Genomic DNA, 55,339 nt, shown 5'->3' with positions numbered 1-55,339 from the left:
TCGGCTGGTCGAGGCGCAGGGGCGGCACGCGCACGCTCATGCCCGGCTCCAGCCGGTCGTTGGGCTTGGCGCGCTTGCCGTCGACCCGCAGCTCGCCCTTGCGGACGATGCTCTGGACCCGGGTGAAGGGCAGGAGCGGGAAGCGCGCGGTGAGGAACCTATCGATGCGCATGCCGGCCTCGTCCGCCTCCACCGTCAGGGTCTGCACCCCGGAGGCGAGGGTCGCGGAGGCGGCGGCGCGCTGCTCGCGCCGGGTCGGGCCGGCCGGCGGCGCGGACGGTTCCGGACGCGACTCGACGGATCGGGTCTGCGCCTTCGCGGCCGGCCTGGCGCTCGGCCGGGGCGGCGCCTTGCGCGGGGGCGGGGCCTCGTCGCGCGCGACCGGGGCAGGCCGCGGCTTCGGCTTCGCGGCGGCTGCGGCAGCCGCCGCGACGGCATGGGGCGTGCCCTGCGCGGTCCAGGGATCGCGGGTGCCGGCATCGTCGCCGCTGTTGCGGGCGGCGCGCTCGGCGGCGTCGCGGGCGCTGGTGCGCGGGCCGGTGCGGGCGCGCCCGTCGGACTGGAACTTGCCAGGCGAGAACTTGCCGGAGGAGAACTTGCCGGCTCCGGGCTTGCGCCCGTTCGGGCCGCCGCGTGGGGGTGGTCGTGTCGTCATGATTCCGCCAGCACCCGTCTCCGCTTCGGACAGAACGTCCGGGCGCATCGGCCGCGGCGTCGCGGAGGACCCGGACCGATGGGGTCGCCCGGCTCTAGCATCGCGGGGGCGCAGCGGCAAAGGCGGGACGGTCGATCGCACAACCGTCGGTATTTCAAGCCGGTATCGCAGAGCACGGTCGCGGCGACCGCGTCGACCGACTCGAGCAAAGCCGCGGCGGCGCGCGCCCCCGGCATCCGCGCCCGCTGCGGGCTGTTCCCGGCCGACAGGGTCACGATCAGCGGCTGCGCAACGCCGCACACCGCCCGGAATTCCCGCACGAGCGCCGCGTCCGCCCGCTCGCCGAATTCGACGCTGCCCCCGAGCGGCCGCACGCCTTTCAGGCGCCCGTCATCGGCCTGGACCTCGGCGACCAGCAGCCGGTGCCCCCGCCGGGGCAGGCCCAAGGCCTTCCCGCGGATCTCGGAAGGGGGGGCGCCAGACCGTCATTCGGGCGTCGTATCGTGCCCCCCGGAGCGCGACAACGCCCCGAAGCGCCCGGCTCCAGCCGGAGCTTGCCGGATGGCGAGCTCGCGTCCGGCGGGCGGGCTCACTTGTTCCTGTAGCGCGGCAACGTCTTGTCGGTGACGAGGTCGAAGGCGACCCAATCGTATTGCTGCACCGGTTCCCGCCTGATCAGCTTCACGGCGTCGTCGATCGCCCGGCCACCCTCGACGGCCGCGTCCTGAAAAATGGTCACCATCATCCGCTTCTGATCCAGCGCCTCCAGGCCATCGGGCGTTCCATCTACGCCGCCGATCAGGATCCGACCCGGCGGGATCTTGGCTGCCTCCAGGGCATCGGCCGCGCCCATCGCCATCTCGTCGTTGTTGGCGGCGATCAGGTCGATCCTCTGGCCTTTGGCGAGCCACCCGGCGACGAGCGTCGCGGCCTTCTTGCGGTCCCAGTCCGCGGCCTCTTCTTCGACGATCGAGATCCCGGGGAACTCGGCCAGCACTTCCTTCACACCCTGCGTCCGCAGGACCGAGGCCGAATGGGATGACGGGCCGCGGATGATGGCCAACCGGCCGGCACCGTTCGTCGACCGGGCCATGATCCGCATCTGCAGCCGGCCGGCGACCAGATCATTGGGCAGGGCCAATGCGACACGTCCGGAAAACCAGTCCTCGCGCGGACCGTTGTTGACGTCAACCAATGGAATGTTTGCTTCCTGCGACAGCTTGGTGATTTCCCGGGTCGCCGCGAATTCGACCGGGAGGATGACAATCGCGTCGACCTTCTCGCGGATGAAGCGCTTCACCTGCTCGACCTGCTTCGCGCCGTCCCCGGTCTCGGCATATTCGAACCGCACGGAATGGTCGGGATAGGTCTTCGCACGCGCCGCGAGGCCATCGCGCAGATATTGGAAGAAGGCGACGGGCGGCACCATCGAGACCCCGATGGTCGTCGCCGAAGCGCGGCCGGCGATCAACGCGAGCCCCGCGCCGAGCGCCAGGGCCAGCAGGCCTCTCGTCCCGCGGCCCGTGCCGCTACCGGCCCGGCGACGGGCGGCGGCAACGCCCGCTCCGGCGACTTCGCGGCCCGTGACGGCACCGGTTCGAAACTCTGACGCCATGAAACTTCCCCCCTCTGCGACGGATCACGTCGATCGCCGCCGTCGCCCCTCTCTCAGCGCCCTGGCGTCACGCCGCCCGGATCGTCCGGAGGAACTGGTTCACTTCACCGCCGAGTTGCTCGGCCTGACGGGACAGGCCGTTCGCCGAATCGAGGACCTCGCTCGCCGCCCGGCCCGCGCTCTGGGCGATGTCCGAGACGCCCGCGATGTTGGTCGTCACCTCTTCGGTCCCGGTCGCAGCGTGGGAGATGGTGAGCACGATGTCCTGGGTCGCCGTGTTCTGCTGTTCGACCGCCGCAGCGATCGAGGCCGCGGCACCGCTCATGTCCCGGATCCGGGTCGAGATGCCTTCGATGGCGTGGACGGCCTCATGGGTGGAGCCCTGAATGGTCGCGACGTGACGCGCGATATCGTCGGTCGCCCGAGCCGTCTGGCCCGCGAGCGCCTTGACCTCGGAAGCGACCACGGCGAAGCCGCGCCCGGCCTCGCCGGCGCGGGCCGCCTCGATCGTGGCGTTAAGCGCCAGCAGATTGGTCTGGGCGGCGAGGTTGGAGATGATCCCGACGACGTCGCCGATCCGGGCTGCGGCGTCGCTCAGCGCCTGGACGAGGTTGCTGGTCTGCGTCGCCTCCTCGGCGACACGATGCGCGACAGTGGACGCGATCTCGGCCTGGCGGCCGACTTCCCGCACCGACAACCCGAGATCGCTGGCGGCGGCTGCCACCGTCTTGACATTGGTAGCCGCTTCCTCCGCCGCCGCAGCCACGGCGGTGGACTGGCTCGCGGTCTCGCCTGCGATGCCGCTCATGGTCTCGGCGGTCGTGTTGAGGTGGGTTGCTGAGGATGCCAGGGCCACCACGATGCCGCCGACGGCCGTCTCGAAGCGCGTTGCCATCTCGCGCATGGTGGTCTGCGCTTGCCGGTCCGCCCGCGCACGCGCCTCGCCAGCCTCCGCCTCCAGGGCGCGGTTCTGGAGCATGTTGTCTTTGAAGACCTGGACCGCGCGTGCCATCGCGCCGATCTCGTCGCGCCGTTGAGCAGCGGGGATTTCGGTGGTGAGATCGTTTCCGGCGAGCTTGCGCATCACGTCGGTGATCGTCGCGATCGGCGTCGCGACGCGGCGCACGATGAGGAAACCGATCGCCAAGGTCAGGAGCGCGACGACGCCCAGCCCCACGGCCACGGCGGTGCGCGACATCCGGCCGACGGCGTCGGTTTCCGCGACGCGTTCGGCGACGCGCGCCCGCCGATGATCCAGCACCGTATTGACGGCCTTCTTGAACATTTCGGCATCGGCACGCAGCGCGCCGGCGAACACGGTGTCGGCCTGCTCGCGTTCGCCCGCCCGGTCGAGCGCCAGAGCCTCGGCTTCGACCGCGAGGAAATGCTGCCACGCCGCGCGCAGACGATGGGCGATGTCCTGTTCCTCGACCCCGGAGATGGTCGGAGCATAGGCGCTCCAGGCGGCGGAGAACGCCTCCTCCACGTGCGTGTTCTCGGCCGTATAGCTCCGCCGCTCGTCTTCGCTGCGCGCGCTATGGGCAAGGATACTGAGGGCCCGGAACTCCTGACTGAGTTCATTCATCCTCGCGAGACCGGCCACGACTTCGAGCTCGTCCGCCATCGCATGCGCAGCTTCATTCACCCGCTCGATACGGGAGATCGAGAACACCCCGACCGACATCGAGAGCGCAAACAATACAAATAACGATATTCTAATGAGATTTCTTAAATTGAATTTGCTTTCCGGCGACGTCTTTTCTGTCATGTTGATTGCTGCCCGATTTAGAATTTGGGCTATCCTGAACGTTGAGTGTGTCACTTTCGTGAATTTTACATCTCGCACTGCAGTGATTCAATTTTCTTCTACAATGATACTTATTCCCGATCATATAAACTATATTTATCAGATTGCCATCAATGCTGAGCAAATGCTTGTCTTTGAACCGCACGACTACTCTCGATATACGGATATCCGGGCGTCGAACGCCACGATCGGATCCATATCGGATCTGTATCGTGGCGCTTGACGCCGCCGTAACGTACAGCCAAGCTATTCCGCGACGGTTCCCTTCGGGGATCAAAAGGGAACGCGGTGTGGGGCCTGCTCCGAAACCGCGGCTGTCCCCGCAACTGTGAACGGTGAGCCCTTCACCACCACGTCACTGGGTCTTGGCCCGGGAAGACGGTGCGAGGGCGGCGACCCGTGAGCCAGGAGACCTGCCGTCAGCCGTGGTCACACGCGAAACGCGCCGGGCGGGGTGTCCTGGCGGGTGTCGAGACGCCCGTGCGCGAGCACCGGGCGGCGCGGCCTCGTTCGCGGTGACGTGCCACAGCAAGCGCGCCCGCGTCCCAGTTCCCGATGCTCTCCCTTGACGTGCCGATCCCGGCCGCGCGTCCGCGCGACCCGATCCTCCGCCCGGGCCCCCGCGCTCCGGCGAAGCCCGTTCCGGCACGTCATCGTAATTGTGATGTTATTACATTGCTTTTAGGGCATCCAAGCCGGCGCTCGCCGCATACGGACCCCCTCACGCCATGTCACGATCCAAAAACCCGCCCCGCGGCCGGCGCGCGCCGCTCTGCGGTGCCCTGCTCACCCTCCTGGCGAGCCCGGCCGCGTCCCAGGAGGCGATTGCCCTCGACCAGCTCTCCGTCGAGGGGGAGGGCGGCGTCAGCCTGACCCGCGCCGCACCCACCGGTCTGAACCTGCGCACCCCCGACCGGACCGCCAGCCGGCTCGGCCTGACGCCCTTGGAGACCCCCGCGAGCATCGACATCGTATCCGGGGAGACCGCACGGCTGCGCGGACAGGACACGATCGCCGAGGCCGTGACCCAGGACGCCACCGGCATCACCACGATCGCGGCGCCGGGCAACGGCAACGGCGCGTTCACGTCCCGCGGCTTCGCGGGGCCGAACTCGATCCAGCAGCTCTACGACGGCACCCGCTTCTATGTCGGCGCCAACACCGTCACGTTCCCGTTCGACACCTGGAACGTCGAGCGCATCGAGGTGCTGCGCGGGCCGTCGTCGGTCCTGTACGGCGACGGCGCCATCGGCGGCGTGATCAACGTCGTGCCGAAGAAGCCGGTCTTCGTGCCGATCAACACCGCCCGCACGGTCATCGGCACCGACGGGGTCGCGCGGCTCGCGCTGGATTCGGGCGGGGCGCTCGGCCGTGAGGAGTTCGGTGAGACCTTCGCATATCGCCTCAACGTCAGCGGCAACCGCGCCGACGGCTGGATCCGGCCGGAGGGCGATTTCCGCAATCTCGCGGTCTCAGCCGCCCTGCTGTTCCAGCCGAGCCCGGACCTCGCCTTCACGGTGAGCCACGACCTCGGCTACCAGGAGCCCGCACGCTACTGGGGCACGCCCCTGGTCGAGGGCAGAATCCCGGACCTGATCCGGTTCAACAACTACAACGTCCGGGACGCGAAGATAACCTGGGCGGATAACTGGACCCAGTTCAAGACCGAGTGGACGCCCTCGGCCGACATCACGGTCCGCAACACCGCCTACCGGCTCACCAGCCGGCGCCACTGGCTCGATACCGAGCAATATATCTACAATCGCGGCACCGGACTGGTCGACCGCAGCGATGACCTCGAGATCTATCACAGCCAGGAACAGGTCGGGAATCGCCTGGACGCGAGCGTCAAGGGCAGCCTGTTCGGCCTGCCCAATGCGTTCGCGGTCGGGTTCGACGTGAACCACATCGACTTCCGCCACACGAACAATTTCTACTTCGAAGAGACGACCCCCAGCGTGCCGCTGACCGGCTACGATCCGGGCTGCTTCCCGCAGACCGGGCGGGCGCGGCCGGCCTACGCCACGCAGACCAGCCAGGCCTCGGTCTTCGCCGAAGACCGGGTGATCTTGTCCGACAAGTTCTCGTTCCTGACCGGCGTGCGGCTCGACGTGCCGACGCTCCACCGGCAGGACCTGCAAACCGGTTCGCAGTTCGAAAAAACCTATCAGGCGCTCGGCTACCGGTTCGGCCTCGTCTACAACCCGACGCCGGACAGCGCGCTCTACGCGCAATACAGCTTCGCCACCGACCCGGTGAACAGCCTCATCACGCTCAATCAGTCGCTGGCGGGGTTCCAGCTCGCCACCGGCACGCAGGTCGAGATCGGCGCCAAGGGGCTGGCCTTCGACGGCGCCCTGGACTGGACATTGGCCGGCTACCGGATCGTCAAGGACAACCTGATCTCGGCCGTGCCCGGCCAGCCGACCCTGTCGACCCAGGTGGGGAGCCAATCTTCGCAGGGGTTCGAGCTGGCGCTGGGCTGGCAGTTCGCCCCGGGCTGGCGGCTCGACGGCAACCTCGCGCTGCTGCACGCGCAATACGATGCCTTCGACCAGAACGTGGGAGGCGCCACAATCTCGTATGCCGGCAACCAGCCGATCGACGTGCCCGAGCGGGTCGCCAATCTCTGGCTGACCTGGGACTTTGCCCGCGCCTGGACGGCGCGCGTGGGGCTCCAGAACGTCGGCCAGGTCTACAGCGACTTCTCCAACACGGCCCGGCGCCCGGCCTACAACCTCGTCAACCTCGTGCTCGACCATCAGGTGACCGCGGATTCGCGCCTGAGCCTGCGGGTCTACAACCTGTTCGACAAGGTCTACGCGATCAGCGGCAACGCCGTGAACGGCGTCGGCACCAACTGGCTGCTCGGCCGGCCGCGGTCGGTGGAAGTCGCCTACACGGTGACGTGGTGAGGCGCGGGATCAGCAAGGCGGCCCGACGCTGGTTGCTCCTGTTCCACCGCTGGGCCGGGATTGCCACGGGCTCGTTCTTTGCCCTGTGGATCGGCTCCGGGCTGGTCATGCTCTACGTGCCGTTCCCGGCGCTCACCCCGTCCGAGCGCCTCGCGCTCCTGGCGCCGATCGCCTGGGATCAGGTCGCGGTCGCGCCGGATGCGGCGCTCGCGGCTGGCGGCCTCGCGGGCGTGCCGGCGGCGTTCGGCCTGGAGATGCGCGGCGATGAGCCGGTCTACCGGATCACCGGGCGCGACGGGGCGCGGGCGACGGTCTCGGGCCGGACCGGCGCGCGGCTCGGCCCGGTTGAGGCCGAGACGTCCCTTCGGCTCGTTGCCGGGGATCGGCCGGGCGCCCGCGTCGCCCCGGTGGAACGGGACCAGTGGACCGTCACCGCCCGCTACGACCCGCTGCGGCCGTTCCACAAGGTCGCCCTCGGCGATCCTGCGGGGACCGAGCTCTACGTCTCGCAGGTCACCGGCGAGATCGCCCTGGATACGACCCGGTTCGAGCGCGCCTGGAACTGGCTCGGCTCGGTGCCGCACTGGATCTACCTGACGCCCCTGCGCGCCCGGGCGGAGCTGTGGCGGACGGTGCTGCTCTGGCTCTCGGGCTTGGCCGCCCTCGGGGCGCTCAGCGGCCTCGCCGTCGGGATCTGGCGCCTGCGCCTGCGCCGCCGCTACGCCACCGGCGCGGTGACGCCCTATCGCGGGCTGGCGCGCTGGCACCACCTGTCCGGCCTCGCGGGTGGCTTGGCGCTCGGGGGGTTCATCCTGAGCGGCTGGATCTCCATGAACCCGAACCGCTGGTTCGCGTCGAACGCACCGCCGGCGGGGCTCGGCGCCGCCTATGCCGGGGCGCCCGGCGACATCGGCCTTGAGGCTGGTCGGCTCCGCGGCCTCGCCGGACCGAACGCCCGATCTCTCCGATTCACCGCCATCGGCGGCCGCTGGTGGGTGGTCGCCGAGGCGCCGGGCAGCTTGCGTGCCGTCGCCCCGGACGCCGGCCCCGGCCCCGATGCCAGCATCCTGGCGGAAGCCGCCGCTGCGGCGATCCCCGACGGGCACCTGCGGGCGACCCAGAAGCTCAGCGCCTACGACGCCTATTGGTACCCGCACGGGTCCGACCCACGGCCCCTGCCGGTGCTGCGCCTGCGCTTCGACGACCCGGCCGCCACCTGGCTCAACATCGACCCGCGCGACGGGACGATCCTCCAGCGCCTGGACCGGTCCGGCCGCATCAATCGCTGGCTGTTCGACGCCCTCCACCGCCTCGACCTGCCGATCCTGACCCGCCGCCCCGCCCTGCGCGACGCCGCGCAGTGGCTCTTGAACCTGCTCGCGGCCGGGATCGCGATCACCGGGATCGTCGCGGGCTGGCGGCGGCTCGGCCGGAGTTTTTCGCCGCGGGCTCGGTAAGGCGGCACGCGGCGGCCTTTTGAGACCTCCTGTCGTTCCGGTGCGCCGCCCTCGACCTGCGTTTGGCAGCGCCCTTCGACCCTAAGCGCGTGGCGCTGCCGACCCTTCCCGCTCCTCCGCCGTAAGCGCCAGCGCGACGGACGTCCCGGTCCGTGCCGAGATCAGGGCCGCCTCGATGCAGGCCATCACCTGAAGCGCCTCCAGCGCGGCGACATGATCGATCGTGCCCTGGGCGATCTGTCGGGCCACGCCCTCGTAGTAGCGCCGCTGATCCCCGGCCACCGCAGGCGCGTGCGCCACCGACCCGGTGCCGTCGTGGATCGCGAGACCGTCCGGGTCCTCGCCCCATCCCGGGGCGCCGGGAACCATCCCGGCCAGGAGCTGCTGCTCCTGGATGTCGAGGCGTTGCTTGACGAGGCTGCCGGCCTCGCCGTGGACGACGAAGCGGGGCGAGCCGCCGGCGACCAGCATGCTGGCCTGCAGCACCGCGCGGAGAGCCGGATACTCCAGCACCACGTGGGCCCAGTCGTCGGACAGGGCACCGGGGCGCAGCCGCGCCACGCTCGCGGTCACCCGGTCGGGCAGGCCGAACAGCTGGACCGCCTGATCCACGAGGTGGGGCCCGAGATCGTACCAGATGCCGCTCCCCGGTCCGGCCCCCTCCCGCCAGCGGTCGCGGATTTGGGGGCGGAAGCGGTCGAAATGCGATTCGAAGTGCCGGACCTCGCCGATGACGCCGTCCGCGATGGCTGTCCGGACGGTGAGAAAGTCGCTGTCCCAGCGCCGGTTGTGGAACACGGACAGCATCCGGCCCTGGCGCCGGGCCAGCGCCACCAGCCCGCGCGCTTCGGCAAGGTCCAGGGTGAAGGGCTTGTCGATGACGACGTGCTTGCCCGCCTCCAGGGCGAGCCGGGCCAGCGGCGCGTGGGTCTCGTTGGGCGATGCGACCACCACGAGGTCGACGGCCTCCGAAGTCGCGACCGCGCCGGGATCAGTGATGACAAGCATGCCGGGCAGGTCGTCATGGACCTTGGCGGGATCGCGCGAGCCGACCGCCCGGAGTTCGAGCGCCTGAACGGATCGGATCAGCGGGGCGTGGAAGGTCTTGCCGGCATAGCCGTAGCCGATCAGGCCGACTCGGATTGGTGTCGTCGCGCTCGCCATTCAGGTCTCATCGGATCCCGGTCATCGGGGCCGCACGATCATAGACGCGTGGCCGCGCGGGTTCACACCATCCGGCGGGCCCGCCGTCCAGGGCCGTTCCTAGAACCGCGCCGTCAGGAACAGCCGCACGTTCCGGCCCGGCAACAGGATCTCGTCCTTCTTGAACGAGGTCGAATTGCGGATGTCGGCGTCGAGCAGGTTGCGGCCCTGGACGCCGAGGGTGATCGCGCTGGCCCCGTAGACCGCGGGGTCGACCGCCTGGGTGTAGCTCAGCTCGGCGCGCAGGTCGTCGTAGCCGGGGGTGGGGGTCTCGAACCGGGCGGTCGCCTCGTGGCTGAAGGCGTGGAGCAGGTTCACCCGGGCGAACCAGCCATCCGCCCGGAGGTAGACACCGCCGCCGACCCGATAGGGCGGAATGCGCGGCACGTTGGTGCCGTCGTCGAACTGGGCGCGGACGAAGTCGAACTGCGCCTCGATCCCGGCGAAGCCGTTTCCGACCGGCACGAGATCGACCTGCCCGATGATCTCGGCACCGTAGAAGGTGGCGTTTTGCTGCTGGTAGACGATCTGCCGGTTGTCGGTGCCGGTGCCGGTGCCGCAGGAGGCGAAGCCGTCGTCGCAGGTCAGCCCCGTATAGTTGCGGTAGATGAAGCCGGTGTAGCGCGTGTAGTAGCCGGTGGCGTCGAGGCGCAGCGGTCCCTCGGCCCGCCGGATGCTGGCTTCCACCGTACGGGCGCGCTCCTTCTTGAGGTCGGGGTTGCCGATCTCGAAGGTCGCGGTGGCGTCGTGCGGCCCCTGCGAGAACAGTTCGTAGCCGGTCGGCCCGCGCTCGACGTAGGAGCCGGTGAGGCTCGCCACGAACCCGTAGGGCAGGTCCTGCAGGGCGCCGAAGCTGGCGCTCTTCGGGGCGAAGCGCCGGGTCCGGGCGTACTGGACCGGGTCCTGCCCGTCGACCGGCACGTAATCGGCCGGGAACTGCGCGGCCGTGCTCGACAGCCGGTCGACCTCGTAGCGCCCGGCCGCCTGCAGCCGCGTGCCCGGGCGCAGTTCCAGCTCCTCGAACAGGTAGACCGCGTTGGCGCGGGACTCGGTCTTGGGCAGGAAGGATTCGAGCTGCGTGTTGATCACGCGCCGGTCTGACTGGAAGCCCAGCGCGCCGGTGAGCGTGCCGAGTTCGGTGAAGACCGGGACGTGCTGCAGCTCGAGGCGCCCTTCCGCCTCGCGGTTCTTGAGGATCGCCTGGACGCCCTCGATCCCGTCCGCCCCGAAGCCGACCTCGTCGTGGCGGTAGACCGAGTAGCCCGCCCAGTAGCGGATCACCTCGAAGGGGCCGTCCAGCGGCCGGTACTCGCCCCGGGACAGGACCCGGTCCTGGTTCGGGGTCAGGCGGGTGCGGTCCTGCTCGGCCACGCCGCCGGGGATCGCATAGACCGCGTCGTAGTGGCTGAACGAGAGGCCGACGAAACCGCGGTCGCCGATCGCCGAGATGCCGACCGCGCCGCCCTGCGACTCGTTGTAGGAATTGCGCTGAATGCCGCCGGGGATCGCGTAGCTGTCGGCGCCGGTCTTGAAGCCGTCGGCGTGGACCGCGATGCCGTCGCCGCCGGCATCCACCGTGGCGGCGCCGAGCCGGCCGTTGTCGACGCTTGAGACGCCGGTGGTGGCCTGCCCCTGCACGCCGTTGGCCGGGATGAAGGTCGGTACCCGATTGTTGTCGGCCGAGACCACGCCGCCGGTGGCGCCCGAGCCGTAGCGCAGGGTCGCCGGGCCGCGGATCACCTCTATCCGGTCGGAGACCAGCGGGTTCACCGGAACCGCGTGGTCCTCGCCGAGGTCGGAAACGCCACCGTTCACGATGCCGTTCTCCTGGATGCGTACCCGGGCATTGTCGAGGCCGCGGATGATCGGCCGTGAGGCCGCCCCCGGTGCGTAGGTCGTGCCGGAGATGCCCGGCCGGTCGAACAGGGCGTCCCCAAGGGTCCGGGCCTGATCGCGGGCGATCTGGTCCTGGGTCACGACGGTAACGGGCGAGAACGTGTTGGTCGCCACCGGCAGGATGCCGGTCTGAAGCGGGGGCGCAGGCTCGACCGAGGGCCGGGTCGCCTGGACCGGGCTCGGGCTGGTGACGCTGATCTCGTCGAGGGCGACCGCCTGCTGCGCCCGTGCTGGAGCGATCGACAGGGTCGCGAAGAGGGGTGCCGACAGGGTCGTGCCGGCGAGGAACGCAAGGCGAAGGGCTGGGGGCATCGAAGCTCACGAAATGTTATAGTGTTTCATTCGCGTGCCGTAATGATTGAGCGCAAGGGCTGGGCAAGGGGTAGAGGTCGGAAAGTGAGCAACGTTACATCGTTGCAACATCGTCGCGGATGCAGGGAGGCTGCTGCGCCGCGACCCGCACGGCGCACGTGCGAGGGCGTCATTTGCGCCGCACGCCGACACTGCGAGGGCAGCGAAGCAACTCACGAAGACGCCACGGTCGGAGAACGCGCGCTGCCCTGGGTTGCTTCGCTGCGCTCGCAATGACGGATCGCGTCAGATCGCGATCGCCTCGGCCTCGTCCGCCTCGATCTCGGCGTCGACATCCGTGACCTGGCCGGAGGCGCCGGCCGCCTCGGCGAGCCCGCGGGCGGCCTTGCGGAGAAGCTTGCGCAGGCGGCGCCGGTCGGTCTTGTCGAGATGGTCGAGCAATTCGGCCTCGACCTCTTCCTGGATCCGTTCGATCGCCTCGGCCTTCGCCAGGCCGGACTCCGTGAGCTGCACCCGCACCACCCGCCCGTCGCCCGATTCGGCCCGGCGCTCGACGATGCCGAGCGCGGCCAGCCGGGTCACCGTCTTGGAGGCGGTGGGAGGCCGCACCCGCAGGAGGGCGGCGAGGTCGCCCATCGTCATGGTGCCGGCGGCGGCCAGCGCCTGGACCACCTGCTCCTGCCCGGCGAACAGGCCGAGCTTGGCCAGCCGGTCGCCGGTTCGGGCGCGGTGCAGGCGCGCGGCCTGCACCAGGGCCCAGCCGACGCTGCGCACGCCGGGCGGCCGCATCTTCTTGGACGACCCTTCGGACGCGCCCGCGTCCTTGATCTCACGATCGCGTTTCTGCTTGTCGCCCACCGGAGCGCCCGCATCTATGCCGGCGGCCGCCGGACCATCCTGAACCTGCACCGTCCACTCCCGTCCATGGCCGCCCGGGTTCCTGTGGCGCGGGCCGGTGACGGTGCGATGACGGGGGCCGAAAAGGCCCTGCGCTCAACAGGGCATCAAGCGCTTGAGCCGGTCAAGGATGTCCTCGCCCGTGCAGGGACGGGCGATGAAGTCGGCATGGGAAGGCATCCGGGCCGGGTCGGGCGCCGCCCGCCCGGACACGATGAGAATCGGCAGGTGCGGCCGGGCCTCGGCCACCGCGCTCGCCAGATCGAACCCGTCGGTCTTCCCCGAGAGCTGGACGTCCGTCACCAGCCCGCAGATGTCCGGGCGCGCCTGCAGAATGCTGAGCGCCCGCTCGGCGGAGGCACATTGCACCGTGTCGTAGCCGCCATCCTCCAGCACGTCCCCGAGGTCCATGATCGTCAGCGCTTCGTCCTCGACGAGGAGGATCACCGGCCGATCGCCACCCGAAACCGTCTGCTCGCTCGCCACTGTGTACTCCCTCCGGCAGCGTCCGACCGCGAGGGCCGCCGCACGCGTTGTCAGCCGTGAGCCCAACGGCAGAAACGGTTCCGGGTTGCAGGCCGGCGTGGTGACGCCTCGCGGGATCGTGTGGCGGATGCGCTCAGGCGAGCGCCGCGGCCTGCCCGGGAACGACGGCTACAATCGCCTCGATCAGCCGATCGAGATCGCCCGGCGGGATGGTCAGGGCGGGGGTTAGATAGACGATGTCGCCGAACGGCCGCACCCAGACGCCCCGGTCGAGAAAGGCGGCCTTCAGGGCGGCGAGGTCGGGGGCGCGGGCGAACTGCACGGCCCCGATGGCGCCGAGAATCCGGACATCCGCCACGCCGGGCAGGCCCGTCAGGCCGGCCAACCCGTCCGCGAGCCGGCGCGAAATGGCACCCGCCTGATCCAGGCGCGGCTCGGTCTCGAACAGGTCGAGGCTGGCATTGGCCGCCGCGCAGGCGAGCGGATTGGCCATGAAGGTCGGGCCGTGCATCAGCGCGGCGGCCGGATCCTCGGACCAGAACGCCTCGAACACCTCCGTCCGGGCGATGGTGGCGGCGAGCGCCATGGTGCCGCCGGTGAGCGCCTTTGAGAGGCACAGGATGTCGGGCACGATCCCGGCCTGTTCGCAGGCGAACAGGCTGCCGGTACGGCCGAACCCGGTGAAGATCTCGTCGGCGATGAGCGGCAGGCCGTGACGGCGGGCGAGGCGCGCGATCGTCGCCAGCACCTCCGGCGGATGCAGGACCATGCCGCCGGCGCCCTGGACCAGGGGCTCGACGATCACGGCGGCCAGCGTCTCGCGATGGGCGGCCAGCGCCGTATCCAGCGCCTCGGTCCCGGCCGGGCTCCGCGGCACGTCACAAAAGATCTGGGTGGGCAGGTAGGCGCCGAAGCGGCGATGCATGCCCTCCTCGGGGTCGCAGACCGACATCGCGCCCATCGTGTCGCCGTGATAGCCGCCCCGGAAGGCCAGGACCTTAGTCCGGCCGCTCGCCCCGCGGTTGAGCCACATCTGGGCGGCCATCTTCAGCGCGACCTCGACGGCGACCGAGCCCGAATCGCTGAAGAAGACGTGGTCGAGATCCCCCGGCAGCAGCGCCGCGAGCCGGGCCGCCAGCCGCTCGGCCGGGGCATGGGTCAGCCCGCCGAACATCACGTGGGGCATCCGCGTCAGCTGGTCGGCGACGGCTTGGGCGATGTGCGGATGGTTGTAGCCGTGCACCGCCGTCCACCAGGAGGCGATGCCGTCCACCAGTTCACGGCCATCGGCCAGCACGATGCGGCTGCCCCGCGTCGCCACCGCCTCCAGGGGCGGGGGCGCCAGCCGCATCTGCGTGTAGGGCCGCCACAGGTTTTTGTTCGATCGATCGGACGTCATGGCCGAGGGATGGGCGGCGGGGCTTGGGTGGTCAAGCGGGGGCCTTCTCTGGTCTCGGCGCACCGCGACGCATATCCTCAACGCGCCGGAAGCGCCGTCCGTAATGACGGCCCGGCACCTGCTCGGAAGCCTGCGGGAATGAGCTGGTCCGATCTCGACCTCATGGCCCTCGGGCCGGTGCTCGCCCTTGCGGCGGCGCTGTTCATCTCCCTCTCGGCGACGATGGGGCAGGACAACCACGTGCGGAAGGCACCTGGCGCCGTCGAGGGGCATCGCGCTCCGCCACCTTGACATCCACCGCCGCCACGGCCCCATCACCCATCCGATGGACAGCCTCGACGCCTTCGCCCGCACCAAACTCGACGCCCTGGAGGCCGGCAGCCTGCGGCGGCGGCTGACGCCCACCGAGCGCGGCTCCGGGGCGGCGGCGGCGCGCGGGGGCCGGGCGCTCGTGTCGTTCTCGTGCAACGATTATCTCGGCCTGTCGCACCACCCCCGGGTGATCGCCGCCGCACAAGAAGCGGTCGCGGCCTATGGCGCAGGGGCGGGCGGGTCGCGGCTGGTCACCGGCGACCATCCGGTTCTCGGGGCGCTGGAGGATCGTCTGGCGCGGCACAAGGGTGCCGAGGCCGCGCTGGTGTTCGGCAGCGGCTATCTCGCCAATCTCGGGATCACCCCGGCGCTGGCCGGGGGCGGCGATCTCGTGGTGCTCGATGAGCTGTCCCATGCCTGCATGTGGGCCGGGGCGCGGCTGTCGGGGGCCACGGTCCTGACCTTCCGCCACAACGATCCAAGTGATCTGGCGAAGGTGCTGGCCGAGAACCGTCCGCACCACGCCCGCGCCCTGGTCCTGACCGAGCGGGTGTTCAGCATGGACGGAGATCGGGCGCCGATCGGCGACATCCTGAGCGTCGCGGAAGACTTCGACGCCTGGACGCTGGTCGATGACGCCCACGGGATCGGCGTGGTCGAGGACGGGCCGCGGGCGCCGCTTGAGATGGGCACCCTGTCGAAGGCGCTGGGCTCCTACGGCGGCTATCTCTGCGCCTCGCGGCCGGTGATCGACCTGATGACCAGCCGCGCCCGGAGCTTCGTCTACACCACCGGCCTGCCCCCAGCCTCGGCCGCCGCGGCGCTCGAAGCCCTGGCGATCCTGGAGGCGGAGCCGGCGCGCCGCGCCCGGCCGCTCACCCTCGCCCGGCGGTTCACGGCTCGCCTGGGCCTGCCCGAGGCCGAGAGCGCCGTGGTTCCGGTGCTGGTCGGCGACGCGCAGGCGGCGCTCGCCATCTCGGCGGCGCTCGAAGCCGCCGGCTTCCTCGTGGTGGCGATCCGGCCGCCGACCGTGCCGGCCGGGACCGCGCGGCTGCGCGTGGCGTTCTCCGCCGCCCACGACGAGGCGCAGGTCGACGCCCTGGCCGAAGCGGTGGCGGCGCTGACGGGACGCGCTTCCCGTCCCTGAGCGGGGCGCCTATACCGCGCTTGAGACGCTCCCGCCCAAGAGGAGCCCGCGACACCGAGAGGACGACGACCCATGGACGCCACCGCTCTGCGAGCCCTCCAGGCTCCGATCAAGGACCAGTACCGTTCGGCCCCGGATTCGGCGGTCGTCACCCTGAAGGCCCGGGGTACGCTGGACGACACCAAGATCGCCTGCAAGGTCGAGACCGGCCGCGCCATCGCGGAGGCCGGGCTGCACCCGGCCAGCGGCGGCTCCGGGCTGGAACTGTGCTCCGGCGACATGTTGCTCGAAGCCCTGGTCGCCTGCGCGGGCGTGACCCTGAAGGCAGTGGCGACCGCGCTGGAGATCCCGCTCCGGTCCGGCACGGTCAGCGCCGAGGGCGACCTCGACTTTCGCGGAACGCTCGGCGTCGACAAGGAGGCGCCGGTGGGGTTTCGCAGCATCCGGCTGTTCTTCGAGCTGGACACCGACGCGCCGGAGGACAAGCTCGCGCAATTGCTCAAGCTCACCAAGCGCTACTGCGTCGTCTTCCAGACCCTGAACCACAAGCCCGACCTGTCGGTCGCGGCGACGACGGCCTGACGGCCATGGCCGGCGGCATCACCCAGGCCGAATACTGGAACGGCGAGGTCGGGACCCGCTGGGCCCGCAACCAAGCGGTGCTCGACGCGGTGTTCGCGCCGCTGACCGAGGCCCTGTTCGCCCGCGCGGCTTTGCGCGGCGGCGAGTCCGTGCTCGATATCGGCTGCGGCTCGGGCGCCACGACCCTGGAGGCTGCACGCCGGGTCGGGCCGCAGGGCGCGGTGACCGGCGCCGACATCTCGGCGCCGCTGCTGGCGGTCGCCCGGAGCCGGGCCGAGGCGGAGACGGGCGCCGCGCCGATCCGGTTCGTCGAGGCGGATGTCGAGACAGCCGATCTCGGCAGCTACCAAATGGCCCTGTCGCGCTTCGGGGTGATGTTCTTCCCGGATTCCGCCCGGGCTTTCGCCAACATCCGCCGGATGCTGCGCCCGGAGGGCCGGCTGACCTTCCTGTGCTGGCGGGCGCTGCCGGAGAACCTCTGGGTGACGGTGCCGCGCGAGGCGGTGGTGCCGCTGCTGCCGGAGAGCCCGCCGCCCCCGGCTCCGGACACGCCCGGCCCGTTCCGCTTCGCCGCGGCGGATCCGCTGGTCGCGCTGCTGCGCGGGGCCGGCTTCGGCACCGTGGCCTGCGATGCGGTCGACCGCGACGTGGTGCTCGGCCAGGGCGACACTGATGTCGAGGCGGCAGAGGCCGCGGCGCATGTGGCGCTCAATCTCGGGCCGACCGCGCATCTCGTGCGCGAGGCCGAGCCCGATCTGCGCGCCCGGGCCGAGGCCGCCGTCACCGCCGCCCTGCGCCCGCACGCGGAGGGCGGCTCCGTCAGACTGCGCGCCGCCTGCTGGCTGGTCCAGGCGGCCTGAGCAGCGCGCTTTCAGAACCCCAGCGCGCCGCCGTCGGAGCGCGGGTCGTGCATCGCCTCGATCCGCCCGTCCCGGGCGCGGCGCACCAGCATGCCGGCATGGCCCAGCGTGTCGCTGTAGGGCATTCCGACCGGCTCGATCTGGTGGCCCATGCGCTCCAGCGCCGACAGGATCGCCGGGTCGAACCGATCCTCGACCTTCACGCTGAGCGACGGCGCGCCCCAGGTCCGGCCGTAGAGCAGCCGCGGCGCGTCGACCGCGTCGGCGACGGAGACGCCGTAATCGGCGTAGCGGCAGAAGATCTGGGCCTGGAATTGCGGCTGGCCGTCGCCGCCCATCGCGCCGTAGGCCATGACCCGGCCGTCATCGAAGGCGGCGAGCGCCGGGATCAGGGTGTGGAACGGGCGCCGGCCCGGCTCCAGCGGGTTCACGGCGGCCGGATCCAGCGAGAACGAGACGCCGCGGTTGAGCCAGTCGATCCCGGTGCGCGGCAGCACCACCCCGGAGCCGTACTCCCAGTACACCGACTGGATGTAGGAGACCGCCAGGCCATCCCGGTCGATCGCCCCCATCCAGACCGTGTCGCCGGGGGAGTCGCGCAGGGGCACCGTGGCGGCGCGCTTCATGTCGATGCGCGCGGCTTCCCCGGCGAGGAAGGCGGGTTCCAGGAAATCGTCCGGGTCGTGGCGCAGGCGGCCGAAATCGGTCACCACCCGGTCGCGGATTGCGAAGGCCCGCTTCGTCGCCTCGATCAGCCCGTGATAATGCGCGACGCTCTCCGGGGCGGCGACGTTGAGCCGGTCGAACAGGCCGAGGATGATCAGAGCCGCTAGCCCCTGGGTCGGGGGCGGGAAGTTGAACAGGGTGGCGTCGCGGCGGCGCAGGGTCAGCGGCCTGCGCTCGGCCGCCTGATAGGCCTTGAGGTCGGCCCGGGTCACCGGCGCATCGAGACGCTCCAGGTCGGCGCCGATCTCGTGGGCGATGTCGCCCCGGTAGAAATCGTCGAGGCCGGCATGGGCGAGCTGCTCCAGGGTCGCCCCGAGGGCCGGCAGCTTGCGGATCTCGCCGGCCCGGTAGGGCTTGCCGTCCTTGAGGAACGTCGCGGCGAAGTTCGGGGCCTCGTACAGGGTGTCGCCCGCTTGCGGTTTGTAGCGCTCCTCGCTGGGCGAGACCGGCACGCCGTCGCGGGCCTGGGTGATCGCGTCGGCGAGCAGCACGTCCAGCGGCAGGCGGCCGCCGAGCGCCTTCGACAGCGCCAGCGCCAAGTCCCAGCCGCCGACCGCGCCCGCCACCGTCACCATGGCGTCGGGGCCGCGCGACGGGATCGTGTCGTAGCCCTTCTCGCGGTAACGCTGGATCGTGGCGAGGCGCCCGGCCGGCCCGCAGGCCTCGATGCCGCGCACCCGGCCGCCGCGCTCGCGGACCAGCCAGAAACCGTCGCCGCCGATGCTGTTCATGTGCGGGTAGACCACGGCGATCGAGGCCGCCATCGCCACCATCGCCTCGATGGCGTTGCCGCCCTGCGCCAGCACGGTCCGGCCGGCCGAGGCGGCGAGGTGATGGGGCGCGGCGACGGCGCTGTCGGAGAAGACGGGGGTCTCGGGCATCGAAGATCCTGTGGTGTTCCGGTCGCAGCGTTAGGCAAGTCGGCGGCCGCCGCAAGGTCTCGCGGTTTCCCGAGCCGTGATCGGTTCCGCCCGCGGCACCTGGAACGGGCGCGGGCCCGCCCTCTTTCAGGCCTATGGTGATCTTCGAGTGGGTTGTCGGCGTCCTGTTCGGCGCCGTCCTGTTGGCCGCGCTGGCGCGGCGGCTGGGGGCGCCGTACCCCGCCTTCCTGGCTTTGGGCGGCGTCGGCCTCGCCTTCGTGCCCGGCGTGCCGAACCTGCGGCTCGACCCCGAACTGGCGCTCGCCCTGTTCCTCGCACCCGTGCTGCTCGATGCCGGCTTCGATGCCTCCGTGCGGGACATGAAGGCGGATTGGCGCGCGGTGTTCGGGCTGGCGGTGGGCGCGGTGGCGGTGACGACGCTCACCGTCGCGTTCGTGGCCCATCTGATCGTGCCCGACATGCCGGTCGCCGCCTGCATCGTGCTCGGCGCCGTGGTCGCGCCACCCGACGCCGTGGCAGCCCTGGCGGTGCTGAAGCATGCGCCGATGCCGCATCGACTCGCCACGATCCTGCGCGGCGAGAGCCTGCTCAACGACGCCGCCTCGCTGCTCATCTACCGGCTGGCGGTGGCGGCCGCGATGGCCAACGGCTTCCATCCGGCCGAGGTCGCACCCGCCTTCCTGCTCGGCGTCGTGGCGAGTCTGGCGGCCGGGCCCTGCCTGGGCCTGGCCTTCGTCGCCCTGACCCGCCGCGTCACCGACCCGGCGAGCGCGATCGTGATGCAGTTCGTCGCCGCCTTCGGGATCTGGCTCGCCGCGGAAAAGCTGGAGCTATCGGGGGTGCTGACCATCGTCGCCTTCGCGGTCACGGTCGCGCGCCGGGCGCCCGGGATCACGGCGCCGCGCACCCGGGTGATCTCCTACGCGGTGTGGGACACGGCGGTGTTCGTGCTCAACGTCCTGGCCTTCATCCTGATCGGCATCCAGATCGACCCGATCCGGGACCGCTTGACCGGCGGGGATGCCTGGCAGGCGATGTTCCTGGCGGCGGCGATCTTCACCACCGTGGTGGTGACGCGGCTCGCCTGGGTCCTGCCCACCACCGGCCTCAAGGGGCTCGGCCTGCGTCAGGCGGGCGCCCGGGCGAAATACGGGCCGGGGCTCGCCCTGTCCTGGGCCGGGATGCGCGGCATCGTCACGGTCGCGGCCGCCCTGGCGCTGCCGATGGCGTTCCCGCACCGGGACCTGGTCGTGTTTACCGCCTTCTTCACGGTGCTCGGCACGCTGATCGTCCAGGGGCTGACCCTGCGTCCGCTGCTCGCCTACCTGAAGCTGGAGGATGACGATCCAGTCGGGCGCGAGGTCGGCTGGGCCCGGGCCGCCGCCTACGAAGCGGCTCTCGAAAGCCTGTCGGAAGCCGGCGAAGAGCCGGCGATCGAGTCCCTGCGGGCGGAGTTCCGGTCGGCGCTCGAGGAGGCCGAGGCCCACGAGGAGGGCCGCGCCCCCGAGAGCCTGCCCTCGGACGCGGCCCGCCGCCGGTCGGTGGAGGCTGCCCGCAACGCGGTCCTGTCCCTGCGCCGCCAAGGCCGGATCGGCGACGACGCTTACTTCTTGCTGGAGGAAGAGTTCGACTGGGCCGAACTCAACGCGACGCCGAAAGCGGAGACCTGAGCCGAGAATCAGACGCTCGGGATCAAACGCCCCTGCGCGCCGCCACCCGGGCCTCGATCGCGTCCCAGACCGCCACCGAAAGGTCGGGGCCGCCGAGCCGCTGGATCGCCCGGATGCCCGTGGGGGAGGTGACGTTGATCTCGGTCAGGTGGCCGTCGATCACGTCGATCCCGACCAGGATCAGGCCCCGGTGGGCCAGCTCCGGGCCGATCGTGGCACAGATCTCGCGCTCGCGCTCGGTCAGCTCGGAGGCCGAGGCGGCGCCGCCGCGGACCATGTTCGACCTTATGTCGTTGGCCGCCGGCACGCGGTTGACCGCGCCCATCGCCACGCCGTCGACCAGAATGATGCGCTTGTCCCCCTCGGTCACCCGATCGAGGTAGCGCTGGATCACCCAGGCCTCCCGGAAGGTGGTCGCGAACAGGTCGAACATCGAGCCGAAATTCGGGTCCTTCTCGGTGACCTTGAAGACGGCCGCGCCGCCATGCCCGTGCAGCGGCTTCATCGCCACGGTGCCGTGCTCCAGCCGGAACGCCTCGATCTCCGCCTTGTCGCGGCTGATCAGGGTCGGGGGCATCAGCTCCGGAAAATCGAGGACGAACAGCTTCTCGGGCGCGTTGCGCACCTCGAAGGGGTCGTTGACCACCAGCGTCTCCGGGTGGATCCGCTGCAGCATGTGGGTGGCCGTGATGTAGGCCATGTCGAAAGGCGGGTCTTGGCGCATCAGCACCACGTCCGCCTCGGCGAGGTCGATCCGCTCCGGCGGCGTGAGGGTGAAATGCGCACCCTCGACGTCCTGGACCGTCAGCCGCTCGACCCGCGCGGTCACGCGCCGGCCCTGCATCGAGAGCCGGTCCGGCGTGTAATAGATCAGGGCATGCCCCCGCCGCTGCGCTTCCAGCAGCAGGGCGAAGGTGGTGTCCCCGGCGATCCGGATATTCTGGATCGGGTCCATCTGGACGGCGACGGTCAGGCCCATCGAATATGCCCCTCGCCAGCAGCGCGCGACGCGACCGAAGGCGCGCTCAATCGTCTGACAGCGACTTGCTGCCGGTGCGCTTGTCGTAATCGCCGATCGCCGCGCGGCACTCGGGCGACAGACGCTTGCGGTTGCGCGTCATGCACTTGTCGGCATCCTGGCTGTTCGGATCGACGCCGGCGCAGAGCCGGAAATAGTCATTCGCGCAGCCGAGCTGCAGGCCCTGGTCCTCGCGTTGGGCGTAGGCGGGACCGGCTGCGAGCGTGACGAGCGTCAGCGCTGCCAGGGCGAGGCTCCGACGACGGTAGGCGTGCAGGGTGCGTTCCGGAACGAGTCGCATTCAGCGGTGTCCTCAAATCTCGATCGCGCGGAAAATCGATGCGGCGGTGCCCCGTCCGCTTGGGTCCGGCATATCGGTCGCGCGGGGCGGTAGGCAAGCGCCGCAGCTCCGCATGGGTTCCCCGCGCGGAACGCCGCGCCAAAGCTCCGCGCCCATGTGGCGCCGGGGCCGCATTTAGGGGCGCTATCGTACCGACAAGAAAAAGGCCCTGTCCGTGATCGGACAGGGCCTCAGTCAAAGGGAGGAAACGCCCGCCATGGGCGAAGAAGACTTAGCAAGTCGCGCGCCACTTGCCCTCGGCGCACGCTCCGATGCGGCCGAGACCCGGCAAGACTCCGTTAACCACGTCATGCTGAATGGTTTCCGTAGCCCTTGCCGACGCCCTCCGCAGGGCCCGGGCGCTGCCGCTCGAGCCGCCGACAGGAGCCGGAGACCATGCCCCCATTCACACCGCAGGTGACTTACGAGACCTGCCTGCCGATGCCCGCCAATGACGGGATGCAGGACGCACGGCAGGACGCGCCCGCGCTCCTGATCCCGTTTCCCAGCGCCGAGGCACGCCGGACGCGCCGCCTGCCGCGCTCCGACGAGCAGCGTGGCGAGATCCTGTTCTTCCTCGGCGTGCGCTACGAGCGCCTCGCCTCCTGAGCCTGCCCATGACGGTCGACCGGCCCGGCCGCGCGACGTTTCCGATGGTTTGATCATGCCTGCTCCGGACCGCCATCGGCCGATCCTCGTCCCTGGCGGAGGCAAGCGCGCGCACCGCGCCCGCAGGGCCTCCCTCCTCCTGCCCGCCGGAGCGGCGCTGGCGCTGCTCGCCGCCTGCACCCAGAGCGGCGATTTCGGCCGGCCCCGGACCGGGGTGTGGAACGGCCTGATCGACACCACCGGCAGCTTCTCGACGCGGGATCGCGGCCGGCTGCTCCTCGATTCCGGCCTGACCGACGACGAGCAGGCCCTGCGCGACCGCGCCTGGCGATTCGTGCAGCCGGCCAGCACCTTCTCGGCCTTCCAGGATGCGCTGCTCGGCCTGGCCAGCGCGCACGCGACGCCGACCTGGCGGTTCGACGAGGTCGGCGCTTATTATGAGACGCTTACCGCGGAGCCGTCGCGCTCGCCCGTATCCCGCTATCGCCAGCTCGCCGACGACGCCACGGCCGATGCCCGCTTGATCCCGATCTTCACGGCGCTCGCCGCCCGGGTCATCGACGCCGATGCCGCCCGGCTGCGCAGCCTGCCCTTCGCCAAGACCCTCGACGACGCGGATATCCGCTTGGCCGCGCAGCATGTCGCAGAGAACCGGTGCCTGATCGCCTGGGTGCGGATCGAGACCGGCCTGCGGCTCGCCCGCTACCGCTTCGCCCTGGAGCACCTCTTCGCCCAGGCCCCGGCGCCGGAATCGGTCTCGGCCGAGCGGTCCCTGGCCATGCTCGCCGCCCGCCGCAATCTGCTCGTGCCGCTGCTGCCGCCGGATGCGGCGGCGCGCTGCGGCCTCGAAGCCGCCGCCCTGCCGGTCGCCGAGGCGCCGCTCGTCGTCAAATACTGAGGCGGCGTTACCGCGCCGCAGGCTTGCCCGCAGATTCGTCCGCCGGCATGTCGGTGGTGCAGGACACCGCCTGGACCGCGGCGTTGGCCCCGGGACGCTGGCTCGGGAGGCCGGCGATTACCCGCACGACCACGACACCGCGATTGTCCGGCGCGACGATACGCACGTCCCGGCTCGGATCGTTCTCGTCGTCGTCGGCCAGCGCCTCGTCGTATTGGGCGCGGGTCAGGATCACGAGATCGAGGGCGCCGCGCACGGCGGCCTGGTCGGTCACCGCGTAGAAGGCGCCGCGCCGGGCATGCGCAGCCAGCGACAGCGACAGCGGCCCGGTTCGCGCCGAGACGCGCATCGGCCCGTCGGCGAGATCGTAGGCGCAGACGCCCACCGCCACGGCCGGGTCCGGGATCGGCAGCCACGCCTCCGGCGGGGACGGCTCGTCGCCGGTCGCCACCGTATAGATCGGCTGCGGGTGATCCAGGTTCTCGCTGGTCCGGGCGCGCGAGACCGCGTCCGTCTCGGACAGGCGCGGGATCGCCAGCACGGCGGCGATGTGCACGATCCCCGCGAGCACCAGACCGATCAGCGTGGCGTAAACGAAGCGCAGGTTCACGAGGCGCATCCCAGGCGGGTGATTGCCGGTACCGACTCCCGGTCGAGGGATCCGACACTGGCGGCGACCGGGGTGTCGTAGAGGCGCAGGGCCACGCGCACCGGGCCGCTGTCCCGGGGACTCGGCAGCCAGTTCCCGGGCTGGACCTCCGGGGCGAGCACCACCGAGAACCGCCCGTCGGCCGAACGCAGAACCTCCGTGGAGGTGAAACCCTCGCGCACGGCCGGTCGCCCGGGCTCGCGCGCACCGCGACCCGCGACCGTGAGGGTCCAGGCGCGGGCCGGGGGCGTGCCGCCGCCGATGCGATAGGAGCAGGTGGCGTCGAGCGCCTGGCCCTGGTCGTCGACAGCGGCGGTGAGCAGCAGGCCCTCTCCCACCGCCAGGGGAATCTCGCCCCGGCGGGCGTTGACGGCCCTCGTATAGGGATCGGCATTGGCCGCCCCGGCCCGGGGCCAGGCCGTCCAGGCACCAACCTTGACGCCGCCGAACGGATAGCCGCCGCGCGTCGCCCAGTCGGCGCTGGCGAGGCCAAGGACCCCGCCGAGCGCCAGGGCGTAGACGGCGAGACCGGCGACCGAACTCTTGCGCCAGACACGGGCGACCAGCCGGCCGGTGCGGCCGAGGGAGCGCGGCAGCGGCGCGGGTCGATCGTCTCCGGCCGCGGATCTGCGGCCGGGGCTTCCGGGGATCGCGAGGCTCATCGGATCATCGCAGCTCGATGCGGCCGCCGACGGACCGGGCGCCCTCGGCGACCTCGCGCGGCTGGGCCGGGGGGGCCGCGGCCCGGTCGCCCGGCTTCCGGTCGGCCTTCTGCGAGGCCTTGTCGGAGCCGCCGGCCTCCGGCCTCACCTCGCCGGCGGGCGCGCGCTCGACGGTGCGGAACAGGCCGTTCAGGCCGCCGATCACCTCGAAGGAGCGGCGCGAGAGCTTGCCGTAGGCGCTGGCATTGGGATCGATCGGGGCGGTGGGTCCGCCCGCCGCCTGCTGCTGGGCGGCGCGGGGGCTGTCCTTCAGGCCGGGCAGGCCCTTGATCTCGATGCCCTGGTGGGCCGGCTCCATCACGTCGTGCCAGAGCTGGGCCGGGAGCGACCCGCCGGTGAGCTTGTTGGTCGAGGTGTGGTCGTCGTTCCCGAACCAGACCGCGCCGACGTAATTGCCTGTGTAACCGACGAACCAGGCATCCCGGTAGGCGTTGGTGGTGCCGGACTTGCCCGCGACCTTCACGCCTTCGAGCTGGGCGCGCTTGCCGGTGCCCTCCTCGACGACCTTGTTGAGCATGAAGTTCATGTCGGCCACCACCTGGGGCGACAGCACCCGATCCGGCGGCTCGTCGGCGTGGCGGTAGATCACCTCGCCGGACGAGTTCTTCACCTCCATGGCCGCGTAGGGCTTGGCCTTGAACCCGCCGTTGGCGAACACCGCGTAGCCGGCGGCCTGGTCGATCACCGTCACTTCGTCGGAGCCGATCGGCATCGAGACGGTGTCGATCAGGTTCGAGGTGATGCCCATCCGATGGGCGGTCTCGATGATCTTGGCGCGGCCGGCCTTGGCGGCCCGGGCCTCGTGGCTGATGCCCATGGCCTTGCCCAGCGCGATCGAGATCTTGATCGGGATCGTGTTGATCGACTTCGCCACGGCGAGCCACATCGGCACCCGACCGGCATAGGAGCGGCCGTAATTCTGCGGGCACCAGTTGCCGATGCAGACCGGGCTGTCGACCACCACGGTCTCGGGCTTGAACAGGCCCGAGGCGAGGGCGGCCGAATAGACGTAGGGCTTGAACGAGGAGCCGGGCTGGCGCAGCGCGTCGGTGGCGCGGTTGAACTGGCTCTCGCCGTAATCGGCGCCGCCGACCATGGCGCGCAGCGCGCCGTCGGGATCGAGGATCACCATGGCGGCCTCGTCCACGTCGAAGGCGTCGCCGGACTTGCGCAGGATGTCGGCCACCACGTCGTCGGCCCGCTTCTGGATCGCGAGGTCGAGGGGCGTCTTGACGGTGAGCACCCGGTCGCTGCGGAGCTTGCCCGCATCGGCCATGGCCTTGATCTCGCCGAAGGCCCAGTCGAGGTAGTAGTCGGCGGTGATGTCGCGGGTGCGGGTCACCGGCGTCGCCGGGTTGCGCAGGGCGGTCTGGATCTGCCCCTCGGTGACGAAGCCGGCCTCGACCATGTTGTGCAGCACGTCGGCCGCCCGCGCGCGCGCGGCGGGCAGGTTGACGTGGGGCGCGTATTTCGTCGGCGCCTTGAACAGGCCCGCCAGCATGGCGGCCTCCGCCAGGCTGATGTCCTTGAGCGGCTTGCCGAAATAGTAATCCGCCGCCGCCACCGCGCCGAAGGTGCCGCCGCCCATATAGGCCCGGTCGAGGTAGAGCTTCAGGATCTCGTTCTTGGTCAGGTGGCTCTCCAGCCACAGGGCCAGGAACGCCTCGTTGATTTTTCTTTCGAGCGAGCGCTCGTTCGTCAAAAAGAGATTCTTGGCGAGCTGCTGGGTGATCGAGGAGCCGCCCTGCGTGCCGCTGCCGCCGCGCGAATTGTTGACCAGCGCCCGCAGGGTGCCGATCGGGTCGATGCCCCAATGCTCGTAGAAGCGCCGGTCCTCGGTGGAGACCAGCGCCTTGATCATGATGTCGGGAAACTCGTCGAGCTTGAGCGAGTCGTCGTGCTTGATGCCGCGCCGGCCGACCTCGGCGCCGTAGCGGTCGAGGAAGGTGACGGCGAGGTCCTGCTGCTTGAGCCAGTTGTCGCTGGTCAGCTGGAAGGCCGGCTGCGCGAAGGCGAGCATCAGCACGGCGCCGCCGGCCCCGAGGGTGACGGCCTCGCTGGTCAGGTCGAGGGCGAACCGCTTCCAGCCATGCACGGCGAACCGGCTCATCACCCGCTGGAAGCGCTCGTAGGCCGCGCCGGTGGAGCGGCCGCTGTCGTAGAGGCCGGCATTGACCCAGGCGTCGAACGCCAGGGCGGCACGCTCGATGCGGATCTTGATCTCGGTGAGCGTCGGCAGGCGCACGATGTCGGACCCGGCTTGTCGAGCGCCTGCGCGGCGTGCCCATCCTTAGCAGGATCCGGAACGGTGGGCGAGGCTCTGCGCAGTCTCGCGATTCGCCGCGGCCCGGCCCCGCTTGCCCCGCAGCGCCGGCTCGGGCAGAGACACGCTCTTCCCGATCGTGAGATTGACCGATGTCCAAGCCCGAGGCGCTGCGCCGCGGGGTCGCCGAGCCGTTCTGGCGGACCAAGACCCTCGAAGCCATGACGCCGTCCGAGTGGGAGAGCCTCTGCGACGGGTGCGGCCGGTGCTGCCTGATCAAGCTCGAGGACGACGAGACCGGCGAGGTCCACCACACCGATATCGGCTGCACGCTGCTCGACGGCCTGACCTGCCGCTGCCGCGACTACGCCCGCCGCCAGAAGCGCGTGCCCGATTGCGTCCGCCTCACCCCGGAGGCGGTGCGCACGATCCCGTGGCTGCCGCCGACCTGCGCCTATCGCCTGATCCGCGACGGCGAGCCGCTCTATCCGTGGCATCCCCTGGTCTCGGGCCGGGCCTCCAGCGTCCACGAGGCCGGGATCTCGATCCGCGGCCGGCTCGCCGGCAACGAGGAGGAGTTCTCCGACGACGAGCTGCCCGACCGGATCGTGGCCTGGCCGGGGTCGGATCCGGACGAGCGCTGAAGTCTAGCCGGCCCCGCGGCCGAGCAAGCGGCCGCCGGCGAGGCCGTTGAGCCCGATCACGCCCACGACCGCGACCGCGTGGATCAGCAGATCCGCCGCGGTGGAATCGTGCGGGTGGAACGGCATCAGCAGCGCGGCGGCCGCAGCAGCCGCGGCCAGTCCGCCCAGGGCGGCCGTGAGGTTCGGCCGCAGCGGGCAGGCCCGGCGCAGCATCACGACGATCAGTCCCGAGAGCGGCACCGAGACGCAGACCAGGAAGCTGAAGCAGCCGGCGATCTCCTGAGGGTGCGCTGGGCCGGTGCCCGGGGCGATCCAGTCGCGCAGGCAGCCGAATCCGCTGGCCCCGACCCAGAGGACCAGGGCCGGCAGCGGCAGCAAGGCCCAGGCCCGGGAGCGGCCCGGCACGCTGGTGGCGAAGGCCGCGAAGGCCGCACAGACCGCTGTCAGAACCGCGCCGAGCGCCGCCAGGGCCAGATCCGGCACCTGCATGCGCAGCATGAAGCCGGCGGTGTCGATCCGGCTCGCCAGGATCAGCCCGATGAGCAGCGCCGCGCCGAGCCACAGGGCGGCGCGCAGGACAGGCGAGTGCAGCGGCCGGACAGGCTCCAGGCTGCCGGCGAGATCCTCGACAAGCCGCTCGTGGCGGGCGAGATCGGCCATCAGCGCCGCTCCTGCATCAGGTTGGCGCGCAGGGCCTTCAAAGCCCGGTGCAGGTTGACCTTGAGCGCCCCCTTGCTGCGCCCGGTCAGGGCCGCGGTCTCATCCAGCGACAATTCCCGCAGGCCGAGATGCTCCACGGCCTGCCGCTGCCCGTCCGGCAGGGACGCGACCGCGCGGGCGAGGGCGGCGGCCCGGTCGCGCGCCTCCAGGCCCTGGCCGGGCTCGGGACCCGGATCGGCCTCGGCCTCGTAGGCGAGGGGATCGTGGACCTCCCGCGGCCGACGGCCGACCCGGCGCAGGCGGTCGATCGCCCGGCGCTGCGTGATGGCGCGCAGCCACGGCAGGAACGGCCGCGCCGGATCGTAGCTCGCACGCGCGCGATGCACGGTCATCAGCGTGTCCTGCACGACGTCGTCCACCGCCTCGCCGCGCACGCCCTGCGCCCGGGCGATCGCCGACACGACCGGCAGGCACGCCTTCAGCAGGGCGCGATACGCGACCGCGTCACCGCCCTGCGCCGCCGCCATGAGAGCGGCCAATTCCCCTTCGAGCGCCATCCGGGCTCCGCCGCCGATCCGTTCCACGGCCTGGGCTGAGTCTAGCGCGGTGTTGGAGTCCGGCGCCAGCGCCCATCCACGCCCCGCGACGCAGCCCGGCATGGCCAGCATCATCGCAGGCCCTCCTCCGCCCCGGCGAGGCGCTCGCCCAACCGGGCCGCGCCGAGGATGCGGCCGTCATTCGCCTGCAGCAGAAGCGCCGCCGTCTCGCCCGCCGGCGCGGCGGCCTCGAAGGTCGCCGCAGAGCCGGACCAGGGACCGAGATCCTGGATCGCGCGGACGACGTTGGCCTGCTCAAGGGTGCGCCCGGCATTCTCGCCGCGCAGGACCCGGCTGGTATGGCTCGGGTCGAAGCCGACCAGCAGGACCCGGCCGGCGCCGCGTCCGGGCCCGACCCGGGCGGCGAGGCGAGTGCCGTCGCGGACCAGGCTCACCCGGACGGCCGGTCCTGCGTTCCGCGCCTGCGCGATCGCTGCGCGAAGGGCCGCCTCGTCGGAGCCGACCAGCCCTGCCTGTCCGTCGATCACGGCCTGGGGCGTGTAGCTGGAGCCGCCGAACCGGGCGGCATAGTCGTTCTGGCGGGCGGTGGCGGCCGGAAGGGAATAGGGGTCGCGCCAGTCGAGATGGTTCCAGTAGGTGACGTGGAAGGCCAGCGGCAGCACGTCCGCCCCCTCGCGCGCGAGCCGACCGATCAGCGCCTCGGCGGGGGGGCAGGAGGAGCAACTCTGCGAGGTGAATAGCTCGACGACGACGGGGCGCTCCAGGGCTGCCGCCGGACGCACGGCGTAAAGCATCAGGGCGGCGGAGATCAACGCGACGATTTTCATGGCCGGGCCTCCAAGCACCGGCGGAGAATGCCGGCGCGTGTGACCAACCTTTCGGCCGTGTCCCGGCGCCGGTTACGCCGAGACGCCCCCGTCGAGCTCGAAACGGTCCACGTCCCGCAGCAACTCGACGAAGGCGGCCGCGCCGTGATCCAGTGCGACCTGCCCGGCCTCCGCGGAGCCCAGCCGGGCGTCGCCCATGGCCCCGGAGGGATGGAGGTCGCCCGCCTTCCAGGCGAACGCGGCGGGGCGGCCGGCGCGCAGATGGGTGAAATCCCGGACCATCGCGCGGCTGCGGGGCGGGAAATCGGCGATCCGGTCGGTCCGCACCAGATCCGGCCGCAGGGCCAGCATCAGTGCGGTCTCGACACCGCCGGCATGGATGCCGTGGGCGATCTCGTCGAGGGGAAACAAGCCGTCCGGGTAGCCGAACCGGGCCCAGGCCGTCGTGACCGCGACGAGGCCGAACCGGGCGCGCAGGTCGCCGGCCACGAGATCGATGAGGGCGCTGTTGCCGCCGTGGCTCGTGACGATCACCAGCTTGCGGCAGCCGGCCCGGTGGATCGCGGCGCCGATCCCGGTCCAGGCGGTGAGCGCCGTCCCGGTGTCGAGGGAGAGCGTGCCGGGAAACGCATCGTGCTCGTCGGATTTGCCGATGGTCTGGACCGGCAGCAGCAGCACGTCGAGATCGTCCGGCACCCGTTCACGCACTCGGGCGAGGTAGCCCTCGGCGATGATCGCGTCGGTGCCGAGCGGCAGATGCGGGCCGTGCTGCTCGATGGCGGCCACCGGCAGCACCGCGATCGCCCGTCGCATATCGCGCCGGCTCAAGTCGTCCGTCGTCAGATCGGACCAGCGCTGCGCAACCATGTCTGGGCCGGAACTTTCCTTCGACGCCGCCCTCGGCCTCTGCTTGCCGAGGGCGATCTAACCCGCACGACCGACCCGCGTCGACGGGCAGCGGACCAATTCAGGTCCGGTCAGGCGAACAGGGCGTCGATGTCGTTCTGGGACGGGGTTTCCTCGACGGCCTGGGGACCATTGAGAAGCAGGTCATCGGCGCGGGCGCGGCGGGCGATTTCGACCGGATCGGTGGAGGTGGCATCCCGGGCCTTCACGGCGCCGACGAAGCGGGCGAGCCGCTGCTCGAACAGCCGCAGGGACTCCACGACCTTTGCGATGCGCTGGCCGGTGATGTCCTGGAAGGCGCAGGCTTCGAAGATCGTGTTGATCCGCTCCTCGACGGCATCCCGGTAGCCCGGGCCGTCCGGAAGCCCGAGCATCGCTTCCGCGGCTTCCATGATCGTGTTGGTGGCCCCGGCCGTGGCGGCGACGACACTGCCGAGTTCCTCATGCGCCATGGGAATCCGGTCGCGACTCATCTCGTTCGCCCGGAGCGCGCCGATCTCCTCGCGCAGATGGGCGATGTAATCCGCGATCTCGATCAACTCGGAGATCACGGCGTGCGGTTCGCGGAACCGCATATCGGTCTGTCGCGCGGCGGCTGAGGCCATGCTCTCCTCCTGGGATCGGCGACCAGCGATGCCGGCGGCATCGCTCTTGGCGGCTTCGCTCTTGGCGGCTTCGCTCTTGGGCGCCTTCCGGCGCGCCGGGGGCTGGGCCGAAAGGCGCGTTTGGCGTGCCACGGGACTCATCAATTCCCGCAGACGGCCTCGATCTTGGACTTGAGCGTCGCCGCGTTGAACGGCTTGACGATGTAGTTGTTCACGCCGGCCTTCTTGGCGGCGATGACGTTCTCGGTCTTCGACTCGGCGGTCACCATGATGAATGGCGTGGTCCGCAGATTTTCGTCGGCGCGCACGTGCCGCAGCAGCTCGTAGCCGGTCATCGGCTCCATGTTCCAGTCCGAGATGACCAGGCCGTACTTGCGGTCCTTGAGGCGCGCCAGTGCTGCCGTACCATCCGAAGCGTCATCGACCTCTTCAAAGCCGAGTTGCTTCAGTAGATTCCGAATGATTCGGACCATCGTCTGGTAATCGTCGACAACGAGGATCGGCATGCTCAGATCGAGAGCCATAGACCAACTGCTCCGTATTGCCCGGCGGGAGGCCGCGGCGGCTCCCGAAAAGATGAACGCTTCACTAACGCCGCAAAATAGCCGCGCTGCACAGCATTTAAAATAGGGCACGCGCATTGCGAAGCCGTTAATCTGCGGGTGTGGCATTCACCGCCGGCCCCTGCGATGTCGCAGGACGGCCGGTTCGCTTGACCCTCCGGGCGCGTTTCGGCAGGGTCCGGCTCCGTCGGGCCCGATGCGGACAGCGCGGGCGCTCCCATCCGACCCTTTTCGAGTTTCCGACCCCGAATCGATGGCCTCAGGCGACGAACCGGCCACGCGGCCCTTCATGATTTGCGGCGCGGACGTGCCGATCCCGCCGGCCCTGGCCGGCGCCGTCGCGGCGATCGGCAATTTCGACGGCGTCCATCGCGGCCATCGGGTGTTGGTGGAGAATGTGCGCGCGGCTGCGCGCGAGGCCGGCCGGCCGGCGGCCGTGCTGACCTTCGAGCCGCATCCGCGCGCCTATTTCGCGCCCGACGCGCCGATGTTCCGGCTCACGTCGCTCGCCGCGAAGGAGATCGTGTTCGCCCATCTCGGCCTCGACGGGCTGATCGTGCGCCGCTTCGACGGCGCCCTGGCCGCCACGACCGCCCGCGCCTTCGTGCTCGACTTCCTGAAGGGCTCGCTCGGCCTGTCCGGCGTGGTGGTCGGCCACGATTTTCATTTCGGCCGTGGCCGCGAAGGCACACCCGCGATCCTGGCCGACCTCTGCAGCGAGGCGGGCCTCGTCTGCCGGATCGTGGAGCCGGTCGCCCTGGGCGGCGAGACGGAGCCGGTCTCGTCGAGCGCGATCCGGGCAGCCCTGGCGTCGGGCGATGTCGCCCGGGCCAACGCCCTCCTCGGCTATCGCTGGTTCGTGCTCGGCCAGGTCCGCCACGGCGACAAGCGCGGGCGCCAGCTCGGCTTCCCGACCGCCAACGTGATGCTGCCCGAGTGCGGGCTGGCGCACGGAATCTACGCGGTGCGCGTGCGCCTGGGTCCCGGCGAGGTCCGCGACGGTGTCGCGAGCTACGGCCGACGCCCGACCTTCGACGACGGCGCGCCGCTCCTCGAAGTCTATCTGTTCGATTTTTCGGGCGACCTCTACGGGCGCGAGATCGCCGTGGAATGCGTCGGCTACATTCGCGGCGAGGAGCGATTCGACAGCGCCGACGCGCTGATCGCGCGCATGCATGTGGATGCCGACGCGGCGCGGGCCATCCTGGCCGCCGATGCCACGCCGTCGATGCTCGCCTGAAGCCACGAACGCCGCGCACCATCCCGAACGGTCGTCGCCGGGGTTCGGAAAAAGGTCATGCGAATCAAAAATCTAGACCCTTGCCCGGGATCCGATATCTAGGATGTGACGGCGGGATCGATCAGGAGGCGGATGTGCTGGGTCGCTATGAGCGCGGACATAACGGCGAAGCGGTCGTCCAGTATGGGGACGGGACGATGCGGGTGGTCAAGCCGGGCAGCTTCGTGCGCTGCGCGGTGACCGGCGAGCCGATCCCGCTGGACGAGCTGCGCTACTGGAGCGCCACCCGGCAGGAGGCCTACGCGTCGCCCGAGGCCATTCTGAAGCAGCTGAAGGAAACCGGGCGGCCGTAGCACTTACAGCGCCTGGCGGATCTGGCGGCGCAGGGCGTCCGGGTGGTCCAGCACGAGGCGCACCCGCAGCACCTGAACCCGGGCCGCGAAGGCGGCCGGGAGCCGCACGGCATCCTTCTCGGTCGTTACCAGCTCCGCTCCCAATCGCTCCGCTTCCGCGGCCAGGGTCGCGAGGTCCGTCGGGCGATACGGGTGATGGTCTGGGAAAAGCCGCTCGGCCGCAATCACGGCGCCAATGCCACGCAGCGTCGCGAAGAACTTTTCCGGGCGGCCGATCCCCGCGAAAGCCAGGCAGCGCCCTCCGGCCAGATCAGGTCCGTCCGCGGCCACCTGCGCCCGGTGGACCGGCAGCCCGCGCTTCTCCGCCATCTCCGCCAGCCAGGCACCGGGCGCGCCGTCGCCGACCACGATCAGGCCGGCGACGTGGGGCCATTGCCGTTCGAGGGGCGCCCGCAGGGGACCCGCCGGGAACGGGCGGCCGTTGCCGATGCCGGCTGCGCCATCGATCACCGCCCAGGCGAGGTCCTTGGCGAGCGTCGGGTTCTGCAAGCCATCGTCCATCACGATCACGTCGGCCCCGAGCGCCCGGCACAGGGCGGCCCCGGCCGGCCGGTCCCGGGACACGACCGTCGGCGCGTGACGGGCGAGCAGCAGCGGCTCGTCGCCGACATCGGCCGCGGCATGTACATTCGGATCGACCCGGACCGGGCCGGACAGGCGCCCGCCATAGCCGCGGGACAGGAAGGCCGGCCTGCGGCCGAGCTCGGTCAGCAGGGCGGCGACGGCCATCGCGGCCGGTGTCTTGCCGGCCCCGCCGAGGGTGAAGTTGCCCAGGCACAGGACCGGGCAGCCCGCCCGGGCGCCGGGGCGGTCCATACGCCGGGCGGTGATGGCACCGTAGGCGGCGCCGAAAGGCGCGAGGCTGCGCGCAATCGGGTGTCCGGCCCCCGCCGCCCAGAAGCGCGGCGGCCGCATCAGGCCCGCGCGAGCGGCCGCGCGAGATCGCCCCGGTCGAGCCGCTGCAGCTTCATCTGCGCCACGAACGGTTCGAGCACCGCGAGCGTGCGCCCGACCGCGCCCTCGAACGGCCGCAGCGCCCTCGGCCCGGCCTGCACCATGCCGGCGAGACGCGCCGGATCCCCCAGGAGCTCGCCGGCCATGGCGGCCAGCTCGACCCCATCCCGCACCGGCAGGGCGGCGCCGGCGAGGTCGAGGGCGCGATAGACCCCGTCGAAATTCCCGGTGTGTGGCCCGTGCAGGATCGCCGTATCGAGGCGCACCGGCTCGATCGGGTTCTGGCCGCCATGCGGGACCAGGGATCCGCCGAGGAACGCCAGCGGAGCGAGCCGGTAGAACAGGCCCATCTCGCCGATCGTGTCGGCGACGTAGACCTCGACGGACGGATGCGGACGACCGCCGCTGGAGCGCCTCGCGCTGCGCAGGCCGTAGGCGGCCGCGGATTCGGCCGCCTCGCCGCCGCGGCTCGGATGCCGGGGCGCGAGGATCGTCAGGAGCCTCGGAAACTGCACCTTCAGCACCGCGTGGGCGTAGGCGATGATGCTGTCCTCGCCTTCATGGGTGCTCGCCGCGACCCAGACCGGCCGGCCGGCGATCATGCCACCCAGATAATCCAGCTGCTGCGGATCGACCGGGGGTACCTGGGCGTCGAATTTCAGGTTGCCGGTGACGCTCACCCGGGGGGCTCCGAGCTTGGCATAGCGTGCGCCGTCGTCCTGGGTCTGCGTGAGGCAGACCGCGATCCGCGACAGCAGGGCCTTGGCGGTGCGCGGGCAGCGCTCCCAGCCCTTGAACGAGCGCTCCGACATGCGGCCATTGACCAGGATCAGCGGGATCTCGCGGGCGTCCAATTCCAGGATCGTGTTCGGCCAGATCTCCGACTCCGCCACGATGGCGAGGTTCGGCTGCCAATGGGCGAGGAACCGCGAGACCCAGCGCGGCGCGTCGAGCGGCACGTATTGATGCACCGCGCCGGGCGGCAGGCGGGATCCGATCAGCTCGGCGGCCGAGCGCGTCCCCGTGGTCACCAGCACCGAGAAGCCGCGGGCGATCATGCCCTCCACCAGCCCGATCAGCGACAGGACCTCGCCGACGCTGGCGCCGTGCATCCAGGCGAGCGGCCCGACCGGGCGCGCCCGGCCGGGCAGGCCGCGCCGCTCGGGCAGACGCCGGGGATCCTCCTTGCCGTGATGGGCGCGCCAGGCGAGGAGGCCGGCGAGCGCCGGCTCGCCGACGCGCAGGCCGGCCCGGTAGACCTGCAACGGCAGGGTCACGGACGGCAGCTTCACGCGGATTCTCCCACCGGGCTGGTCGCCGCCGCAGGCGCGCCGCGATAGAGCGCGGCGCGGTCGGCGCGCCCGACCAGCGCGTAGGCGCGGGCATGCACCCGGTTCATCTCGGCTTCGAGGCGCCGCCTGAGTGCCTCGAACTCGTCGCCCGCGCAGTCGCGGGCGACGTAGATCGGCTCGCCCAGCACGACCGCCCCCCGTCCGAAGGGCAGGCCGAGACAGGCCCGGTCCCAGGACTTGAAGCGCAGGTGCCGGCTCGTCACAACGGCGGCCGGGACGATCGGGCGGCCGGAGAAGCGCGCCAGCGTCAGGATCCCCGCATCGCAGCGGCGCGAGACCTTCGGGACGTCCGCGCTGAACGCTACCGATTCGCCCGCCTTCAGGGCCCGCAGCATCGCCCGCAACCCTTCGGCGCCGCCCTTGGCGCGCAGGTCGGTCGTCCGGTCCCGGCCGCGAGCGCCGGACGCCCGGATCACGCGCACGCCGAGATGCTCCAGCGCGATGGTGTTGATGTTGCCGTCCGGGTTCTTCGAGATGATCGTGGCGACCCGGTCGCTCGGCCGGCGCATGAACGGCATCATGATGTGCTGGCCATGCCACATGCCGGCGATGAGCGGCACATGCGCGTCGATCCACCCGTCCGCAGCCGCGTGGCCGGCCGCGTCGGCATGCACCTCGAAGCGGTTCGTAGCCTGCACGAGCCGCAGATATCCGGCCGCCACGCGCCCGAGGACACGCTGAACGGCGGGATGGCGGAGGAGACGCTTGCCGAGACTCATGAGACGCTTGTGGCAGCCGGAGCGGCGCAGCCCGAACGGACCGGGCGCGGATTCGTCCGTCCATGGTCTAGTCCCCGTCGCCGAGCCAACGCAACTCGATCGACCATCCGACCGACGGGCACGCCCGGCTGCCAAGCGCGGGGCCAACGCGAAGGCCCGGTGATCGCAGAGAAAATTCATCGCCGAGACTTGTTTAGATCAGTTCTAAATTGTAGATTAGAACTCATATAAACAGGAGCATGACATCATGGCAGCTGCCTTCGAGAGTGGGATCGACGCCGTCGCCGAGGCCCGGCGAGCCTTCGCCTTGCGTTACGTTCAGCCCGGCCTCGCCGGCCTGATCGACGGGTCGGTCTCCACCCTGGCGCCGATCTTCGCGGCGGCGTTCGCCACCGGCCATAACGGGGCAACTTTCCTGGTCGGGCTCGCGGCCTCCGTGGGGGCCGGCATCAGCATGGGCTTCACGGAGGCGCTGTCCGACGACGGCAGCATCACCGGGCGTGGCGACCCGTGGGTGCGTGGACTGGTCTGCGGGGTGATGACGACGCTCGGCGGCCTCGGGCACACGCTGCCCTACGCGATCCCGGACCGGCTGCCGCCGGGCTGGCCGAACCCGTTCCTCCTAGCCACCAGCCTCGCCGTCCTGGTGGTGATCGTCGAGCTGATCGCGATCGCGGCGATCCGCACGCGCTTCATGGCGACACCGTTCTGGCGCGCGGCGCTGCAGGTGATGCTCGGCGGCGCGCTGGTGCTGGCGGCCGGGATCCTGATCGGCAGCGCTTGACGCGCGGGCCCGCGACCGCGATGCGGGGCGCGTTCCGTGCCCCTCTCGAGCGTTGATCGTCGGCCTTGACCTTCCGCCTGGCCCATCTCAGTGACCCCCATGTCGGCCCGCTCGGCCGCGTGCGCCTGCACCAGCTCATCGGCAAGCGCGCCACCGGCTACGCCAACTGGCGGCGCGGGCGCTCGCGCAGCCACGACATGACCGTGCTCGAAACCCTGGTGGCGGACCTGAAGCAGCAGGGGGCTGCGCACGTCGCCTGCACGGGCGACCTGTGCAACATCGGCTTGCCCAGCGAGTGGGAGACCGCACGCACGTTTCTCGAAGCGTTGGGCCCGCCCGAGACCGTGAGCTTCGTGCCGGGCAATCACGATGCCTATGTCCGCGGCTCGCTGGAGGGCCTGCTCACGGCCTGCAGCGGCTACACGGGCGACGATTCGGGCTCGTCCGGCCGCTTTCCCTATCTGCGCCGGCGGGGTCCCGTGGCGCTCATCGGCCTGTCGAGCGCGATCCCGACGAAGCCGTTCGTGGCCACCGGTCGCCTGGGACCGCCGCAACTCGCCGCCGCCGAGGCCCTGTTGCGGGCGCTCGCCACCGAGCCGGGCAAGCCGTTCCGTGTGGTGATGATCCACCATCCGCCGCAGCCGGGGGGCGCCGCGGCGGGTCGCGAACTCAAGGATGCCGCCGCCTTCACGGCGATGATAGCCCGCGCCGGGGCCGAGCTGATCCTGCACGGCCACAACCACACCACCACCAGCGCGTTGGTGCCGGGGCCGGCCGGCGGCTTCGTGCCGGTGATCGGCGCGCCCTCGGCTTCGGCGCGGCCGGACGGCCATGGCGGCCTCGCGCCGCGCCGCGCCTCCTACCTGCTCTACGAGATCGCTCGGAATGGGGCTGGCTATGCGGTCAGCGCGCGGCGGCGCGGCCTCGACGCGGCGGGAGCGGTCTGCGACCTCGGGCCAATCGCCCTGGATTGACGATCGCGGGGCGCAGCCTCGTCGATCCCGAGGCCGGCCGCGCCCATCCGTGGGCCGGCCTCGGCAGGCAGAATCAATGGCTCGCGGCGGCGAGTTCGGACCGTTGCTGCTGGCTGATGCTGGCTTCGTAGCGCTCGGCCTGCAGGCGGGTGAGGCCGCTGATCAACGCGAGCGTCCCGCGGTAGACTGTGTAGGTGCCGTCGTGAGTCGGCTTGACGCGAATCATCTCTGCCATGGAAGCCTGCCTTGTTCTGGAGGTTGCCTGTCTTCGTCGGAGGAGAGCGATCCTTTTTGCTGATCTGGCCGGTCGAACGCCCGAACGTGAAAGAGGTTATCAATCACTCTATGTCTGGCAAGGGCCGGCTACGGCGAAATGCTTAGCTGTCACTGCTGCAATGCGGCAAGCCGTTGCCGCCGCTCGCAATCGTCGCCTGCTCAAAAAAGCGGCCGGTCACTTGCATAAAGAATAAGGCCGCGACCGCCGGGGGCAGACCCTCGCGCGGCACGGATCCGGAGCGAATCTCGGCCCCGCGGGGCTCGGCAAAGGGACCACGCATGCAACTTTGGCGTCTGACCGCGACCGACCTCTCGGCTATGATTCGCACCGGTCAGGTCTCCGCCCGGGAGGTGGCTGAAGCCGCCCTCGGACGGCTCGACGCGGTCAACGGCCGGATCAACGCCGTGGTCGAGCACCGCCCGGAGGCGGTGCTGGCGCAGGCCGAGGCGGTCGACGCCGCCCGTGCCCGGGGCGATGCTCTCGGGCCGCTGGCGGGCGTGCCAGTGACGATCAAGGTCAATGTCGATCAGCGCGGCTTCGCGACCACGAACGGGCTGCGCCTCCAGCGCGACCTCGTGGCGTCCGACGACAACCCCGTGGTGGCCAATCTCCGCCGGGCCGGGGCGGTGCTGCTCGGGCGGACCAACACGCCGGCCTTCTCGCTGCGCTGGTTCACCACCAACCAGTTGCACGGTGAGACCAGGAACCCGCGCGACCCGGCGCTGACGCCGGGGGGCTCGTCCGGCGGGGCCGGGGCCGCCGTGGCGGCCGGGATCGGGGCGATCGCCCACGGGACCGACATCGCCGGCTCGGTGCGCTACCCGGCCTATGCCTGCGGCGTGCATGGCCTGCGCCCGAGCCTCGGCCGGATCCCGGCCTGGAACGCCTCGTCGCCCGAGCGCGGGATCGGGCCGCAGCTCATGGCGGTGTCGGGTCCGCTGGCGCGCAGCATCGCGGATCTGCGTCTCGCCCTCCACGCGATGGCGGCCTCCGACCCGCGCGACCCGTGGTGGGTTCCGGCGCCGCTGGAAGGCCCGGCGATACCGCGCCGGGCGGCGCTCTGCGTGCGCCCCGGCGGCCTCGCGGTGGTGCCCGAAGTTGAGGCCGCGTTGCGCGACGCCGCGCGGCGGCTGACCGACGCCGGCTGGGCGGTCGAGGAGATCGCCGACACCCCGCCGATCCGCGAGGCGAGTGCCTTGCAACTCCAGCTCTGGCTCGGCGACGGCTACGCAGCGACCCGGGCCGCGGCCGAGCGCGAGGGCGACCCGGCGGCCATCGACCTACTGGCGTATTTCCGCGAGCCCGCGGAGGCGATGCCCCCCGACGCCATCGCCAAGGCGCTGATCCGGCGGGCGACGCTCGCCCGGGACTGGTCGGTCTTCCTCGCCGAGCATCCGGTGCTGCTGGTGCCGGTCTCGGCCGAGCTGCCGTTTCCCGACGGGCTCGACCGGACCGGCGAGGACGGGATCGCGCGCGCCTTCGAGGCGAACCTGCTGCAGGTCGGCCTGGCGCCGCTCGGCGTCCCGGCGCTCACCGTCACCACCGGCCTCGTCGGACGCACGCCCGTGGGCGTGCAGCTCGTCGCTGCCCGCTATCGGGAGGATCTGTGCCTTGCGGCGGGCGCGGCGATCGAGGCGCCGGGCGTGCCGGAGATGCCGATCGATCCAGTCTGACCCAAACCCGTCTGCCGCCAGGGAACCGGATTGCAAGGGCCTCGATTATACAACCAATAGTTGTGCGAGGCCCCCGATGTCCGTGATTGCCACCGCAGGCTGCGTCGGAAGTTCTCTGATCTGTGCGCTGGCGGCGCCCTCGGGCCCGTTGCTGGCCGTAGCGGGCTTCTTCGGCGGCGGCACGATCGGAGGAATGATTGGCGCCGTAGCGATCGCGGCCCTTGGCTGGGGCCGCGCCTGATATCACCCTCGACCGCGCGGCCCGGCAGTCTCCGCTAGGAAGGACTGGACCCTGGTCCAGCGCAGGCCCGGGTAGCGGTCCGTGTCGAGGGGCGTCAGCCGGGCGCGGCCCTCGAACATATCGCGCAGGTACTGCATGCCCTGCCAGGCCGGGAACACCGCCCCGCGCCCGGGCGCGAGGGTGCGGGCGACGCGGATCATCAGACCCAGGGAACCAAGGCCGCCGGCGCGCAGCGTCCGATAGCGCGCACCCCGCGCCGCGCTCGCGGCTTCGGCGAGATCGCGGGCGCTGAGGCTTTCGCCGGCGATGCGCAGCCAGCGCGGCGTCTCTGGATCCAGGGCGGCCCGGGCCGTGAAGGCGGCGGTGTCGTCCTTGGTGGTGAAGTCGAGGATCTGGTCGGCGCGGCCCCAGTGGAGGACCCGGCGCGGGCGGTGGAGGATCAACGGCGCCTGCCCGTCGAGCAGTTCCATGAAGGCGCCGCTGAGCACCGAGGTCGCCTGGATCGGCGCAGCATCGAGGCGTGCCCGGAAGGCGCGGCGCAGGTCGAGGTTGCGGTTCCCGCCCGGCGCGGTCCTGGCGTAGTCGATCGAGAAATCCGACGGGATGAAGCGCGGCACCCCGGCTCGGACGGCGCCCTCCAGCAGGGCGGTCTGGACATCGATCACCGTCGCGCTCAGGCCGTTGACGGCCGAGACCACGCAGGCCGCGCCCGCGCAGGCGGATTGCCAACTCCCGGGACGGCCGGGGCCGGCCTCGACCACGCGGGCGCCCAAAGCCGTGAGCGGCGCGATCCGGGCGCGATCCGTCCCGGGCCGGACGAGGGCGGTGACCGCCGCGCCCTCGCGCCGGAGCGCCCGCACGATCCGCAGGCCGAGATCGCCGGTGGCGCCGGCGACCGCGACCGTCACGGGGTCCGGACTCACGATCGGCCCGCGGTGCCGAGATTGGCGAGCAGAGCCGCGAACAGCCGCGCCCGCTGGGGCAGGGTCTCGATCAGCACGTGCTCGTCGAGGGTATGGTAGCCCTGGCCGAGCGGCCCGAGGCCGTCCAGCGTCGGGATGCCGTTGGCCCCGGTGAAGTTGCCGTCCGAGCCGCCGCCGGCGCTGCGATGGGGCAGGGGCTGGCCGAGTGCCTCGCTCAGGGTCCGCGCCCGATCGTAGAGGGCCAGGCAGCCGGCATCCGGCTCCCAGACCGGCCGGGTGACGCCCCGGGTCACGGAGAAGCGCACGCCGTCCTGCTCGCCCGACAGGGCCAGCATCCGCTCGACGCCGCGGTCGAGATCGGCCTGGCGCTTGGCCATGCTCAGCGCCTGCCCGCGGCACAGGGTCGGGACGCAATTGACCCATTGGCCGCCCGAGACGATCCCGGTGGAGACGGTGCAGTCGGCATCCGACAGGCCGTCGATCGCCAGGATCATGCGCGCCATGGCGCGGATCGCCGAGCGGCCCTCATGGGGCGAGGCGCCGGCATGGCTCGGGCGGCCCACGGCCTCCAGGTCGAAGCGCGCGATGGCGTAGCGGCCGGTGACGACGCCGTTGTCGGCCTGGCCGGGCTCCGGCACCAGCACGAAGGCGTGGCGGGCGGCCTCGGCCTCGATCAGGTCCCGGGTCGCGGGGCTGCCGACCTCCTCGTCGCCGGTGAACAGGAAGGTCACCGGCAGCGGCGTCTCGATCCCGGCGGCCGCCAGGGCGCGGATCGCCGCGAGGGCGATCACGTTGCCGCCCTTCATGTCGAGAATGCCCGGTCCGTAGGCGCGGTCGCCCACGATCCGCCAGGGCAGGCTCGCCAGGGTGCCGACCGGATGCACGGTGTCGAGATGCCCGAGCACGAGGATGCCGGGCCGGTCGCGGTGCCGATGCGGGAAGCGGGCGCGCACGCAATCGCTCAAGCCCATCCGACCCGGGACGGTCTCGACCGCGGCCCCCGCGACGGCGAGGTCGCGGGCGGCCAGGCCCACCATCCGGTTAACCGCGGCGGCATCGTGGGTCGGGCTCTCGCATTCCACCCACGGGCGCAACGTCGCCAGGATGGACTCCGCGTCGAACGGCAGGTCCGGGATCATCGGGCGCTCTCGGCGGGGGACTCGGTGAAGGGATCGGCCACCTTGGGCCAGTAGCGGCCCGAGCGCTTGGTGTAGGGGATCGCGCCGTAATCCGGCGGGACCGCGCCCGGCGCCGCGACGTAGCGGACCTCGCTCGCGATCGGCGCGAAGGCGGCGTAGAAATGCTGCATCGACTTCACCACCACGATCCGCTTGTCGTCGAGCGTCAGCCCCAGCCCTGAGAAAGCGTCGGGCGCGAAGGCCTGCTGGCGGATATGGGTCAGGACCACGTGGATCCCGTCGGCCTCGACCCAGGCGGCGGGTCCGAGGCGGGCCCGGCCGCCGCTGAGGCCGCCCTGGCTGTGATCCTCGGAGAGGCCGCGCACGGTGATGCGCAGATCCACCGGATCGCCCGAAGTGACGCCGCACTTGCCGCCGATGCGGAGCACGAAGGTCGCGCCGAGCCCGGCCTCGTGGCAGATCCCGACTGCGCCGGGATCCCAGATCAGGCCGAGTGCCACGTCCTTGATGCCGCGCTCGGCGAGCCGGGCCAGGATCGCGGTGTTGTCCGAGGGCGCGCCGGCGCCAGCATTGTCGGCGAAGTCGGCCAGCACCATCGGGCGCGGGTCGTCCGAGGCCAAGGCCGCGTCGATGGCGGCATCGATGCCGTCGCAGCGACTCGCGGCCTCCTCGCGCATCGCCCAGACCTCCCGGGCGAGGTCGTCCGCCAGCGCCTGCGCCTTGGCGGCATCGCCGTCGGCGACCACCAGCATCCTGGCGCCGACATCCGCCACGTCGCCCCAGGGGAAGCCGTGCCCGAAGGAGACCGACAGGATGCCGTCCCGGCCCTCGAGCGCCTCCATCCGGCGCACGAAGCCGGCGACCGGCTCGCGGGTGGTGCGCCACATGTTGATCATCCGGCAATCGGCATAAGCCATCACCGGCCGGATGTCCTTAGCGACCGTGCGCATCACCAGCGGGTAGAGGTCGCGGGCGCGGTCGACGATGTCGGTGTGGGGATACTCCTTGTAGATCACGATCACGTCGGCGCTCTGCCGCATCGCCTCGGTGAGGTGGCAATGCAAGTCGAGCTCGACGCCGATCGTGGCCTCCGGCCCGACGATTTCGCGGGCCCGCTCCAGGGTGTCGCCCTCGCAATCGTCGTAGCCCTCGGCGACCATGGCGCCGTGCATGAACAGCAGCACCGCATCGACCGGCATCGCGGCACGGAGATCGTCGAGCAGCGCGTCGCGCAGTTCCTCGTAGACGGCCCGCAGGGTGATCCCGCCCGGCTGCGCGAAGGTCGAGAGGCTCTCGACGACAGTATGCCCGTCCGCCTCGGCCTGCTCGCGCCAGGCCTTGAGGGCGATGTTGCTGAGCCGGGGTGGGTTCTTGCTGCCGTCCCGGCGGGCATAGTCGGCCAGGAAGGCCGCGCGGCCGGTGGGCAGGGGCGCGAAGGTGTTGGTCTCGGTGGCAAGGCCGGCGATGAAGATCTGCAAGGTCTTTCGGTCCCCGTCTTCGGCCGGCCACCTTTCAGGCGGAGGCCGGGCTCAGCGTGATGATCGTCTCGGTGGCCGCCTCCACGGCGGCGCGGCCGTAGAGCATCGGCACATGGTCCCGGCGGCCCCAGACCGGAGCCAGGTCGGCGTAATGCGGGCTGCCCGGGCCCCCCGACTGGCCGGGCACGTTGATGAACACCGACCGGTCCCAGTCGCCCACATCCACGACCATGCGGAACGAGGCGCCGTGGGTCAGCTGGAACGTGTCGGTCCGGTACTCCGCGTGCATGACCGATGCCGCGGCACCGCCCACGGGCAACGGGCCGACACCCCAGCCCGCATCCGAGCGCAGAGCCGAAAGCGGATGGGCGAACAGGGCGTGGTGCAAAAGGCCCCAGGACCAAGTTTCGGGATTTGGACCCATCCGCGTGCGGCAGTCTCGGAACGCGGCACCCAAGGTCTCCGTCAAAAGGATTGTCCGCGCGGCCGGATCGAGGCCGTCCTCCAGCCGCTCGATCAGGCTCTGCGTGTCGCCGGGCGGCAGCAGGCGCCGGGTCGGGGCGTCCGGCACCAGGGCCTCGAGCAAGGCCGGGCGCAGATGGCGGACCCAGAACACTTCGATCAGCGCGGCGGCGGCCGAATTCTCGTGCAGCGATCCGTCGAAGGGTGCCAGCAGGGCGCGAGCGGCCTCGATATCGGGATCCGCCGGCAGCGCCCACAGCAGCCGCGCGAGCCGCAGGGCCGGCTCGGAAACGTCGTCGCCCTGGAGCGCCCGGGAGTCCGCCAGGCTGTGCCGGTTCTGGCCGTCGAGCACCGTGCGGATGCGGCGGGCGCGCCAGGGCTCGGCCCATTCGAAGCCGAGCTTCCGTGCCTCCGCGGGATAGCCCGGCGGCAGGTTCATCTCATTGGCGGTGGCGAGGTAGCCCTCCGGCGGGTCGATGCGGCGGGGCAGGGCGCCGGGCTCATGGAACCCGGCCCAGTCGTAGCAGCCGTCCCCCGGCACCGGCAGCAGCCCGTCATGGGCCAGCCGCAAAGGCGCCTTGCCGGCCATGAACCATGCGATCCGCCCGGTCACGTCGGCATAGAGCTGGTTGACCGATGGCGCCGCCCAGTGGCGCAGGGCCTGACCGAACGCCTCCGGGCTCGTGGCGCCGAGATAGGCGAGGCTGCCGAGATAGGCGGCAGCGCCCGGCTCGGACCAGACGGTCCGCAGCGCGAAGGCCCGCCCTGCTGCCTCACGGATCACCGGGCCGTGCCGGGTGAAGCCCAGCACGACGGTCTCGTCCGGTCCCCCACGCACCGGGATGTTTTCCAAGACGCGCTCGATCGGCTCCCAGCCGTCACCGTAGCGGAAGCGATCCGGATCGGCCGAGTCGGCCTCACAAACAAAAAGATCCTCCTGGTCCATCGGCGCGATGGTCAGGCTGAAGGCGGCCTGTCCGTTATGGCCGATGGCGATGCCGGGCAGGGCCGGCTCGCCCGCCCCGATCACGTCGAGGCCCGGGGCGGTGAGATGGACCACGTAGCGCAGCGATGGCTGCAGGTAGATCCGGTGCGGGTCGCTCGCCAGGATCGGGCGCCCCGTCTGCGTGCGGGCGGGCCCGACGACCCAGTTGTTCGAGCCCTCGACCGGCTCCGTTGGGATGGCGCGATTCCCTCGCGTGACCGCGCCGTGGGCGTCGACCTTGGTCCAGTCCCAGGCCTCCTCGCGCGTGGCCGCCATCCGCTCGGGGGTGAACCCGACCGGGGCGGTGGCGAGGCGGAAATCGTCCAGCAGGTCGTCCGGCCAGTCAGAGGCGTCGAGCCCGTCCGGAATGACCGGATCGTGCGGCGGGCTGAGGCGCTTGCGCAGGTCGTCGGCGGCAAGGCCGGCCTCGCGGGTCTCGGCGCGAGCGAGCACGCGAGCGCGGGCGACCTCGGACAGGACGTTGCGCACCAGCCCGTGGCTGCGGATGCGGACCACGTCCTCCGGGAGCCATCGGGCCGGGCGCGTCTCCGTCAGGGCGAATTCGGGCGGGCGCAGTTCCGGCCGCGTCTCGGTCAGTTCGACGAAGGCGTTGATCCCGTCCACGAAGGCCGTGACGATCGTCTTCGTATCCTGCGGCCCGTAGGCGGCCCATTCGGCCACCATGTCGCCGCGATACAGGTACAGCCGCACGGCACGGTCCTGGGCGAGGTAGCCAGGCCCGAAATCCGCCGCCAGCAGGCCGAGGCCGCGCTTGCGCCAGAGGTCGAGCTGCCACAGCCGGTCCCGGGCGGCGTTGAAGCCCTGGACCCGGAAGGCATCCAGTGTGGACGCGGCCCGGATATGCGCCACGCCCCAGCGGTCGATCCGGATCTCGGCGGGGCCGTCGAGCCCGGGAAGCGCGTAGGCGTCTCCGCTCACAGGGCGACTTCGATGAGGTGCGGACCGGGATTGTCGAGTCCGTGCCGGAACGCCGCGATGAAGTCCTCCAGCGTCTCGACGCGCCGGCCCTCGACGCCAAAGCCCTTGGCGAGGCTGACCCAATCCACCGCCGGGTCGTCGAGGCTCAGCATGCCCAGCGCCTTGGGGCCGGGATTGTGCGCGCCGACATTGGCGAGTTCTGCACGCAGGATCGCGTAGGAGCGGTTCGACCAGATCAGCGTCACCACGTCGAGGCGTTCGCGCGCCTGGGTCCAGAGCGCCTGGGCGTTGTAGAGCCCGCTGCCATCGGCCTGGAGGTTGATCACCTTGCGGCCGGGACAGGCGATCGCCGCCCCGGTGGCCATCGGGATGCCGAGGCCGATCGAGCCGCCGCTCAGCTGCAGCCAGGAATGCGGCGCGGCATCCCGGGTCAGGGCGAAGAAGTTGCGGCCGGTGGTGATCGACTCGTCGCAGATCACCGCGCCCTCCGGGATCAGCGCGCCGAGAACCTGGCCGATCGTATCTTGGTCCAGCGCGCCCGAACGCGGCAGGCTCGGCCGCGGCTTCACGGCGATGGGCTCGGCCGGCGGTGCGGCGACGGCCTCGGCCAGCCGATCCAGCGCGTCGAACTGATCCTCCTCGGGGGTGGCGAGGGTGATGGTCGCGCAGCCTTCGGGGGCGAGCAGGCTCGGCTTGCCGGGATAGGCGAAGAAGCCGACCGGCTGGGTCGCGCCGATCAGGATGATGTGGCGGAAGCCCTTCAGGGCCTCGATCGCCTGGTCGATCGGGTAGGGCAGGCGCTCGATCGACACCGTGCCGGCGCCCCGGTCGATCCGGGCGTTGGAGGTCATGGCCATCAGCGTCGCGCCGGTCTTGCGGGCGATCCGGTCGGCGATCACCCGGCCTTCGCCCTGCACCGCCCGGTCGCCGAGATGCAGCAGCACCGGCTCGCCGCTGGAAAGCGCCGCCACTGCGGCCGCGATCGCCGGATCCGCGGCCCGGGCCCGCTCGGGAATCGGCGGGACCGGCGCGATGCCCGTGCCCGGGTCCCACGCCGTGTTGGCCGGCAGAATCAGCGTCGCAACTTGTCCGGGCGCGGTGCGGGCGGCCGCGACGGCGGCGGCGCCGTCGGCGCCGATCTCCGCGGCACTCATGCCGGTGTGGACCCACGACGACATCGGGCGGGCCAGCCCCTCGATGTCCGAGGTCAGCGGCGCGTTGTATTCGCGGTGATAGGTGGCGTGCTCGCCGACGATGTTGACGATCGGCGTGCGTGCCTTCTTGGCGTTGTGCAGGTTGGCGAGCCCGTTGGCGAGGCCCGGCCCGAGATGCAGCAGGGTCGAGGCCGGCTTGTCGGCCATCCGGGCGTAGCCGTCGGCGGCGCCGGTGGCCCCGCCCTCGAACAGGAACAGGACGCAGCGCATGCCCTCGACCCGGTCCAGCGCCGCCACGAAATGCATTTCGGAGGTGCCGGGATTGGTGAAGCAGACCTCGACCCCGCCGGCGACGAGCGTCCGCACGAGGCTCTCCGCCCCGTTCATCGTGGTTGGCGTCCCATCGGTCACGGGCAGCTCCCTCTCGGTCCGGCTCAGGCGGCCGGCGACTCGCATTCTTTATTATCGTGGCGCAGGCCGTCCCGAGCGCAAGAGCCGAAACGCGCCATCATCCGACCGCCAGCCGCAGGGACTATGGCATGATCTGGCGCGGGATTTGCCGGTGGCGGCCCGCAACGTCGACGAACGGGATCCGATGAAACTGCGCCGCCTGCTTGCCGTCTCCGTCGCCGGTTCCCTGGCCCTCACCCCTGCGGCACAGGCCGAGAGCGCGCTGCGCATCGCCATGACCGCCTCCGACATTCCCACGGCCACGGGGATGCCGAACAACGGCTTCGAGGGCATGCGCTTCCTCGGCTACCCGATCTTCGAAGGTCTGGTGCAGTGGGACCTGAAGCACACTGACAAGCTCGCCGGCATCGTCCCGGCGCTCGCCGAGCGCTGGGAGCAGGACCCGAACGACAAGAAAGTCTGGACCTTCCACCTGCGCCAGGGCGTCAGCTTCCATGACGGCAGCCCATTCAACGCCGACGCGGTGATTTGGAACCTCGACCGCTACTTCAAGAACGACAGCCCGCAATTCGAGCCGCAGGGAGCCGGCATCTCCCGCGCCCGAGCGCCTCTGGTCGGCACGTACAGGAAGATCGACGATGCCACCGTGCAGATCACGACCACGCAGGTCGCGTCGTACTTCCCCGACATGGTGGTCTATCTGCTGTTCACCTCGCCGAAATCCTTCGAGACGGCGGGGCGGGACTGGGCCAAGGTGGCGGCGCTGCCGGCCGCCGGCACCGGCCCGTTCAAGATCACCCGCGTCGTCCCGCGGGAATCGGTCGATCTCGCCAAGTTCGACGGCTACTGGGACCCGGGCCGGATGGCCAAGGTCGACAAGGTCCGGCTGATGCCGATCCCGGAGGCGAATGCCCGGGTCGCGGCCCTGCGGTCGGGGCAGGTCGACTGGATCGAGGTGCCGGCGCCGGACGCGATCCCGTCCCTGAAGCAGGCGGGCTTCGCCATCACCATGGGCTCCTACCCGCATGTCTGGCCCTACATCTTCAACATCGGCGCCAAGGACAGCCCGCTGAAGGACGTGCGCGTCCGCCAGGCGTTGAACTATTGCGTCGACCGGGCCGGCATCGTCGAGCTGCTCAACGGCACGGCCGAGCCGGCCTCCGGCTGGCTCAACGACAAGGACCCGAATTTCGGATCGCCGAAGAACCGCTACGGCTTCGACGCCGCCAAGGGCAAGGCGCTGCTGGCCGAGGCCGGCTACTCGGAAAAGAAGCCCCTCAGCCTCAAGGTGATGATCTCGTCCTCGGGCTCGGGCCAGATGCTGCCAATGCCGATGAACGAGTACCTGCAGGAGAACCTGAAGCAGGCCTGCAACGTCGAGCTCAGCTTCAACGTGGTCGAGTGGCAGGTGCTGCTGAATTCCAGCCGCGCCCTCCCGGACGCGTCGAGCCTTCAGGGCTCGATGGCGCTGAACGTCTCCTCACCGTCGTCCGACCCCAGCGTGATGGCGCGCTACTTCGCCGGCGACCGGTTCCCGCCCGGCGGCTTCAACTTCCCGAACTGGAAGGACGATCAATTCGACGCCGCCCTCAAGGCGCTCGCCGAGACCAGCGACACGAAGGTGATCGACGCACAGACGGCGCTCGCCCACGAGCGGCTGGTGGACAATCCGCCCTGGTTGTTCATCGTGCACGACCTCAACCCGCGCGGGATGTCGAAGAAGATTCACGGCTTCGTCTCCCCGCAATCCTGGTTCGTCGATCTCACCCTCGTCAGCGTGCAGTGATCCCGATGGCAGATCTTGATCTCGTCGACGCCTCCGCGGCCGAACTCGCCCAGGCGATCGGATCGAAGACACTCTCGCCGGTGGACGCGGTCGACGCGCTGCTCGGCCGAGTCGGGCAATTGGAGCCGAAACTCCAGGCTTTCACGGAGGTGTTTGCCGCCGATGCGCGCTTGGCCGCCGAGGGCGCCGACCGGGCGATCCGCTCCGGCCATGCGGTCGGACCGCTGCACGGCGTGCCGGTGGTGCTCAAGGACCTGATCGACCTAGACGGCCGGATCACCATGGGCGGCTCGGCCGCCCACCGGGCGCGGCGGGCCGCGCGCACCGCGACCATCGCCCGGCGGCTGATCGCGCAGGGCATGATCGTGCTGGGCAAGACCCACACGGTGGAGTTCGCCTATGGCGGCTGGGGCACCAACCAGCATCTCGGCACGCCTTGGAATCCCTGGGATCCTGAGACGCCGCGCACCCCTGGCGGGTCGAGCAGCGGCACCGGGGTGGCGGTGGCGGCCCGGATGGCGCCCTGGGGAATCGGCACCGACACCGGCGGCTCGGTGCGCCTGCCCGCCGCCTTCTGCGGTCTGACCGGCCTGAAGGTCACGGTCGGGCGGGTCTCGACCTGGGGGATCGTGCCGCTCTCGACGACGCTCGATACCCCCGGTCCGCTCGCCCGCACCGTCGAGGATGCCGCGCTCCTCTACGAGGCGATCTCCGGCCCCGACCCCCTCGATCCCGCCACCCGGGGGATCGCCCCGGACGCGCCCTGGTCGACCCTGAACCGCGGCGTGCGCGGCCTGCGGCTCGGGCGGATGCCGGCGGCCGAGCGGGAGGGCGTCGCCGCCGACATGCTGGCGGCCTACGATTCCGCCCTCGACCTCCTGGCCCGCCAGGGGGCCGAGATCGTCGATGTCGCCCTGCCATTCCGGTTCAGCGACTGCGTGGCGATGAGCGGGATCACCAACGCCGAGGCCTATTTCGTCAACGGCGCGCTCGCCGAGGACCCGGCCTCGCAGCTCGGCGACGCCGTTCGGGCCCGGATTCTGGCCGGCGCCAAAGTCTCGGCTCAAGAGTATCTCGGCACGCTTCAGCGCCGCGCCGCGATGAAGGTCGCCTATGCCGCCGCCCTGGAGGGGATCGACGCCCTGCTGACGCCGACGACGGAATCCGCCGCCGTGGCGCTCGCCGAGGTCGACGAGGCGCATCTGCCCTCGCGGTTCACCCGCTTCGGCAACCTTCTGGATCTCTGCGCGCTGGCTCTGCCGGACGGGTTCACCGCCGCCGGGCTGCCGCTCTCACTTCAGATCGTCTGCCGGGGCTACGACGAGGCGATGGCCCTGCGGATCGGCCAGGCCTACCAGCGGGCGACCGACTGGCATCTGCGGCGGGCTCCCGTCTGACCGGGCTCCGTATTCACCGTCCCCTCACGCCGCCGGGGCTTGGCCCGCGACCACCACGCCCAGCGTATCGAGCAGCGAGGATCGCGCCCGGCTGACCCGGCTCTTCACCGTGCCGACCTGGCAGCCGAGCTTGCTCGCCGCCTCCTCGTAGGTGTGACCCTCGGCGCCGACCAGCAGAAGCGCCTGCCGCTGCGCCGCCGGCAGAGTGCCGAGCTGCTTCCACACGACCTTGAGGGTGCTGGCATCCTCTTGGTCCGACAGGCTGGTCATCTGGCCGGCATGGGTGCCGTCCACGTCCTCGATCTCGCGCCGGTTCTTGCGCAACTCCGAGTAGAACTGATTGCGCAGGATCGTGAACAGCCAGGCGGTGAAGTTCGTCCCGGGCCGGAACCGTGCCTGGTTGGCCCAGGCCTTCACGAAGGTCTCCTGCACGAGGTCGTCGGCCCGGCTGACGTCGCCCACCAGCGAGAGCGCGAAGGTGCGCAGGGCCGGGAGCGCCTTGATGATGTCGCTGCGGAAATCGAACGCCACGACCTGGCCGTGCGCCGCCAAAGCGGCCTCGAACCGCTCGACGAGGCCGGCGAGCTGGGTCGGTAGCGGCTCCTGCTCGACGACCCGAAAATAGTCCCGGATCGGCAGGGCGAGGTGCTGGCCGATGATCGCGGCGTAGCCCGTCGCGCCGCTTCGCCCTGTGCCTTCCGCCTCCGTCGCCTTGTCGTCGGTCATGCGCGTATCCTGGTCTCGGCAGCCTGGTATACTGGAATTGCTCTAACGTCGGTAAAGTCCCAAATCTGAACCGATGCCAAACACGCCCGAGAAAACCGGAGAATCGCGCAATCCGCTGCGATCATGATTGATACATCGCAACGGGAGTGGCCGTGAGCGATGCGCCGGTGCAGAATACCGATCGTCAGGAGAGCGGGATGAGCCACGATCACGCACACGACCACTTGCACGGGCATGGCCATCCGCACGGTAGCGATCTTTCGCCCGTCGAGGCGCGGGTGCGGGCGTTGGAATCCCTGCTGACCGAGAAGGGCTATATCGACCCGGCCGCCCTCGACGTCCTGGTCGAGCTCTACGAGACCAAGGTCGGGCCGCATGCCGGCGCCCGGGTGGTGGCCCGGGCCTGGGTCGATCCCGATTACCGGGCGCGGCTCCTGGCCGACGCCACGCCGACGATCGCCGAGCTCGGCATCGGCGGCCGGGGCGGCGAGCATATGGTGGTGGTGGCCAACACCCCCGAGACCCACAACCTTGTCGTGTGCACGCTCTGCTCCTGCTACCCCTGGCCGGTGCTCGGCCTGCCGCCGGTCTGGTACAAGGCGCCGCCCTACCGCGCCCGGGCGGTGATCGACCCGCGCGGCGTGCTGGCCGAGTTCGGGGTGACGATCCCGGAGACCACCCGGATCACCGTCTGGGATTCCACCGCCGAGACCCGGTACATGGTCCTGCCGATGCGTCCCGCGAACACCGAAGGGTTCTCCGAGGCGGCCCTGGCTGCCCTCGTCACCCGCGACGCGATGATCGGCACGGGCCTGCCCGGATCGGTCCCGCCGAGCCCGCCGGAGATGCCGGTATGAACGGCGCCCAGGACCTCGGCGGCGCGCACGGCTTCGGGCCGGTGGTGCCGGAGCCGGACGAGCCGGTGTTTCATGCCGAATGGGAACGTCGGGTCTTCGCGCTGGCGATGGCCATGGGCTACACCGGCGCCTGGAATCTGGACGGCAGCCGCGCCAACCGGGAATCGCTGCCGCCGGCCCAGTATCTCGCGTCGAGCTACTACGAGATCTGGCTGGCGGCCCTGGAGAAGCAGGTCGCGGCCACGGGCCTCGCGACACGCGACGAGATCGCGGCGGGGCGCACCTCCGCGCCGGCCACGCCGGTGGCGCGGGTCCTGGCGCGCGATGGCCTGGAGGCGCGCTTCCGGGCCGGCTTCCCGAGCAGCCGAGAGCCCACCGCGCCCGCCCGCTTCGCGGTCGGGGATGCGGTCATCGCCCGGAACCGGCATCCGACCGGGCATACGAGACTGCCGCGTTACGTCCGCGGGAAGCAGGGCCGGGTCGTGCGGGTCGACGGCGCCTTCGTCTTTCCCGACACCAACGCCTACGGAGCGGGCGAAAACCCGACCTGGCTGTACACCGTCAGCTTCACGGCGCTGGAGCTATGGGGCGAGAGCGGCGACCCCGGCGGGATCGTCACGGTGGCGGCGTTCGAACCCTATCTGGAGCCGGTGTGAGTACCCCGTCACCCAAAACCTTCGCGGCACCCTGGGAGGCGCAGGTCTTCGCCCTGGTGGTGTCCCTGCAGGAGGCCGGCCTGTTCACCTGGGCGGAGTGGGCCGACCGCCTCGGCCGGGCGATCCGGCCAGCGGATGGTCCCGAGCAGGCGGCCGATTACGGCGCCTGGCTCGCCACCCTGGAAACGATCCTGGCCGAGCGCGGGGTCGCGGCCTCCGAGAGCGTCGCGGCGCGCACCGAAGCGTTCCTGCGGGCCGCCGCGGCGACACCGCACGGCCAGCCGATCCGGCTCCAGAACGATCCGCTCTACCGCCCCTGAACCGGCAGGCTGTCGAGCGGTACCGGCGCGGCATGCGCGCGGCCGCTCAGCAACTGATCCAGCAGCGCCAGAACCTCGCGCCGGCCGCAATTGCGTGCGGGCTCGAACGGCGTCCATGTCTGGGTGAAGTCGAGGCGCTCGAACACGTCGCGGTAGCGGCGCAACTCGCCCGGGGTGAGCGGTACGCCGCGCACGAAGGCCTTGTGGGCCGAGATCGTGGTGGCCCGGCGCGGATCGGCCGGGTCCAGCTCGAACTTCAGCGCATCGCCGCAGAAACAGATCCTTCGCGCCCGGTCGTACAGGATAGCATGACCGTCGAAATGCCCCGCGGTGCGATGCAGCTCCAGGCCGGGCAGAGGCTCGAGGAAATCGTCGTAGGGCCAGCTCACCTGAAGTGCCGCGCTCCAGATGAAATCTGCGGCGGGCAGGCACAGCTCCGGGTCGAACCGGTCCTGGAGCTGCGTCAACGCTCCGTAGGCATGCGGGTGCGAGGCCGAGAGCACCTTCAGGCCGCCGAGCCGCTCGATCTGGTCGAGGGCGGCCTCGCTGAAGACCGGGCAGCCCTCGAAGCCCATATTCCCGTTTTCGGTCTGGATCAGGTAGGCGGAGGGGCCGATGCCCGAGACCGGCTCGTTCCAGAACCGCCAGACGCCCGGTTCCAGCTCCTGCCAGTGGCATGGGAAGGCGTCCTGCGCCTCCCGGGTCGTGCGGAACCGCCAGCCGTCCTGGGGCACCACGTGGCGGGCGTCGAGGCAGAGCGGGCAGGAGGGCGGCACCTCGAAATGGCGCTGCCAGAACCCGCAATTGTCGCAGGTATAGGCGGGCAGCTTCAGGGCGCCCGCGAAGGGCAGATAGCCGGGCATCGTCTAGAACTTCTCCTGGCGAATGGTCCCGGGTTCCCGAAGGGCTCGGCCCTTTGGCGGGGTTCGGGGGTGGAACTTCCGAAACACCAGAGCTCTGCTCTGGACCCGCGAAAGGTCGACGACCTTTTGAAACCAGGATTGTCTAGCGAATCCGATGGCGCCGCGCAGCCCGCCCCGGACGGGTCGCCGCCACGGCGGCGCCAGCGAGCCCCAGGAGCGCGAGCCCGGCGAGACCGCCGACCACCGCGTCCCGGGTGCGGCTGGTGACAAACTCGCCACGGGTGGTCTTCATCCGGTCGGTGAACCGCCCGTCGATGCCGACATCGCCCGGCACCGGGTCGTAGAGGTTTCCGGCCATATCCGGGATCGTCGTGTCGGACAGCTGGGCCGACCACATTGAGGCGGCCTTGCGGTCGGCGAAGGCCGGGGCGAGCGCCTGCGCCGCTGCCATCATCATCGAAGAGCGCCCGACCCAGACCTCCCGGCGCGGGTGTTCGACCGCGTAGACGATCGCCTCGGCGCAGAGCCGGGGGTC

At 71.0% G+C, this 55,339-nt stretch carries 52 protein-coding genes, 2 pseudogenes and 1 riboswitch (2 of these 55 only partly in view); of the genes and pseudogenes, 21 read left to right on the top strand and 33 right to left on the bottom strand.

All coding sequences use genetic code 11. The features are described from left to right. The 4 genes and pseudogenes from MKL11_RS09245 to MKL11_RS09230 form a co-directional block, all read right to left on the bottom strand. A protein-coding gene (locus tag MKL11_RS09245) for an RluA family pseudouridine synthase (RefSeq protein WP_243942450.1) crosses the window boundary here: on the bottom strand, positions 1–655 show its beginning. The gene continues 782 nt to the left of window position 1, outside the view; 655 of the gene's 1,437 nt are visible here — the first part of the coding sequence; it begins with the start codon at positions 653–655; the stop codon falls past the left edge of the window. A gap of 308 nt (positions 656–963) precedes the next feature. Next, positions 964–1,144 (bottom strand): annotated as a pseudogene (locus MKL11_RS09240) (DNA mismatch repair protein MutT); the annotation flags it as partial. A 100-nt stretch (positions 1,145–1,244) separates the two neighbouring features. Continuing rightward, positions 1,245–2,270 (bottom strand): substrate-binding domain-containing protein, encoded by a 1,026-nt coding sequence (locus MKL11_RS09235; RefSeq protein WP_243942449.1) that lies wholly within the window; start codon positions 2,268–2,270, stop codon positions 1,245–1,247. 67 nt (positions 2,271–2,337) lie between these two features. After that, positions 2,338–4,038, bottom strand: coding sequence for a methyl-accepting chemotaxis protein (locus MKL11_RS09230; protein WP_243942448.1), 1,701 nt, complete (start codon positions 4,036–4,038; stop codon positions 2,338–2,340). Positions 4,039–4,317: 279 nt separating this feature from the next. Beyond that, positions 4,318–4,513, top strand: a riboswitch (cobalamin riboswitch). A 292-nt stretch (positions 4,514–4,805) separates the two neighbouring features. Here MKL11_RS09230 and MKL11_RS09225 point away from each other — a divergent pair. Together MKL11_RS09225 and MKL11_RS09220 are read left to right on the top strand one after the other, a co-directional pair. Beyond that, positions 4,806–6,992 (top strand): TonB-dependent receptor, encoded by a 2,187-nt coding sequence (locus MKL11_RS09225; RefSeq protein WP_243942445.1) that lies wholly within the window; start codon positions 4,806–4,808, stop codon positions 6,990–6,992. Continuing rightward, complete coding sequence (locus MKL11_RS09220) at positions 6,989–8,449, top strand: PepSY domain-containing protein (protein ID WP_243942443.1); 1,461 nt, start codon at positions 6,989–6,991, stop codon at positions 8,447–8,449. Before MKL11_RS09225 ends, MKL11_RS09220 begins: the two co-directional genes overlap by 4 nt. Positions 8,450–8,530: 81 nt before the next feature. Here MKL11_RS09220 and MKL11_RS09215 read toward each other — a convergent pair whose 3' ends face one another. From MKL11_RS09215 to MKL11_RS09195, 5 genes are all read right to left on the bottom strand, one after another. Further along, a complete protein-coding gene (locus MKL11_RS09215; RefSeq protein ID WP_243942441.1) occupies positions 8,531–9,613 on the bottom strand; it encodes an oxidoreductase in 1,083 nt (360 codons plus the stop codon). Between the two features lie 99 nt (positions 9,614–9,712). Next, the gene (locus MKL11_RS09210) at positions 9,713–11,860 is read right to left on the bottom strand and encodes a TonB-dependent receptor (RefSeq protein ID WP_243942439.1); all 2,148 of its coding nucleotides are present in this window, start codon (positions 11,858–11,860) and stop codon (positions 9,713–9,715) included. 285 nt (positions 11,861–12,145) lie between these two features. Then, positions 12,146–12,769 (bottom strand): MarR family winged helix-turn-helix transcriptional regulator, encoded by a 624-nt coding sequence (locus MKL11_RS09205; protein WP_243942438.1) that lies wholly within the window; start codon positions 12,767–12,769, stop codon positions 12,146–12,148. 84 nt (positions 12,770–12,853) lie between these two features. Next, positions 12,854–13,243, bottom strand: a complete 390-nt coding sequence (locus MKL11_RS09200) for a response regulator (protein WP_243942436.1) — start codon at positions 13,241–13,243, stop codon at positions 12,854–12,856. A gap of 133 nt (positions 13,244–13,376) precedes the next feature. Then, complete coding sequence (locus MKL11_RS09195) at positions 13,377–14,642, bottom strand: adenosylmethionine--8-amino-7-oxononanoate transaminase (RefSeq protein ID WP_243942434.1); 1,266 nt, start codon at positions 14,640–14,642, stop codon at positions 13,377–13,379. Between the two features lie 138 nt (positions 14,643–14,780). On the opposite strand from MKL11_RS09195, the gene MKL11_RS09190 reads away from it, so the two are divergent. The 4 genes from MKL11_RS09190 to MKL11_RS09175 all read left to right on the top strand — a co-directional run bounded on the left by MKL11_RS09190 (position 14,781) and on the right by MKL11_RS09175 (position 17,543). Further along, positions 14,781–14,933, top strand: coding sequence for a hypothetical protein (locus tag MKL11_RS09190; RefSeq protein ID WP_243942432.1), 153 nt, complete (start codon positions 14,781–14,783; stop codon positions 14,931–14,933). 34 nt (positions 14,934–14,967) lie between these two features. After that, entirely contained in the window at positions 14,968–16,101 is a 1,134-nt protein-coding gene (locus MKL11_RS09185) for an aminotransferase class I/II-fold pyridoxal phosphate-dependent enzyme (protein ID WP_243942430.1), read from the top strand. A gap of 72 nt (positions 16,102–16,173) precedes the next feature. Continuing rightward, positions 16,174–16,683, top strand: a complete 510-nt coding sequence (locus tag MKL11_RS09180; RefSeq protein WP_243942428.1) for an OsmC family protein — start codon at positions 16,174–16,176, stop codon at positions 16,681–16,683. A gap of 5 nt (positions 16,684–16,688) precedes the next feature. Beyond that, complete coding sequence (locus MKL11_RS09175) at positions 16,689–17,543, top strand: class I SAM-dependent methyltransferase (RefSeq protein ID WP_243942426.1); 855 nt, start codon at positions 16,689–16,691, stop codon at positions 17,541–17,543. Between the two features lie 11 nt (positions 17,544–17,554). Here the strand turns inward: MKL11_RS09175 and MKL11_RS09170 are convergent, their stop codons facing one another. Continuing rightward, positions 17,555–19,150: a gamma-glutamyltransferase family protein gene (locus tag MKL11_RS09170; protein WP_243942424.1), complete on the bottom strand. Its 1,596-nt coding sequence runs from the start codon at positions 19,148–19,150 to the stop codon at positions 17,555–17,557. A gap of 134 nt (positions 19,151–19,284) precedes the next feature. Between MKL11_RS09170 and MKL11_RS09165 the strand changes: the two genes are divergently transcribed. Next, positions 19,285–20,820, top strand: coding sequence for a cation:proton antiporter (locus MKL11_RS09165; protein ID WP_243942422.1), 1,536 nt, complete (start codon positions 19,285–19,287; stop codon positions 20,818–20,820). 22 nt (positions 20,821–20,842) lie between these two features. On the opposite strand, the gene gshB is transcribed toward MKL11_RS09165, so the two are convergent. Both gshB and MKL11_RS09155 read right to left on the bottom strand, forming a co-directional pair. Continuing rightward, entirely contained in the window at positions 20,843–21,799 is a 957-nt protein-coding gene (gene gshB, locus MKL11_RS09160) for a glutathione synthase (RefSeq protein ID WP_243942420.1), read from the bottom strand. A 46-nt stretch (positions 21,800–21,845) separates the two neighbouring features. Further along, positions 21,846–22,139, bottom strand: a complete 294-nt coding sequence (locus tag MKL11_RS09155) for a hypothetical protein (RefSeq protein WP_243942418.1) — start codon at positions 22,137–22,139, stop codon at positions 21,846–21,848. 435 nt (positions 22,140–22,574) lie between these two features. On the opposite strand from MKL11_RS09155, the gene MKL11_RS09150 reads away from it, so the two are divergent. Both MKL11_RS09150 and MKL11_RS09145 read left to right on the top strand, forming a co-directional pair. Next, a complete protein-coding gene (locus tag MKL11_RS09150) occupies positions 22,575–22,787 on the top strand; it encodes a hypothetical protein (protein WP_243942416.1) in 213 nt (70 codons plus the stop codon). A gap of 55 nt (positions 22,788–22,842) precedes the next feature. Then, positions 22,843–23,685: a hypothetical protein gene (locus tag MKL11_RS09145; protein ID WP_243942414.1), complete on the top strand. Its 843-nt coding sequence runs from the start codon at positions 22,843–22,845 to the stop codon at positions 23,683–23,685. A 7-nt stretch (positions 23,686–23,692) separates the two neighbouring features. On the opposite strand, the gene MKL11_RS09140 is transcribed toward MKL11_RS09145, so the two are convergent. From MKL11_RS09140 to MKL11_RS09130, 3 genes are read right to left on the bottom strand one after another with little or no spacing between them, the layout of a single operon-like run. Then, positions 23,693–24,304, bottom strand: a complete 612-nt coding sequence (locus tag MKL11_RS09140) for a hypothetical protein (protein WP_243942412.1) — start codon at positions 24,302–24,304, stop codon at positions 23,693–23,695. Continuing rightward, on the bottom strand, positions 24,292–24,996 hold the full coding sequence (locus tag MKL11_RS09135; RefSeq protein WP_243942410.1) for a DUF1214 domain-containing protein: 705 nt from the start codon (positions 24,994–24,996) through the stop codon (positions 24,292–24,294). Before MKL11_RS09135 ends, MKL11_RS09140 begins: the two co-directional genes overlap by 13 nt. A 4-nt stretch (positions 24,997–25,000) precedes the next feature. After that, on the bottom strand, positions 25,001–27,301 hold the full coding sequence (locus tag MKL11_RS09130) for a transglycosylase domain-containing protein (protein WP_243942408.1): 2,301 nt from the start codon (positions 27,299–27,301) through the stop codon (positions 25,001–25,003). Between the two features lie 170 nt (positions 27,302–27,471). Here MKL11_RS09130 and MKL11_RS09125 point away from each other — a divergent pair, with 170 nt between their 5' ends. Continuing rightward, complete coding sequence (locus MKL11_RS09125) at positions 27,472–27,963, top strand: YcgN family cysteine cluster protein (RefSeq protein ID WP_243942406.1); 492 nt, start codon at positions 27,472–27,474, stop codon at positions 27,961–27,963. Between the two features lie 3 nt (positions 27,964–27,966). On the opposite strand, the gene MKL11_RS09120 is transcribed toward MKL11_RS09125, so the two are convergent. The 6 genes from MKL11_RS09120 to MKL11_RS09095 all read right to left on the bottom strand — a co-directional run bounded on the left by MKL11_RS09120 (position 27,967) and on the right by MKL11_RS09095 (position 32,042). After that, complete coding sequence (locus MKL11_RS09120) at positions 27,967–28,623, bottom strand: NrsF family protein (RefSeq protein WP_243942404.1); 657 nt, start codon at positions 28,621–28,623, stop codon at positions 27,967–27,969. Then, positions 28,623–29,294: a sigma-70 family RNA polymerase sigma factor gene (locus MKL11_RS09115; RefSeq protein ID WP_243942402.1), complete on the bottom strand. Its 672-nt coding sequence runs from the start codon at positions 29,292–29,294 to the stop codon at positions 28,623–28,625. The genes MKL11_RS09120 and MKL11_RS09115 overlap by 1 nt, the downstream gene beginning before the upstream one ends. Continuing rightward, positions 29,291–30,007: a DUF1223 domain-containing protein gene (locus tag MKL11_RS09110; protein WP_243942400.1), complete on the bottom strand. Its 717-nt coding sequence runs from the start codon at positions 30,005–30,007 to the stop codon at positions 29,291–29,293. Before MKL11_RS09110 ends, MKL11_RS09115 begins: the two co-directional genes overlap by 4 nt. Before the next feature lie 72 nt (positions 30,008–30,079). After that, positions 30,080–30,874 carry a creatininase family protein gene (locus MKL11_RS09105; RefSeq protein ID WP_243942399.1) on the bottom strand — a complete coding sequence of 265 codons (795 nt, stop codon included), beginning with the start codon at positions 30,872–30,874 and terminating at the stop codon, positions 30,080–30,082. 110 nt (positions 30,875–30,984) lie between these two features. Continuing rightward, positions 30,985–31,518, bottom strand: coding sequence for a protein phosphatase CheZ (locus tag MKL11_RS09100; protein WP_243942616.1), 534 nt, complete (start codon positions 31,516–31,518; stop codon positions 30,985–30,987). 140 nt (positions 31,519–31,658) lie between these two features. Continuing rightward, positions 31,659–32,042: a response regulator gene (locus tag MKL11_RS09095; protein WP_007560016.1), complete on the bottom strand. Its 384-nt coding sequence runs from the start codon at positions 32,040–32,042 to the stop codon at positions 31,659–31,661. A gap of 292 nt (positions 32,043–32,334) precedes the next feature. Here MKL11_RS09095 and MKL11_RS09090 point away from each other — a divergent pair, with 292 nt between their 5' ends. Next, positions 32,335–33,321 (top strand): bifunctional riboflavin kinase/FAD synthetase, encoded by a 987-nt coding sequence (locus tag MKL11_RS09090; RefSeq protein WP_243942397.1) that lies wholly within the window; start codon positions 32,335–32,337, stop codon positions 33,319–33,321. 134 nt (positions 33,322–33,455) lie between these two features. After that, positions 33,456–33,674 carry a DUF2093 domain-containing protein gene (locus tag MKL11_RS09085; protein ID WP_243942395.1) on the top strand — a complete coding sequence of 73 codons (219 nt, stop codon included), beginning with the start codon at positions 33,456–33,458 and terminating at the stop codon, positions 33,672–33,674. Positions 33,675–33,677: 3 nt separating this feature from the next. On the opposite strand, the gene lpxK is transcribed toward MKL11_RS09085, so the two are convergent. Genes lpxK through MKL11_RS09070 form a run of 3 tightly spaced genes read right to left on the bottom strand, consistent with a single transcriptional unit; the run spans position 33,678 to position 36,759 of the window. Continuing rightward, positions 33,678–34,649, bottom strand: a complete 972-nt coding sequence (gene lpxK, locus MKL11_RS09080) for a tetraacyldisaccharide 4'-kinase (RefSeq protein ID WP_243942393.1) — start codon at positions 34,647–34,649, stop codon at positions 33,678–33,680. After that, entirely contained in the window at positions 34,649–35,980 is a 1,332-nt protein-coding gene (locus MKL11_RS09075) for a 3-deoxy-D-manno-octulosonic acid transferase (RefSeq protein ID WP_243942391.1), read from the bottom strand. Before MKL11_RS09075 ends, lpxK begins: the two co-directional genes overlap by 1 nt. After that, complete coding sequence (locus MKL11_RS09070; RefSeq protein ID WP_243942389.1) at positions 35,977–36,759, bottom strand: lysophospholipid acyltransferase family protein; 783 nt, start codon at positions 36,757–36,759, stop codon at positions 35,977–35,979. The genes MKL11_RS09075 and MKL11_RS09070 overlap by 4 nt, the downstream gene beginning before the upstream one ends. Before the next feature lie 292 nt (positions 36,760–37,051). Here MKL11_RS09070 and MKL11_RS09065 point away from each other — a divergent pair. Together MKL11_RS09065 and MKL11_RS09060 are read left to right on the top strand one after the other, a co-directional pair. Further along, positions 37,052–37,543 (top strand): annotated as a pseudogene (locus tag MKL11_RS09065) (VIT1/CCC1 transporter family protein); the annotation flags it as partial. A gap of 65 nt (positions 37,544–37,608) precedes the next feature. Next, positions 37,609–38,517 carry a metallophosphoesterase family protein gene (locus MKL11_RS09060; RefSeq protein ID WP_243942387.1) on the top strand — a complete coding sequence of 303 codons (909 nt, stop codon included), beginning with the start codon at positions 37,609–37,611 and terminating at the stop codon, positions 38,515–38,517. A 73-nt stretch (positions 38,518–38,590) separates the two neighbouring features. On the opposite strand, the gene MKL11_RS09055 is transcribed toward MKL11_RS09060, so the two are convergent. Further along, complete coding sequence (locus tag MKL11_RS09055) at positions 38,591–38,752, bottom strand: hypothetical protein (protein WP_187277829.1); 162 nt, start codon at positions 38,750–38,752, stop codon at positions 38,591–38,593. A 320-nt stretch (positions 38,753–39,072) separates the two neighbouring features. On the opposite strand from MKL11_RS09055, the gene MKL11_RS09050 reads away from it, so the two are divergent. Next, complete coding sequence (locus MKL11_RS09050; RefSeq protein ID WP_243942385.1) at positions 39,073–40,467, top strand: amidase family protein; 1,395 nt, start codon at positions 39,073–39,075, stop codon at positions 40,465–40,467. 76 nt (positions 40,468–40,543) lie between these two features. Further along, on the top strand, positions 40,544–40,708 hold the full coding sequence (locus MKL11_RS09045) for a hypothetical protein (RefSeq protein WP_243942383.1): 165 nt from the start codon (positions 40,544–40,546) through the stop codon (positions 40,706–40,708). A gap of 2 nt (positions 40,709–40,710) precedes the next feature. On the opposite strand, the gene MKL11_RS09040 is transcribed toward MKL11_RS09045, so the two are convergent. From MKL11_RS09040 to MKL11_RS09020, 5 genes are read right to left on the bottom strand one after another with little or no spacing between them, the layout of a single operon-like run. Continuing rightward, positions 40,711–41,631, bottom strand: a complete 921-nt coding sequence (locus MKL11_RS09040) for an NmrA family NAD(P)-binding protein (protein ID WP_243942381.1) — start codon at positions 41,629–41,631, stop codon at positions 40,711–40,713. Next, entirely contained in the window at positions 41,628–42,770 is a 1,143-nt protein-coding gene (locus MKL11_RS09035) for a M20/M25/M40 family metallo-hydrolase (RefSeq protein WP_243942379.1), read from the bottom strand. The genes MKL11_RS09040 and MKL11_RS09035 overlap by 4 nt, the downstream gene beginning before the upstream one ends. After that, positions 42,767–44,248: a M81 family metallopeptidase gene (locus MKL11_RS09030; RefSeq protein ID WP_243942378.1), complete on the bottom strand. Its 1,482-nt coding sequence runs from the start codon at positions 44,246–44,248 to the stop codon at positions 42,767–42,769. The genes MKL11_RS09035 and MKL11_RS09030 overlap by 4 nt, the downstream gene beginning before the upstream one ends. Positions 44,249–44,282: 34 nt before the next feature. Beyond that, entirely contained in the window at positions 44,283–46,634 is a 2,352-nt protein-coding gene (locus MKL11_RS09025) for a penicillin acylase family protein (RefSeq protein WP_243942376.1), read from the bottom strand. Then, on the bottom strand, positions 46,631–48,175 hold the full coding sequence (locus tag MKL11_RS09020) for an acetolactate synthase large subunit (RefSeq protein ID WP_243942614.1): 1,545 nt from the start codon (positions 48,173–48,175) through the stop codon (positions 46,631–46,633). The genes MKL11_RS09025 and MKL11_RS09020 overlap by 4 nt, the downstream gene beginning before the upstream one ends. Positions 48,176–48,383: 208 nt before the next feature. Between MKL11_RS09020 and MKL11_RS09015 the strand changes: the two genes are divergently transcribed. Together MKL11_RS09015 and MKL11_RS09010 are read left to right on the top strand one after the other, a co-directional pair. Beyond that, the gene (locus MKL11_RS09015) at positions 48,384–49,985 is read left to right on the top strand and encodes an ABC transporter substrate-binding protein (RefSeq protein ID WP_243942374.1); all 1,602 of its coding nucleotides are present in this window, start codon (positions 48,384–48,386) and stop codon (positions 49,983–49,985) included. A 5-nt stretch (positions 49,986–49,990) separates the two neighbouring features. After that, complete coding sequence (locus tag MKL11_RS09010) at positions 49,991–51,382, top strand: amidase (protein WP_243942372.1); 1,392 nt, start codon at positions 49,991–49,993, stop codon at positions 51,380–51,382. 24 nt (positions 51,383–51,406) lie between these two features. Here the strand turns inward: MKL11_RS09010 and MKL11_RS09005 are convergent, their stop codons facing one another. Beyond that, positions 51,407–52,108, bottom strand: a complete 702-nt coding sequence (locus MKL11_RS09005) for a sigma-70 family RNA polymerase sigma factor (protein WP_243942370.1) — start codon at positions 52,106–52,108, stop codon at positions 51,407–51,409. Between the two features lie 197 nt (positions 52,109–52,305). On the opposite strand from MKL11_RS09005, the gene nthA reads away from it, so the two are divergent. The 3 genes from nthA to MKL11_RS08990 are packed head-to-tail and all read left to right on the top strand — an operon-like array spanning position 52,306 to position 53,941. Then, on the top strand, positions 52,306–52,965 hold the full coding sequence (gene nthA, locus MKL11_RS09000) for a nitrile hydratase subunit alpha (protein ID WP_243942368.1): 660 nt from the start codon (positions 52,306–52,308) through the stop codon (positions 52,963–52,965). Beyond that, positions 52,962–53,621, top strand: a complete 660-nt coding sequence (nthB, locus tag MKL11_RS08995; RefSeq protein ID WP_243942366.1) for a nitrile hydratase subunit beta — start codon at positions 52,962–52,964, stop codon at positions 53,619–53,621. Before nthA ends, nthB begins: the two co-directional genes overlap by 4 nt. Further along, positions 53,618–53,941: a nitrile hydratase accessory protein gene (locus MKL11_RS08990; RefSeq protein WP_243942364.1), complete on the top strand. Its 324-nt coding sequence runs from the start codon at positions 53,618–53,620 to the stop codon at positions 53,939–53,941. Before nthB ends, MKL11_RS08990 begins: the two co-directional genes overlap by 4 nt. On the opposite strand, the gene MKL11_RS08985 is transcribed toward MKL11_RS08990, so the two are convergent. Both MKL11_RS08985 and MKL11_RS08980 read right to left on the bottom strand, forming a co-directional pair. Next, positions 53,929–54,804 carry an MBL fold metallo-hydrolase gene (locus tag MKL11_RS08985; protein ID WP_243942362.1) on the bottom strand — a complete coding sequence of 292 codons (876 nt, stop codon included), beginning with the start codon at positions 54,802–54,804 and terminating at the stop codon, positions 53,929–53,931. The genes MKL11_RS08990 and MKL11_RS08985 overlap by 13 nt on opposite strands. A gap of 142 nt (positions 54,805–54,946) precedes the next feature. Next, positions 54,947–55,339 carry the 3' end of an SDR family oxidoreductase gene (locus tag MKL11_RS08980; protein ID WP_243942360.1) on the bottom strand. 627 nt of this gene lie beyond the right edge of the window, so 393 of the gene's 1,020 nt are visible here — the last part of the coding sequence; its start codon lies beyond the right edge, outside the window; the stop codon is at positions 54,947–54,949.

The organism is Methylobacterium sp. J-077, from assembly GCF_022829365.1.
In the GTDB taxonomy this organism is placed as follows: domain Bacteria; phylum Pseudomonadota; class Alphaproteobacteria; order Rhizobiales; family Beijerinckiaceae; genus Methylobacterium.
The sequence above is the reverse complement of the archived record's forward strand: the minus strand, read 5'-3'. Positions and strand labels throughout refer to the sequence as shown.

Bases quoted from the DNA above. Each gene is read 5' to 3' on its own strand.
- MKL11_RS09235 (WP_243942449.1), bottom strand. From the start codon at position 2,270: ATGGCGTCAGAGTTTCGAACCGGTGCCGTCACGGGCCGCGAAGTCGCC.
- MKL11_RS09230 (WP_243942448.1), bottom strand. From the start codon at position 4,038: ATGACAGAAAAGACGTCGCCGGAAAGCAAATTCAATTTAAGAAATCTC.
- MKL11_RS09225 (WP_243942445.1), top strand. From the start codon at position 4,806: ATGTCACGATCCAAAAACCCGCCCCGCGGCCGGCGCGCGCCGCTCTGC.
- MKL11_RS09215 (WP_243942441.1), bottom strand. From the start codon at position 9,613: ATGGCGAGCGCGACGACACCAATCCGAGTCGGCCTGATCGGCTACGGC.
- MKL11_RS09210 (WP_243942439.1), bottom strand. From the start codon at position 11,860: ATGCCCCCAGCCCTTCGCCTTGCGTTCCTCGCCGGCACGACCCTGTCG.
- MKL11_RS09195 (WP_243942434.1), bottom strand. From the start codon at position 14,642: ATGACGTCCGATCGATCGAACAAAAACCTGTGGCGGCCCTACACGCAG.
- MKL11_RS09190 (WP_243942432.1), top strand. From the start codon at position 14,781: ATGAGCTGGTCCGATCTCGACCTCATGGCCCTCGGGCCGGTGCTCGCC.
- MKL11_RS09185 (WP_243942430.1), top strand. From the start codon at position 14,968: ATGGACAGCCTCGACGCCTTCGCCCGCACCAAACTCGACGCCCTGGAG.
- MKL11_RS09180 (WP_243942428.1), top strand. From the start codon at position 16,174: ATGGACGCCACCGCTCTGCGAGCCCTCCAGGCTCCGATCAAGGACCAG.
- MKL11_RS09175 (WP_243942426.1), top strand. From the start codon at position 16,689: ATGGCCGGCGGCATCACCCAGGCCGAATACTGGAACGGCGAGGTCGGG.
- MKL11_RS09170 (WP_243942424.1), bottom strand. From the start codon at position 19,150: ATGCCCGAGACCCCCGTCTTCTCCGACAGCGCCGTCGCCGCGCCCCAT.
- MKL11_RS09165 (WP_243942422.1), top strand. From the start codon at position 19,285: ATGGTGATCTTCGAGTGGGTTGTCGGCGTCCTGTTCGGCGCCGTCCTG.
- gshB (WP_243942420.1), bottom strand. From the start codon at position 21,799: ATGGGCCTGACCGTCGCCGTCCAGATGGACCCGATCCAGAATATCCGG.
- MKL11_RS09155 (WP_243942418.1), bottom strand. From the start codon at position 22,139: ATGCGACTCGTTCCGGAACGCACCCTGCACGCCTACCGTCGTCGGAGC.
- MKL11_RS09150 (WP_243942416.1), top strand. From the start codon at position 22,575: ATGCCCCCATTCACACCGCAGGTGACTTACGAGACCTGCCTGCCGATG.
- MKL11_RS09145 (WP_243942414.1), top strand. From the start codon at position 22,843: ATGCCTGCTCCGGACCGCCATCGGCCGATCCTCGTCCCTGGCGGAGGC.
- MKL11_RS09140 (WP_243942412.1), bottom strand. From the start codon at position 24,304: ATGCGCCTCGTGAACCTGCGCTTCGTTTACGCCACGCTGATCGGTCTG.
- MKL11_RS09135 (WP_243942410.1), bottom strand. From the start codon at position 24,996: ATGAGCCTCGCGATCCCCGGAAGCCCCGGCCGCAGATCCGCGGCCGGA.
- MKL11_RS09125 (WP_243942406.1), top strand. From the start codon at position 27,472: ATGTCCAAGCCCGAGGCGCTGCGCCGCGGGGTCGCCGAGCCGTTCTGG.
- MKL11_RS09120 (WP_243942404.1), bottom strand. From the start codon at position 28,623: ATGGCCGATCTCGCCCGCCACGAGCGGCTTGTCGAGGATCTCGCCGGC.
- MKL11_RS09115 (WP_243942402.1), bottom strand. From the start codon at position 29,294: ATGATGCTGGCCATGCCGGGCTGCGTCGCGGGGCGTGGATGGGCGCTG.
- MKL11_RS09110 (WP_243942400.1), bottom strand. From the start codon at position 30,007: ATGAAAATCGTCGCGTTGATCTCCGCCGCCCTGATGCTTTACGCCGTG.
- MKL11_RS09105 (WP_243942399.1), bottom strand. From the start codon at position 30,874: ATGGTTGCGCAGCGCTGGTCCGATCTGACGACGGACGACTTGAGCCGG.
- MKL11_RS09100 (WP_243942616.1), bottom strand. From the start codon at position 31,518: ATGGCCTCAGCCGCCGCGCGACAGACCGATATGCGGTTCCGCGAACCG.
- MKL11_RS09095 (WP_007560016.1), bottom strand. From the start codon at position 32,042: ATGGCTCTCGATCTGAGCATGCCGATCCTCGTTGTCGACGATTACCAG.
- MKL11_RS09090 (WP_243942397.1), top strand. From the start codon at position 32,335: ATGGCCTCAGGCGACGAACCGGCCACGCGGCCCTTCATGATTTGCGGC.
- lpxK (WP_243942393.1), bottom strand. From the start codon at position 34,649: ATGCGGCCGCCGCGCTTCTGGGCGGCGGGGGCCGGACACCCGATTGCG.
- MKL11_RS09070 (WP_243942389.1), bottom strand. From the start codon at position 36,759: ATGAGTCTCGGCAAGCGTCTCCTCCGCCATCCCGCCGTTCAGCGTGTC.
- MKL11_RS09055 (WP_187277829.1), bottom strand. From the start codon at position 38,752: ATGGCAGAGATGATTCGCGTCAAGCCGACTCACGACGGCACCTACACA.
- MKL11_RS09050 (WP_243942385.1), top strand. From the start codon at position 39,073: ATGCAACTTTGGCGTCTGACCGCGACCGACCTCTCGGCTATGATTCGC.
- MKL11_RS09045 (WP_243942383.1), top strand. From the start codon at position 40,544: ATGTCCGTGATTGCCACCGCAGGCTGCGTCGGAAGTTCTCTGATCTGT.
- MKL11_RS09035 (WP_243942379.1), bottom strand. From the start codon at position 42,770: ATGATCCCGGACCTGCCGTTCGACGCGGAGTCCATCCTGGCGACGTTG.
- MKL11_RS09020 (WP_243942614.1), bottom strand. From the start codon at position 48,175: ATGAACGGGGCGGAGAGCCTCGTGCGGACGCTCGTCGCCGGCGGGGTC.
- MKL11_RS09015 (WP_243942374.1), top strand. From the start codon at position 48,384: ATGAAACTGCGCCGCCTGCTTGCCGTCTCCGTCGCCGGTTCCCTGGCC.
- MKL11_RS09010 (WP_243942372.1), top strand. From the start codon at position 49,991: ATGGCAGATCTTGATCTCGTCGACGCCTCCGCGGCCGAACTCGCCCAG.
- MKL11_RS09005 (WP_243942370.1), bottom strand. From the start codon at position 52,108: ATGACCGACGACAAGGCGACGGAGGCGGAAGGCACAGGGCGAAGCGGC.
- nthA (WP_243942368.1), top strand. From the start codon at position 52,306: ATGAGCCACGATCACGCACACGACCACTTGCACGGGCATGGCCATCCG.
- nthB (WP_243942366.1), top strand. From the start codon at position 52,962: ATGAACGGCGCCCAGGACCTCGGCGGCGCGCACGGCTTCGGGCCGGTG.
- MKL11_RS08985 (WP_243942362.1), bottom strand. From the start codon at position 54,804: ATGCCCGGCTATCTGCCCTTCGCGGGCGCCCTGAAGCTGCCCGCCTAT.